The sequence below is a fragment of the Pseudarthrobacter naphthalenicus genome, from assembly GCF_029076445.1.
GTDB classification, from domain to species: domain Bacteria; phylum Actinomycetota; class Actinomycetes; order Actinomycetales; family Micrococcaceae; genus Arthrobacter; species Arthrobacter naphthalenicus.
In genome coordinates this window covers 1-55,358 of the sequence record NZ_JARESG010000007.1, presented here as the reverse complement: position 1 = coordinate 55,358, position 55,358 = coordinate 1, and the positions used below count along the sequence as shown (strand labels likewise).

Below are 55,358 nucleotides of genomic sequence, written 5' to 3'. Positions count from 1 at the left end.
GCGGCCGGCACGGCCCGGACGGCGGACGTGTTCCAGCACAGCCAGGGTTCCACCAGGCTTGAGTACCCTGCGCGCTTCCAGCAGCGCAAGCCGTTGATCCGGCACCGAGCACAGCACCAGGGTGAATACGACCGCGTCCGCTTCGCCGTCGGCCAGCGGCAGGTGCTCCGCATCGGCGTCGGAAACGGTAACCGGGACGGGTGATTCCCCCAGCCGGGTGCTCAACCTGGCCCTCATGTAAGGATCCGGTTCCACGAGAACGACGCGTTTTGCATGGCGGAAGTGGGAAAGATTGGCTCCGGTGCCTGAGCCGACGTCCACCACAGTTCCCTGCAGCCCGGCGAGCAGCCGCGCTCTTCTGGGCGCGAGCTCCCTGCGTTCCACTGGCTTCAACAGGGTGTCGTAGGTGGCTGCAAACAGGCGGTGGTGGATGGACATGCGGTTCCTCACTGGGGGTCGAGGTCCGGCTTTCAGTATGCATGCCGGCCCGGCCGCGGACTAGAGTCTGCTTATGCCCGCCCATCTCCCGCCCGGACTGCCCATCATCCCGGAGGGCCCGCACGAGCCGCTTCCCTTCGAGATGTCCGCTGACGACTTCGAAGCCGCTGTCACTGATGCCCTGGGCCTGATCCCGCCCAAACTTGCAGCCGCCATGGACAACGTGGCCGTCTTTGTCGAGGACGACTATGTGCCCGGTCCCGGTGAAGACCCGGACACCGTCCTGCTGGGCCTCTATGAAGGTGTCCCCCTGACGGAGCGTGATTCCTGGTGGGACGCCGGTTCGCTGCCGGACCGGATCACGATCTTCCGCCAGCCCATCCTGGACATCTGCGTCTCCCGCGAGGAGGTCATCCGGGAGGTTGCCGTGACCGTGGTGCATGAGATCGCCCATCACTTCGGCATCGATGACCACAGGCTGCACGAGCTGGGCTGGGACTAGCCTTGTAGCCATGGGACACGACCACAGCCACACGCACGGGATCACAGCAACGGGCCGGCACCGCAAACGGCTCATCGCCGTCCTGGCCATCACGCTGACCGTTGTCCTGGTCCAGGTGGTGGGGTCCGTCCTGTCCGGATCCCTGGCGCTGCTGGCAGACGCCGGCCACATGCTGTCCGACGCCGCGGGCGTCACCATCGCCCTCCTGGCAGCCTGGATCGCGGGGCGGCCGGCCAGCGACCAGCGGACCTACGGCTACCAGCGCGCGGAGGTCCTCGCCGCCCTGGCCAATGCCCTGATCCTGATTGTCATCTCCGTGGTCATCTTCACCGAGGCCATCCGGCGCATCGGGTCGGCGCCCGAAGTCCATACCGACATCATGCTCTTCGCCGCCATCCTGGGCGCCGTGGCCAACCTGGTGTCGCTGCTGATCCTGCACGGCGCGCACCGGGACAGCCTGAATGTGCGGGGGGCGTATCTTGAAGTGCTTGGTGACCTGCTGGGTTCCTTCGCCGTCATTGTCGCGGCCCTGATCATCATGTTCACCGGCTACCAGGCGGCCGATACCATCGCCTCAGTCCTCATTGCCCTGATGATCCTGCCGCGGGCCTGGAGCCTGCTCCGCGACGTGGTGGACGTTCTCCTTGAAGCCACTCCGAAGGGTGTGGAGGTTCAGATGATCCGCGAACACATCCTCAGTGTCGACGGCGTGGTGGACGTTCACGACATCCACATCTGGACCATCACCTCCGGCGTGCCGGTGTTTTCCGCCCACGTGGTGGTGGAGGACGGCGTCCTGAACGCCCGCGGCGCAGACCAGGTCCTGGACAAGCTGACCGCGTGCCTCGGCTCCCACTTCGACACCGAGCACTGCACGTTCCAGCTCGAGCCTGCCAGCCATTCCGAGCACGAGTCCGCCCAGCACGCGTAGTTCCTCGTGGCGGTGGGCCTACGACACGCTGGCTGCAAATGGGACGCAATCACACTGTTGTTGTTTATGTTATTGATGTGACTGCTGTTGCCAAAGTGGAGCATGTCACGTAGCCTCTGACTGCTGGGCGATCAGCAGAGGGGCCATTTGTGCCGCCACCAGACCTCGCTCCCCCAGCCTGAGTATCCTGCGAGGTTCTGCGAATGGTTTTGTCCGGATCCGGCCTGAGGGCCGTCGTACTGTGTACCACCGTTGTGCTTTCCGGGACACTCGCGCTTCCCGCCCAGGCATCTTCGCTGCCTGCCATCCAGCGGCCGGCCTCACCGGAGGTGCCCTCGGCCGAGGACATCGCGGCGGCGAAGTCCAATGAAAGCGCGACGGCGGACCAGGTCACCGCGATCGAACGGCTTCTGGCGGAGGCCGCCAGCACCCAGCACGTCACCTTCGCACTGACGCTGCAGGCAAATAACTCCTACAGCGAGGCGTTGGTGGAGCTGCAGGCGCGGCGAAGCGCGGCGGAAGTCGCCGCCGCACGGGCCGAGGTGGCCGTGCAGGCACAGGACAAAACCCGCAAACAGGTGGGCCAACTGGCTGGCGACCTCTACCGCAACGGGGGCCTGAACCCGACGCTCACGACATTCGTCAGCGGCAACGGCGAAGGGCTCCAGCAGGCCGCAACGCTGCAGGCCATTACGGCCAGCCGTAGCCGGGCCTTCGAATCCGCGGAAACTGCCGCCGCTGCGGCGCAGTCGCTTACCGCCTCCGCGTCGGACGCCAAGCAGGCCGCCGACGACGCCGCCAAAACAGCCGAAGCCCGCAAGGCCGAGGCCGAAGGTGCTAACGCCGCCCAAGTACGGGCAGTAGCCGAGGCAAGATCCCAGCGGACCGTTCTGGTGGACCAGCTCGCCGAGCTGAGAAACACCACTGTCGCCCTGGAGTCCGCCCGGGTGGACGAACTTGACCGGCAACGCGAGGAGGCCAGGCTGGCGGCCATCACTGCGGCTGCGGCACAGGGGACACCGGGCCAAACGGCGGTCGCGCCGGCTGCGCCTGGTGCACCGGGTGCACCGCGGGCGATAGCCCCCCAGGCGCCGGCGGCACCGGGTATCCAGCCGGCGCCAGAACCTGCTCCCGTCCCGGCTCCCGCTCCGGCGCCAGCCCCAGCACCGGCGCCAGAACCCGTCCCAGCCCCGGCGCCCGCGCCAGCTCCTGCCCCCGCGCCGGCACCCGCCCCTGCTCCTGCTCCTGCGCCAGCCCCTGCACCTGAACCTGCACCGGCCCCCGCGCCGGCACCAGGCGGATCGGTGGAGACCGCTATCTCGGTGGCGATGTCAAAGACGGGATCGCCCTACTTCTACCAGTACGGCGGGACCGGACCGACGGGTTTTGACTGCTCCGGCCTGGTCCAAACCGCGTTCGCCGCGGCCGGCATGTACCTGCCCCGCACCGCTGCCCAACAATTCGCCGCAGCTCCCGTGCATGTGCCGCTTTCCGAGGCCCGTCGCGGCGACCTGTTGGTATGGGGCTCGGCCCCGGGTTTTTATCACGTCGCCATCTACCTCGGCAATGGCCAGGTGGTGCAGGCACTCAACCCGGATGAAGGCATCGGAGTCACCCAGTTGAGCCGGATGGCCGGAATGCAGCTCTACCCCTACGCCGCCCGCTACTGACCGGGGGCCGTGTACTGACGGGCGCCGTGGCCGGCCTCAGGACAGAATGTCCTTGGTGACGAACCGGGCATAGGCGAGGGCTCCGAACACAGCCACGTATCCGGCCTGGAGTACGGCATTGCTGGCGAAAGAGTCCCACACCACCGGCTGGCGCAGGACATCCGCGAACCCAAACCAGTAGTGCGTGAACAGCCACGGATGCAGCCATTCCAGCTGTGGCAGCTGGTCCGCGATCTGGGATGCCACGGATACCACCACGGTGGCCGCCATCGCCCCGACGGGAACCACCGTCATGGTGGACAGGAACAATCCGATGGCTGACAACCCGGCCAAAGACACCGCCAGATACGCGGCGATCAGGACAATCCGTAGCCCTGCCTCCGGCGGCTGGACCACGTCGCCGGACAGAAGGGTCACCGGCCCGACGGGGAACAGGGCCGCTCCGATCGCCGCCCCGGCCACCGCCACCGTGAGCGGGGCAGCCAGGCAGAAAGCCAGCGCACCCGTGTATTTCACCAGGAGTAGCCGGACCCGTCCGGCCGGCGCTACCAACAGGTAACGCAGGGTGCCCAGGCTTGCCTCCCCGGCGATGGTATCGCCCGCCACCACCCCAATGGTGAGGGGAAGGAACAGCGGAACCGCGACAAGCATCGCGGTGACGGCCACGAACAATCCGTTCTGCGTGATCCGGTCCAGGAAGGCGGGCCCCCGCCCCGGCGGAACAGCTGACGAAAGCCGCACCGCGACGGCGATCAGCACCGGTATTGCGGCCAGCGCCGCCAACATGGCCCAGGTCCGGCGACGGCGGAAGAGGGTGGCAAGTTCGGACGTCAACAGGGACAGGCTGGAGCCAGCCGCCGGGACGGTCCCTGCCACCGGCGTGCCCGCGGCAGGTGCAACGCTGCCCACGCCGGCAGCGGTGTCAGCACTGGAAACTTCACTGGGCAACGTCGAATCCCTCCCCCGTCAAGGCAACGAAACGTTCCTCAAGGCTTTCCCGCTCCACGGCAAAGCCGCGGACCCGCACCCCTGCCGCCACAAGCGCCGCCACAATGTCCTCGGGATGGGGCAACACCGGCTCCTGCACCCGTTGTGCGTTACCGGCAATTTCCGCCGCACCCGCCGGCCGGGCCACAGCCGCCGCCCCGGCGGTGACCACCTCGCCGTCCATCCCGGGGCTCCCCGCGGCATGGAGTCCCGCAGCGTTGATTCCCGCTACGCCCGCGCGTTCGGGAGCCATGCCCAGCCGCAGCAGGACCTCACAGGCGGTGCCGGCGTCGGGCGTTAAAAGACGGATCCGCATTTCGCCGCCCCGGCGGAGCTCCTCAAGCGGGCCCTGGGCCACCAACCGGCCGGCGCTCATGATCGCCGCGTGCGTGCAGATCTGTTCCACCTCGGCCAGCAGATGACTGGAGACAAAGACGGTGGCGCCGTCGGCGGCGAGGGAGCGGACCAGGCTGCGCACCTCGCGGGTGCCCTGCGGGTCCAGGCCGTTGGTGGGCTCGTCCAGGACCAGCAACTCGCGCGGGGACAGCAGGGCGTTGGCGATCCCCAGGCGCTGCTTCATGCCCAGCGAATAGGCGTGCACCCGTTTGCCGGCGGCGTGCGAGAGCCCCACCCGGTCAAGTGCCGCAGCCACGCGCGCGTTCCTGGTGCCCGGCGTTCCGTGCCGGCTCGCGGCGTCGAACCGGTGCAGGTTGGCCGTGCCGGACAGAAAGGGATAAAACGCCGGCCCCTCCACCAGAGCCCCGACGCGCGGCAGCACCTCCTGCAGCTGCCGGGGCATCGGCATCCCCAGGACGCTGACGGTACCGGCCGACGCCGCGGCGAGGCCCAGCAGCATGCGGATGGTGGTGGTTTTGCCGGATCCGTTGGGGCCGAGGAAGCCGAAGACGGCACCCTGCGGCACGGCCAGGTCCACATTGTCCACGGCCAACTGGTGGCCGAACCGTTTGGTGAGGCCCTGCGTTTCGATGGTCAGCCCGGCGGCACTGCCGCCGGCCGGGCTCATGCCGCGCCGGCGGCGGCCTGCAGCCGGTCCGCCGGAACCATCCCTACAAAGATCCTGCCGTCGTTGGTCAGCAGCACGTTGACCAGCGACGAGGACAGCAGCCGTCCGCCGGGTACGACGACGGCGGCCTGGGACAGGAGCGGATCCTTCAGGAGCGATTCGGTGGCCTGTGCTTTTTGGCTGTCGGATGGCGCCGGGAACCCCACCACGGTCTCCCAACCTGTGCCGGTCACTGCGGGCCGGGGTCCGTCGTGATGCCGTGCGTCGGGACTAGCCCCGGGCGTGTGCTCGGGGGTGGCCATGCCCGGTTTTGCCGGGAGGGCTGACTTGGACGGCATGGGAGGCGTCTGCAGTTCTTTGACCGTGGCTCCCGGCGGGGCGGCGAAGTTGAACGTGGCGTCTTCAGGGGCGGCGAGGGAAAGGCTGGTGTAGCCGGCTTCGAAGGCGGGTTCCGACTGGCCGCGCGCGGACACTGTGACCTTGAGCGGCATACCGGTCTGGCCGTCGACGGCGATGACTACCTTCGCCAGCAGGGTGCCCTCGGTGCGCGGCGCCAGCTCCAGGCTGTAAGCGGACCGGCCAGCCACCCGGGCCTCCGGGCCAACGGTGACCGCGGTGGAACTGTCAACCTTGGCCAGGAACTTCGTGGCCAGGTCTTCCGGGGTGGGGATGGCCTTCGTTGACGGGTCCGCACTGGAGCCGTCCTTGCCGGGCAGGGGCAAATCGCCGGCGACATCCGGAAGCGTTACGTGGGCGGCGGAGTTGTCCTTGGAGTTATAGAACCAGACGTCGTGGTCGCGCCGGATGACGTCGCGTTCCGCCAACCGGTCCATCACCTGGACGCGCATTTTGGCCGGTCCGTCCATAAAGATGCGGGCAGTGTGTTCGCCGGTCAGGAGCTCGATGATCGATGCCGGACCGCCGGCTGAAACCGGCCCTGAACTGGGCGTGCCCGCCGGCAGTTCGGGCAGGCCAAGGTGGGAAACCTGCTCCAGAGTGCCGGAGAAAGTCCTGCTGCTGTGCTGGCCCAACAGGGTGAGGACCTCGGCGGGAGACTTCTGCGGCAACGGGTCACCGGCCCGTGCGGGAATGGATCCCGCCAGCACACCGGCGGCGATCAATGCGGGTACAGCTGCGGCCGACACCCAGCGCTTCCATGCGCGGTTCATGCCGGGCCCGCTTCTTCGTTGGAGCCCATATGTTCAGGTTACGCCTGGGGACGCCTGCGCACACCCCCCGGAGGGACACACAGCGAACGGCGCCGGAGGTTACAGAGTCACCACGGTTCCGGCGCTGCCGTCCACCGTGATCTGCTGGCCGGTGGTTAGCCGCAGGGTGGCGTCCGGGACGCCCACCACGGCAGGGATGCCGTACTCGCGTGCCACCACGGCGCCGTGTGAGTTGGGCCCGCCCATCTCCATCACCAGGCCGCCGGCCGTGAGGAACAGCGGGGTCCAGCCGGGGTCCGTGGATGGCGCCACCAGGATCTCACCGGGTTCAAGATGGGCACCCACCGGGTCCAGGATGACGCGGGCTGCGGCCGTGACGGTTCCGGCGGACGCCGGGCTGCCGCTCAGGATGCCGGCCTGATCGGGCCGGCCTGTGCTGCCGGCCGGCTGCACCGACTCCGGTTCCGTGCCATCGGAAAGCAGCACACGGGGCACGTGCCGCCGGGCCACCTCCAAGGCATACGCCGCCCGCCGTTCGGCCACCAGGCCGCGCAGGTCAGTCCGGCCTGTTCCCGGCTGCCCGCCGGGCCCGCCTTCCGCCACCCTGCGGAGCCCGGCCCTGGCCTCGGGGAGGTTCAGGAAGAAGACGTCGTCCGGCGCGTCCAGGGCGCCGGCAGCCGTGAGGGCCGTTCCCGCCAGGGTCAGCTGCTTGCGGACTTCGGCGAGTGCCACCACCAGCTGGAACTTGGGCAGTTCCCGAAGGCCGGTAAACAACCGGGCACGCCGCAACGCTGCCTTTACCACGGCACCCCGCAGCTTACCGCGGCCGCGCGCTTCCGCAACAAGCCGGTCAATCTGGGCCTCGGCCGCCTCGGCGGCGTTGCTGAACTGGACGTCAGGCGGGACCGCGCAGTCATCGAGGCGCAGATAGTTGGCCAGCACGCCGATGATGTGGGTGGGATCGTCGGACCAGCGCGGCATTCCGACGTCGATCTCGGCCACCGCCCGGTGCCCGTACTGATCCATGAACCGGGCCAGTCCGGCCTGCAGGACACTGGGCAGTTGGCCTGCCCTGAAGTCCGCGGTGAGCGCGGCGGGCGTGCGGCCGGTCATCGCGGTGCGCGATTCGCGGTCGTTTCTGATGACCTGCGCGAGACGCCACAGTTCCAGGTCCATCTCGGTGGTCACATTATTGGGGAGGCCGCGAAGGACCACCTGCAGGTCATCCCACCTGCCGCCGCCCAGCAGCTTCCCCACCAGTCCCAGCGAGGCGAAGCCAAGGGCCGGGAGGGGAAGGATGGATGGCACCACCGAGAAGAGCCGGACGCCGAGGATGTGTTCAGCGTGATCGAGCCGCTGCAGCGCAGTGGCGCCGGCCGGGGGCTGAAGGGAGTTGCGGAATTCGCTCGCCAGCCGGTTGGTCCGGCGGAGCGCCGTCTCCGGGCGCAGGGCCGCCCGCAGCAGTGCCTCCGGCACCCGGGCGCGCACGGCAATGGGACCCAGGTGGCGCAGCAGGCTGAGGGGAGTCCGGCGGGTCACGGAAAAACGCGGGTCCTCGAAGATGGTTCGCAGCACTGTGGCCGAGCGCGCTTCCATCACGTCAAAAACCCTGGGGACTATCCGCCGGCCAATGGTGCTGCGGGCCACCGCAGTGAGGTCGAAGTACATGCGCTGGCCCGCCTCGGCGTAGGGTGAGGGGCCGTTGTAGGGCTGGGGCACGTCGAAGTGCGCAGCGCGGGCCGCGGAGGAGGCGATCAGCCGGAATGCTGCCAGGCCCATTGGCGTAAGCGGACGGGTCAGGCCCTGCGCCAGGCTCAGGCAAAGGTAGACCCGCGTCCCGGCCGCCGCGGCGGGAGTGCCCGCAGCCTGGACTGCCGGCCGCTGGGGCACCGGGAACAGCGTGGTGATGGGCCGTGCCTGCGTCAGCCACAGCCGCCCGCCGCCGTCGATGGCCCATTCGATGTCCTGGGGCGCGCCGAAGTGCTGCTCAACGCGAAGTCCAAGGGCGGCCAGCTCGGCCGCCTGCCGGTCCGTGAGGCAGGCCGTGGCGCCGCCGTTGCTGACTGCCACCGTGTGGGTGCCGCCGCCGGTCAGGGGCCGGACGGCGATGCGTTTGTCCCCAAGGCGACGTTCGAGGACCCGGCCGCTGACCGGATCCACCACAAAATGGTCCGGGTTCACCGCTCCGGAGACCACCGCTTCCCCGAGGCCGGGGCTGGCGTCAATGACCGCCTGCTGCCGGCGGTTCGTGAGCGGGTTCGCCGTAAACAGCACGCCGGCGGCGGTCGCATCCACCATGCGCTGGACCACGACGGCGAGGGCCACGGCCGCGGGGTCGATATCCCGGGTGGCCCGGTAGCTGACCGCCCGGTCAGTCCACAGCGAAGCCCAGCAGTCGCGTACCGCCTCCACCACGGCCGCTGCGCCCACCACGTTGAGGTAGGTGTCCTGCTGCCCGGCGAAGCTCGCCGACGGCAGGTCCTCGGCTGTGGCCGAGGACCGCACCGCCACCGGCACGTCATCCCCGAGCGCCTGGTAGGCGGACTCGATGGCGGCGGCTATGTCCGGCGGGACCGGAGCGGCCCGGATGGCGTCGCGTGCCCGGCCCGCCAGTGCTGCCAGGGCGGGAAGGTCGGTGTCCGTGGTGGTTTTGAGGGCCTCATGGACCGCGCCCAGCAGGCCGGTACCTCCGTCTGCATGGCCGTCCGTGGCTTGGCGGTAGGCCGCCGTCGTCAGGCAGAATCCATCCGGCACCGGCAGCCCGGCGGCCAGCAGCTCGCCAAGGTTGGCGGCTTTCCCTCCGACGACGGCCAGCATGTCAGCCGTGACAGCCCCCAGCCCGAGGATGGGAGGCCCGCCCGTCACTGTCCTGCGTCCTTTTTCGGGGCCGGGGGTCAGGCTGCGCCGAGGACGGGGCCGAACTTCGCCCTGTCCGCCAGCCGCGGATCGTCCCTGTCAGGTACCACCATGACCGGCCCCTTGGTGTGGGCCAGGACGCCGCCCGAGGTGGAACCCAGCAGCATGCCGGTGAAACCGCCCCGGCCGCGCGTGCCCACCACCACAAGTTCCGCATGCCGGCTGGCGTCCACCAGGACATCAACGGCCGAGCCGTCCTTCACTTCCGATTCCACCTGCAGGTTGGGGTAGTGGCTCTTCAGCCAGGCTTTCCCGGCTTCGAGCTGTTCACGGATGTCGGCAAAGAGTGCCTGCCGGTCCACCGGCGCCGGGACCCACGCCAGCGACCCGCTGAACTGCGGCACGGCACAGATAACGCGCAGGGTGGCACCGAGCCGTTCCGCCTGGTCCGCGGCCTCCAGCACAGCCACGCGGGCTTGCTCTGACCCGTCCACGCCCACAACAACGACGTTCTCAACCCGCTTGTGCCCCTCCTTGGCCTGCTCGGCCCGGATGCGCTTGTCGTCGGTGGTTTCACCCAGCCGGTCCGAACACACGAGCGGCACGGTGACCGTGGGGCACTTGGCGTGGGCAGGAAGTGCGCTGCTCACGGAGCCCAGCAGGCGGCCCACAAATCCGCCGCGACCCCGGGTGCCGAACACCAGGAGTTCCGCCGTTTCCGACATTTCCAGCAGCACCCCGGAGGCGTCGCCGTTCTCCACGGAGGCATCGACGTCGATGTTGTAGCCGGCAACTTTGTCCATGGCCTGCTGGATGATCGCTTCCGCGCCTTCGCGGATCACCGAATCATCCACGGTGGCATAGCCGCCGTCCAGTCCGGACGCGGCGAAGATCGGCACCGAATACGCGGTGACAATGTGCAGGGGCCGACGGCGGCGTTCGGCTTCCCGTGCCGCCCACACCAGTGCGCACTGGCCATGGTCGGACCCGTCTACACCAACAACGATTCCCTCGGGAGCGGCGGAGCTGGCCGCATTGTTCCGCTCCGGGTCCGGTTGCATCTCATGTGCGCCCATCGGGCCGCCTCCTCGCGGTACTGCCTCATATTCCGGCTGGTGTTCCGGCCATTCTGCCAGAAGCCGAGCGCTCCGCCGGCACCGGTGCCAGGACATTGCGGCTGGTCAGGAACGCACTGCTTCCATTTATCACTATTCTCGGTCCGTGACTGCTTAGCAAGGGCGCCGCGGCCGCACGGCCGCTTCTCCCCGGCCCTTGGCAATCAGTTCGGCAACCGTATCCATCGTTAAGACGAATGTTTCCAAATGGGCTATCCCCGGACACCAATATTCTGTATCCTTCGAGGCACTGACGGTCCGTTGATGTCCTCTGCAGGAGTGCATCGCGGGCCGCTGTTGCGGGCCGGACTTTGGGGGTACGGAAACGCATACGGGCAACGATGCCTGTATCAAAGCGAACGCCTTCAAGGAGGAGAACTGTAGTGTCAACCATGCCTGTGACCGGCGGGACCGAGCGCACCACCACGGTGATCATCGGCACTGGGCTTTCGGGGCTCGCCGTCGGGGCTGAACTGCGGCGGCGCGGTGTGGACGCCATCGTGGTGGACGGGCTGGACATCCTCGGCGCCGGGCAACCGGCCAACACCACCTCGCTCCAGCGCTGCGACGCCGCCGACTCCGATTCCCTCCGGGAACGCAACGAAATCCTCCGGCATCTGCGCAACTATGCCGCCAGCCATCAGATGGACGTCCGCAACACCACACGGGCCGTCCAACTCACCATGGTGGGCGGGGTCGCCCGGAGCCCGGGTACAGCAGACGCGTCATCGGTGCAGCCGCGCGCCGGCCAGTGGGAGGTCCACACCCCCAATGGCATCCTGTTGGCCGACCACATTGTGCTGACCCGCTGCGCGCACAGCCAACTGCGGCGCATGCTGAGCGACTTCGGAATCACGGTGGGCCGCAACCTGGTGGCCGCCATGCGGACCATCGGCATCTACCTGGTAGGCGTGGGCGACCTCATTACGCCCTCGCCGAAGGAAGTGCTGCGGCAGGCAAAAACCGTTGGCCAGGCCATCTCATCCAAGGTTCACCCGGAGGGCGGCCCGGACCTTGTCGCGGGAAGTTTAGCCGTCTAGGACTTTGACGCCCCGGTGTCCTCGTCCTCGCCACCGACGGCCAGCCGCCGCTTGGCCAGGACGCCGATCGTCACCAGCAGCCCCAGGGCTACGGCAGCGAAGATGACCAGGCTCCAGGGAAACGGTTCCGATGCGTCAACGGCCGGTTCGGGCGCCACGGTTATTCCCGGCTGGGCGGTGCCCATGCCCGGGACCCCCGCCGCCGCCGTCGCACTCGCACCTGGCGTTGAAACGCCCGACGCCGGCGCCCCCGCAGCGGCGCCCGTCGCCGTAAAGCCAAACGTGCCCTCGATGGGGTGCGAATCCGAGCTGACCACACGCCAGGCCACGGTGTAAGCCCCCGCCGGGGCGCCCGCCTTCAGCGTCTGCGACGCCACGTTGTCCACAATCTCGACCGCCCCGTCAGCCCACTCGGCACCGGAGGAGTCCTTCACCGAAAACTGCGCGCCAATGCCGAGCGGGTTCTTGCTGAACGTGACCGAGACCTTCTCAGGCGGCGCCGCCAGGGTGGCACCCTGCGCGGGACTACTGGACTCGGCGGCGTCGTGCGCCAGCGCCGGGCCGGAGAACCCCAGCAGCGCGGCAACGAAAACGAAAGTCCCGAGCAGGATGCTCAGCAACTGGCGGCGAATGGAACGCATGGGTGGACTGCTCCCTTGGAAGATGGCTTCCTTCCAGCCTAGCCCGCGCGGGCTTCCCGCCGGCCACTGACGTAGAGGGCGAGGTGCTTGCCCGTGAGCGTGGACTTCGCTGCCACCAACTCGGCGGGAGTGCCCTCGAAAACCACCTTGCCGCCGTCGTGCCCCGCACCGGGACCCAGGTCGATGATCCAGTCAGCGTGCGCCATGACGGCCTGGTGGTGCTCAATGACAATCACCGACTTGCCGGAATCCACCAGGCGGTCCAGGAGGCCCAGCAGGTTGGCGACGTCCGCCAGGTGGAGGCCTGTGGTGGGCTCATCGAGGACGTAGACGTCGCCCTTCTCCGCCATCTGCGTGGCCAGCTTGACGCGTTGCCGCTCGCCGCCGGAGAGCGTGGTGAGCGGCTGGCCAAGCGTCAGGTACCCGAGTCCCACATCCACAAGCCGGTCCAGGATCTTGTGGGCCGCCGGGGTCCGGGCCTCCCCTTCACTGAAGAAGACCTCCGCCTCGGCCATGGACATGGACAGGACCTCGGCGATGTTGCGGCCGCCGAGCCTGTACTCCAGGACCGAGGCCTGGAAGCGGCGGCCCTCGCAGTCCTCGCACGTGGATTCGACCGTGGCCATGACGCCCAGCTCGGTGAAGATGACCCCTGCGCCGTTACAGGTGGGGCAGGCGCCTTCGGAGTTGGAGCTGAACAGCGCCGGCTTGACGCCGTTGGCCTTGGCGAACGCCTTCCGGATGGGCTCGAGCAGGCCGGTGTAGGTTGCCGGGTTGCTGCGGCGCGAACCCTTGATGGCGCCCTGGTCGATCACCACCACACCGTCGCGGCCGGCCACGGAGCCGTGAATCAGGGAGCTCTTGCCCGACCCGGCCACACCGGTGACCACGCACAACACGCCGAGCGGAACGTCCACGTCCACATCCTTGAGGTTGTGCATGGAGGCGCCCCGGACCTCCATAGCGCCGGTGGGTTTACGCGTTGCCGGCTTGACCGCGGCCCGGTCATCGAGGTGGCGGCCGGTGATGGTGTCACTGGCCCGCAGGTCCTCCACACTTCCCTCGAAGCAGACACTGCCGCCCTCGGTGCCGGCGCCCGGACCGAGGTCAACGACGTGGTCGGCGATGGCGATGGTTTCGGGCTTGTGCTCAACGACCAGCACGGTGTTGCCCTTGTCACGCAGCTGCAGCAGGAGCTGGTTCATCCGCTCGATGTCATGCGGGTGGAGGCCGATGGTGGGCTCGTCGAAGACATAGGTGACGTCCGTGAGCGAGGACCCAAGGTGCCGGATCATCTTGGTGCGCTGCGCTTCGCCGCCGGACAGCGTGCCGGCCGGCCGGTCCAGGGAAAGGTAGCCCAGGCCGATCTCGGCGAACGAGTCCAGCAGGTGCTGCAGGCCTTTGAGGAGCGGCGCGACGGACGGCTCGTTCAGCTCCCGGACCCAGCCGGCAAGGTCCGTGATCTGCATCCGGCACAGGTCCGCGATGTTTTTGCCCCGGATCTTCGAGGACCTGGCCTCCGCGCTGAGCCGCGTGCCCTCGCACTCGGGGCAGGCCTGGAAAGTGATGGCGCGTTCCACAAAAGCCCGGATGTGCGGCTGCATGGCGTCCACATCCTTGGAGAGGATGGACTTTTGAATCTTCGGGATCAGGCCTTCGTAGGTGAGGTTGATGCCCTCCACCTTGATCTTGGTGGGCTCCTTGTACAGGAGGTCGTGCATTTCCTTTTTGGTGTACTTGGCGATGGGTTTGTCCATGCTGAAGCCGGCGCCGCTGAAGATGCGGCCGTACCAGCCGTCCATGCTGTAGCCGGGCACTGTCAGGGCGCCCTCGGCGAGGGATTTGGTCTCGTCAAACAGTGCGGTGAGGTCGAAGTCGGAGACCGAGCCCATGCCTTCGCAGCGCGGGCACATGCCGCCCAGGTAGACCGCGTTCTGGATCACGCTCTTGTCCACCCGGCCACCGGCTTTTTCGGTGCTCATCACACCGCTGGCCTTGCGCGTGGGAACGTTGAAGGAAAAGGCCGTGGGCGGGCCCACCTGCGGGTCACCGAGCCGGCTGAAGAGGATCCGGAGCATGGCGTTGGCGTCCGTGGCGGTACCCACCGTGGAGCGGGGGTTCGCGCCCATGCGTTCCTGGTCAACGATGATCGCCGTGGTCAGGCCCTCAAGACGGTCCACGTCGGGCCGGGCGAGGTTCGGCATGAACCCCTGCACAAAGGCGCTGTACGTTTCATTGATCATCCGCTGCGACTCCGCGGCAATGGTGGCGAACACCAGCGAACTCTTGCCCGAACCCGAAACCCCGGTGAACACCGTGAGCCGCCGCTTGGGGATATCGACGCTGATGTCCTTGAGGTTGTTCTCGCGGGCCCCCTGCACGCTGATCAGGTCGTGGCTGTCAGCCGCATGCACCGCTGGGAGTTGCTCGTCTGTGGTGGTGGCAGTGCTCATCGTGTCTCCATCGTCCGCACGCGTTGTGAAGTTCCTGACAGTCATTCTAGGCTCGGCCTGCCGGCACATGAGTGCGCGTAGAGTCAGGCTGTGACGGGGCCAACGTTGTCCTGGGTGCAGGCCCGCCGCCCCTTAGGATTCAAGTACCCAAAACACTTTCCCCGGAGGACTAATGCTTAAGCAAGGCTCTGCCCTGGACCGGTACTTTATGATTTCCGCGCGAGGGTCCAACCTCTCGCGCGAGATTCGCGGCGGCTTTGCCACGTTCTTCGCCATGAGCTACATCGTGGTGCTGAACCCGCTGATCCTCTCCGGTCCCGATTCCAGCGGCACCACCCTGGGTTTCACCGCGGTGGCCGCTGTCACGGCGCTCGTAGCCGGCATCCTGACCATCCTGATGGGCGCCTGGGGCAGGCACCCCTTCGCCCTGGCCACCGGCCTGGGCGTCAACGCGTTCGTGGCCGTGACCGTGGCCACCAACCCGGGCCTGACCTGGCCGGACATGATGGGCCTGGTGGTCCTCTCCGGCATCACCATGCTGATCCTGGTCCTCACAGGCTTCCGGACAGCCGTATTCAAGGCCGTTCCCGACGGACTGAAGACCGCCATTGTGGTGGGCATCGGCCTGTTCATTGCCCTGATCGGGCTGGTCAACGCCGGCTTTGTGCGCCGCATCCCGGACGTCGCCGGCACCACGGTCCCGGTGGGCCTGGGCTTCGACGGCAAACTGCTGGGCTGGCCCACGGCCGTCTTCGTCTTTGGCCTGATCCTCACCATCGCCCTGGTGGTCCGCAAGGTCAAGGGCGCCATCCTGATCGGCATCATCACCTCCACGGTGCTTTCGGTCATCCTGGAACTGACGCTCCACATCGGCCCCAGCTTCGACGGCAAGACCCACAACCCGCAGGGCTGGTCCCTGGTGGCGCCATCCTTCTCCGGCTGGGCGGCCCCCGATCTGTCCCTGATCGGCAAAGCAAACCCGTTCGGCGCGTTCGAGCACCTCGGCGTTGTGGCCGCAACACTGCTGGCCTTCGTGATCCTGCTCAGCATCTTCTTCGACGCCATGGGCACCATGGTGGGCCTGGCCACCGAGGCCGGAACCATCGACAAGAACGGCAACATCCCGGACGTTGACCGGGTGCTTCAGGTGGACGCACTGGGCGCCATCATCGGCGGCGGCGCGTCCGTCTCCTCCAACCAGATCTACGTTGAAGCCGGTGCCGGCATCGGCGAGGGCGCCCGCACGGGCGTGGCCTCCATTGTCACCGGCCTGCTGTTCCTGGTCGCCATGTTCGTGACCCCGCTGATCAACCTGGTCCCCTTCGAGGCCGTGGCGCCGGCCCTGGTAGTGGTGGGGTTCATGATGGTCTCCCAGGTGGGCAAGATCGACTGGCAGGACTGGGGCATCGCCATCCCGGCCTTCCTGACCTTCACCCTCATGCCGTTCACCTACTCGATCGCCAACGGCCTGGGTGCCGGCTTCATTGCGTTTGTCATCATCCGTACCGTCCAGGGCCGGGTCAGGGAAATCCACCCCCTCATGTGGGCCGTGGCTGCCGCCTTCCTGCTGTTCTTCGCCGTGGGACCCATCGAGGCCGCGCTGGGCCTGAAGTAGGGCCCACTCTGCCGCCGAGAGGGCACTTCGCGGTAGTGTTTTGCGCAAACACTGCCGCGAAGTGCCCTCTCGCGTTAAAGGGGGGTCCGGGATTCCGGACAGGATCACGACGGCGGTGCTGGCTTTCGAGGCCGGGCTGCGGTGAGCTTGGGGCATGGTTTCTCCCGCGCTCACCGTTGACGTCCCGCCGCAGCCCTGGACGGGACGGTTCGACGGTGAGGGCGCCGAGCACCGCCGCTGGTGGCAGGCGGTGTCCCCCTATGCGGTAGCCCCCTCTGAGTCCTCCTCCGACCTGCCGGGCGGTGCGGCGCCCCTCAATGCCGGTGCCGTCCCCGCCGTGCTCCTCGGGTTCGCAAGCGATGAAGGCGTCCGCCGCAACAAGGGCCGGACCGGCGCCGCCGCAGCCCCCGCAGCCATCCGGGCCGCCCTTGGTCCGCTGGCGTTCCACCTCGACCGCGCAGTGGCCGACGCCGGCGACGTGGTGGTGGCGGACGGCGCGCTGGAAGCCGGCCAGGCCCGCGCCGGGCAGGCTGTTGCGGCCATGCTCGACGCCGGCTGCCTCACCGTGATGCTCGGCGGCGGCCACGAAACGGCCTTTGCCAGCTATTTGGGGGTGGCCGGTTCCGCGGAAGTCCGGGGCGGCCGGCGGCTGGGCATCCTGAACCTCGACGCGCACTTTGATCTTCGCGAGGAACCGCTGCCCAGCTCGGGAACACCGTTCCTGCAGATGGCCCGGGCCGAAGCCGCCGCAGGGCGCGAATTCCGGTACGCCGTCCTCGGGATCTCCGAGGCCAACAACACCAAGGCGCTCTTTGACACGGCCGGGCGGCTGGGCGTGCGGTACCTGGCCGACGAGGACTGCGCACCCGGAGATGTGCAGGACTTCGTTGCGCAGTTCCTGGCCGGCGTTGACGTGCTGTACCTGACAATCGACCTGGACGTCCTTCCGGCATCCGTGGCCCCCGGGGTGAGCGCGCCCGCCGCCTTTGGCGTGCCGCTGCCCGTGATCAGCGCCGTGTGCCGCCAGGTGGCCGCAAGCGGCAAGCTCCTGCATGTGGACGTGGCGGAACTGAACCCCGCGTTCGACATCGACGGCCGGACCGCCAAAGTCGCTGCCAGGCTGGTGAACACGCTGCTTCGTTAGTAGCTGCGCGGCCGGCTCGTTTAGGCCTTCAGCAGGTAGCGCCGCTCGGGCCGGCCCACGCCGTACTTGAGCCGGACCTCCAGGGCCCCTTCATCGTTCAGGTATTCAAGGTAGCGGCGGGCGCTGACCCGGGACGTGCCCAACTGCACTGCCACCTCGTTGGCGGACAGGTCGCCGTCGGCCTCTTTCAGGGCTGCCTCCACCAGCTTCAGCGTTTCGATGCTGCAACCCTTCGGCAGCGGCCGCCCGTCCTTGCCCGCGGCACCGTCCAAGCCGAACACCCGGTTGACGTCCGCCTGCTCCGCCACGTCCTTGGAGGCGTCCAGGCCCTGGTAGGCGCTGCGGTAATGTTCCAGCCGTTCCTGCAGATCCGACTGCGAGAAGGGCTTGATCAGGTAGTGCACTATCCCGCCGCGGAGGGCTTTGCGCACCGTGTCCACCTCACGGGCCGCGCTGATCACCAGGACATCCAGTTCCGGGGCCACTTCGCGGAGCCGGTGCATCAGGTCAAGGCCGTTGGCGTCCGGGAGGTGGATGTCGAGCAGGACCAGGTCCGGCTGCAGCCGCGCGGTTTCGGTCACCGCCCGGGCGCCGGTGTGGGCCGCTCCCACCACGGTGAATCCGGGCGTGCGCTGGATGAAGCCCGCGTGGACTTTCGCCACCATAAAGTCGTCATCAACAATCAGGACTTTGATCACAGCTCGGATTTCCTTCTCTTCAGGACGGCCGTAAAGACCGCTCCTTTGTTGTTGGCAACCGCGAGGTCGCCGCCGCTGCGCCGGCACAGCACACGGGACAGCGCCAGGCCAAAGCCCCGGCTGCCTGCAGGGCCCGGTTCCTTGGTGGTAAACCCCTGCCGGAAGATCTCCGCCGTGTCCCCCGCGACACCCGGGCCGGTATCGCGCACCGTGACCGTCACGCCGTCGGGAGCGTCCTCCACCAGCACCCGGACCGCCGGTTCGGGAAGCCCGGCAACGGCGTCGAACGCGTTGTCCACAAGGTTTCCGACGACGGTGGTCAGGTCGCGGGACAACTCATCGTCAACGCTCCCCAGCCCCGATTCGGGGTCCAGCTGCAGGGCGACGCCGCGTTCGGTGGCGAGGCTGGACTTGGCAATCAGCAGGGCGGCGAGCGCAGGGTCCTGGATGCGGCTGGTGACCTCGTCATTCAGCCGGGTCCTGTCCACGGTGACTCCGTTGACGAACTGGACCACGGACTCGTATTCGCCGATCTGGATGAGGCCGGAGATCACATGCAGCTGGTTGGCGAACTCGTGCGCCTGGGCGCGGAGGGTGTCCGTGGCGGTCCGGGTGGTGCCCAGTTCACGTTCGAGGGCGGAGAGTTCCGTGCGGTCACGCAGCGTGGTGACGGAGCCGATGTCCCGGCCCCGGGACCGGATGGGGACACGGTTCAGCACCACCAGCCGGTCGCCCACCAGCACCAGCCGGTCCGGCCCGGGCTGTTCGCGGGTCAGGACGTCCTTCAGGGCAGGCTCCACGGAAAGGCTGTGCAGCCTTTGACCCACGCAGTCGGCGGGGAGCCCCAGCAGCGCGCGGGCACTGTCGTTGACCACGGTGATCCGCTCATGCGGGTCCAGGGCCACCACGCCTTCCTTCAGGCCATGCAGCATGGCCTCCCGGTTCTCCACCAGGCCGGTGATTTCGCTGGGTTCCATGCCGAGCGTCTGCCGCTTCACCCGGCGGGCCAGCAGCAGGGAGCCGGCAATTCCCAGCACGCTTGCCACGCCCAGATAGGTGAGGAGGTTCGGCACGGTATCCCCCAGCCGTTCCAGCGTTGAAGGGTAGTTCCGGCTGATGGAGGCGATGCCGATCATTTTGCCGTTATCGTCCAGGACCGGCACGTGGGCGGACAGGGACTGCGCGCCCGCCCCGCCCACGGGGCCGGTCCAGGCCCGGCCCTCCATGACCCTGCTGGCACCGAGTTCCAGCGGCTGGGACAACAGGTTCGGATCGGAGGAGGCCACCACGGTGCGGTCGATCTGGGCGATGGCAACCTGCGAGGACCCTGACACGGTGCGGACCGACTCCGCCACCGCCGCCAGGCTGGCACTGCCGCGCGGCTCTGCCGAGGGGAGCAGCGCGCGGACGGCAGGGTTGTTGCCCAGGGCCTCGGCGGCGGACTGCGCCCGCCGTCCCTCGATGCGCTCGAACGTGGCCGCGGACTGGGCCAGCGAGATCGCAACCACGGCCACCAGGACGGCCAGGACGATCAGCAACTGGAGCAGCAGGTACTGCCCTGCGAGGGACATTCCTCTTCGTCGAGTCACGGTAGGTCTTTCGTGTGGCGGGTAGGCGCTCCGGCTGGTCGATGCGCGGGCGCGGCTACCGGAACTATATCCCCACCCCGCCCGGAGGCCCGCTTCGGCCAACTTCCCCGGGGCACCAGTACAGTCCAGGTGGGAACGCTGAAACGTGAACGCAATGAACTTAACGTTCTCTGCGAACACAAGAGTGATGCCGGTCACCACCCCGCCTAGCATCGGAACACCAGTCAGTCCTGCTGAACAGTTTTATCGAGAAGAGGAATACCATGCGCCAGATCCGCGCATTGCGAATCGCCGCCGTCGCCGCCGGCATCGCCCTGATGGCCACCGGCTGCGGTGCCACCGGAAAGACCGCCACCGGCCCCGCGAGTTCCGGCACCGCTGCCGGCCCGGTGACCGGGCTCCAGATCATGGTTCCCAACACCCCGGGCGGCGGCTACGACACCACCGCCCGCGTTGCCGCGAAGGTCCTCGACGACGAGAAGATCGCCACGAACACCGAGGTCTTCAACCTTGCCGGTGCCGGCGGCACCGTGGGCCTGGCCCGCGTGGTCAACGAAAAGGGCAACGGCGATCTCGCCATGCTCATGGGCCTGGGTGTGGTGGGCGCCAGCTACACCAACAAGTCCGAGTCCAAGCTGACGGCCACCACTCCCCTGGCCAAGCTCATCGAAGAGCCGGGCGCCATCATGGTTAACAAGAACTCGCCGTTCAAGACCATCGATGACCTGGTGACCGCCTGGAAGGCCGATCCCGCTTCCATCAGCGTGGGCGGCGGCTCCTCCCCCGGCGGCCCCGACCACCTGCTGCCCATGCAGCTCGCCGGAGCGGTCGGGATCGATCCCACCAAGGTGAACTTCGTGTCCTACGACGGCGGCGGTGACCTGCTGCCGGCCATCCTGGGCAACAAGGTGGGCTTCGCCGCATCCGGTGCGGGCGAGTACCTCAAGCAGATTGAGTCCGGCGAGGTCCGTGTCCTGGCAACCAGCGGTGAGAAGCGCCTCGCCGGTGTTGACGCCCCCACGCTGAAGGAATCCAACATTGACCTGGTGTTCAGCAACTGGCGCGGACTGGTTGCCCCTCCGGGCATCAGCGACGCCGACAAGGCCAAGCTGATCGCCGCCGTCGAGAAAATGCACAGCAGCGCCGCGTGGCAGGAAGCCCTGAAGACGCACAGCTGGACCGATGCCTTCATCACCGGCGACAAGTTCGAAACCTTCCTGAAAGAGCAGGACAAGCGGGTGGCCGACGTTCTCACGAAGCTGGGCTTGGCGTGAGTTCCGCCAGCACCCTGGCTGCAAAGCTCAAAGGCCGCTCCGAGCTGGGGGTTGCCCTCCTGCTCGGAGCGGCCGGGGCCGTGGTCATCGCGGACGCGGCCCGTATTGTCACCCCCTATTCCCGGTCTGATCCCGTAGGACCGAAGACCCTGCCGTTCATCGTGGGCGGCCTGCTGCTGGTCTGCGCCGTCCTGCTGGCCATCAACGTCCTCCGCGGCGGCAAAGGCGAAGTTGAAGGCGGCGAGGACGTGGACCTGTCCCACCCGGCCGACTGGAAGACGGTACTGCCCCTCGCCGGTGCGTTTATCGCCAACATCCTGCTGATCGACTGGGCCGGCTGGGTCATCTCCGGAACCGTCCTGTTCTGGGGCAGCGTCTGGGCCCTGGGCGGCCGGAACTACATCCGTGACGGCCTCATCTCCGTGGCCATGTCCCTCCTGACCTTTTACGGCTTCTACCTCGGCCTTGGCATTGCCCTGCCCGCCGGTCTCCTGGAAGGGATTCTCTGATGGATGTCTTCTCCTCCCTGATGGACGGCTTTGCCACCGCCCTGACCCCCATGAATTTCCTCTACGCCGTCATCGGCGTGGTCCTGGGTACCGCCGTCGGCGTCCTGCCGGGCCTCGGCCCGGCCATGACCGTGGCGCTGCTGCTTCCGGTCACCTACGCCCTGGAACCCACCAGCGCCTTCATCATGTTCGCCGGCATCTATTACGGCGGCATGTACGGCGGCTCCACCACCTCCATCCTGCTTAATACGCCGGGCGAATCATCCTCGGTGGTCACCGCCATCGAAGGCAACAAGATGGCCAAAGCCGGCCGGGCCGCGCAGGCATTGGCGACGGCGGCCATCGGCTCGTTCGTTGCGGGCACCATCGGCACCACGCTCCTGGCGGTCTGCGCTCCCATCGTGGTGAAGTTCGCCATCAGCCTGGGCGCGCCGAGCTACTTCGCCATCATGATCCTCGCCCTGCTGGCGGTCACCGCCGTCCTGGGCTCCTCCCGGCTTCGCGGCTTCGCGTCTCTGGGGCTGGGGCTGGCCATCGGGCTGGTGGGCCTCGACTCGGTCACCGGCCAGGCCCGGCTGACATTCGGGGTGCCACTCCTGGTGGACGGGCTGGACATCGTGGTGGTGGCAGTGGCCATCTTTGCGGTGGGCGAAGCCCTGTGGGTTGCCGCCCACCTGCGCCGGACACCGATGCACATCATTCCGGTGGGTCAGCCCTGGATGGGCAAGGAGGACTGGAAGCGGTCCTGGAAGCCGTGGCTCCGCGGCACTGCTTTCGGCTTCCCGTTCGGTGCCCTCCCGGCCGGCGGTGCCGAGATCCCCACGTTCCTCTCCTACGTCACGGAAAAGCGCCTCAGCAAGCACCCCGAGGAATTCGGGAAGGGCGCCATCGAAGGTGTGGCCGGACCCGAGGCAGCCAACAACGCCGCAGCGGCCGGCACCCTGACGCCCATGCTGGCGCTGGGCCTGCCCACCAACGCCACGGCCGCGGTGATGCTGGCGGCCTTCACGCAGTACGGCATCCAGCCGGGCCCGCAGCTGTTCGAAAGCCAGGGCCCGCTGGTGTGGGCGCTGATCGCGAGCCTCTTCATCGGAAACCTGCTGCTGCTGATCATCAACCTGCCGCTGGCGCCTCTGTGGGCGAAGCTGCTGCAGATCCCCCGGCCCTACCTGTACGCCGGCATTTTGTTCTTCGCCACCCTGGGCGCCTACTCGGTGAACCTGCAGGCGTTTGACCTGGTGCTGCTGCTGGCACTCGGCGCCCTGGGGTTCATGATGCGGCGCTACGGGCTCCCGGTTCTGCCGCTCATCCTGGGCGTCATCCTGGGCCCGCGGCTCGAAAAGCAGCTGCGGCAGACCTTGCAGCTCAGCGCCGGCGACCCCGCCGGGCTCTTCGGTGAGCCGATCGCCGTCGGGATCTACGTCATTGTGGCGATCATCCTGCTGTGGCCGCTGCTGTTCAAGCTGATCCGGCGGAACCGCCCGGCAGTCCTGCCTGCGGTGCCGCCGGCAACCCCGGACACCGCCGGACAACCCGAGGCCGGGCACCTCTCCCACTTCGGCACCAGAGACCACACAGAGAGCAAGGAGCAATCATGACAATCGTGGTGGGATATGTCCCTACCCCTGAAGGCGAAGCGGCGCTGACCCAGGCCATCGAAGAGGCCAGGAAGTTGAACGCCACCCTGCTGGTCATCAACTCCTCCAAAGGCGAGGCCCTGGTGGATAACCGGTATGCGCAGGAAAACCAAATGCAGGGCATCGAGGAACGCCTGGCGGCGCACGGAATCGACCATGTCATCAAGCAGCCCGTCCGCGGTCACGACGCCGCAACGGAGGTGCTTGATGCCGCGGAGGAGCACAACGCGGACCTGATCGTGATCGGCCTGCGCCGGCGCACCCCGGTGGGCAAGCTGATCATGGGAAGCACCTCACAGCGGATCCTGCTTGAGGCCGATTGCCCCGTCCTGGCGGTGAAGGCGAAGGCCGCCGGCTAGGACTCGGGTCAGCGACTCCGGCTGGCCGTCCGGCCGAAGCTTGTTCGCGAATCCCGGCCTTTGGGGCGGGGTGCGGCGAACAAGCTTCGGTCTTTTGCGGCCTCACCGCCACAAAGGGCAGTCATCTGACATCTTAAGCAGCGGAAGGTATAGTTGAAGGTATGACTACAGCTACATTGGAACGCCCCCTGACCGCCGTTGCGGCCAACGAGGCCTCAAGCGCCCGGTCCCTCGACCTGCAGTTTGCCACTGCCGAGGAGATGCACGAAGGACTGGACAACGCTGTTGCCACCCTGATCGAAACTGCCAAGGACGCGGCCTGCGGCATCCTTGTGACCCGGCTGCACCCCGGACGTTTTACTGTTGCCCTGGACGAATCAGTCCCCTTCGGCGAGACCTACGAAGCCATCGCCGCCTAACCCCTCTGACGCTTACAAAAAAGTCCCCGCCTCCCGGTTGATCCGGGCGGCAGGGACTTTTTTGCGTTCAGGTCAGCTTCGCCGCACCTGCACGCCATCGGACTTCAGGAACAGGTGCTCCTCGGACGGCCCGGCGGGTGCGAGCCACAAGACATTCCCGCTCTGTGATACTTCCTCAACCTCGCCCGCTGCAATGACGTGGGCGTGTTTGATGATTTCAACCCGCTCCCCGGCCTTGAGCGTGCCCCACTCGGAGATGATGTTGGAATGTGCGTTGCGTCTCGAAAGGACAGCCCCACGTGCTTTCATTTGAACTTCTACCCCTTTGTATACGTCCCGCCACAGCCTCGTTGATGTGACTTCTACTACACCTTCAGTTCTACTACAGTTCGCGGACCGGAAATGTGCGTGTTGCACCATATTTCAGCATTTGCCGCAATGGTCCGCTGAGACCGAAGAATATTCCCGCCTAGGCAAGAATCCCGACGGCGGATTCGGCCGCAGCGACAACGTCCCCGGATGCCACCAAACGGTCCGCAACTTCGAGTTCCGGGGAGAGGAACCGGTCCGCGCCCGGCCCCTCAACGTGTTCGCGCAGCACACCGATGACGGCCTTACCCGCCGGGCCCGGCAGCAGCTCCCCGCGGGACAACCGGGTGCGGAAATCAATGGCGCGTGCGCTGGTGACCAGTTCGATCGCCAGGACACGGCGCAGGTTCTCCACGGCCTTGCGCAGCTTGCGTGCGGCGTGCCAGCCCATGGAAACATGGTCCTCCTGCATCGCTGAACTCGGAATTGAGTCCACTGAGGCCGGGACGGCCAGCCGTTTGTTGTCCGAGACCAGTCCCGCCTGGGTGTACTGGGCGATCATCAGGCCCGAATCAACGCCCGGATCCTCCGCCAGGAAGGCCGGGAGCCCATGGGACCGGGCCGGGTCCAGCATCCGGTCCGTCCGGCGCTCGGCGATGGAGCTGAGGTCCGCCACGGCAATGGCGAGGAAGTCGAGGACGTAGGCCACCGGGGCGCCGTGGAAGTTGCCGTTGGAACTGACACGCCCGTCCGGCAGGACCACCGGGTTATCAATGGCGGCAGCCAGCTCGCGGGAGGCCACCAGCGCGGCGTAGTCCACCGTGTCCCGCACGGCGCCGGCCACCTGGGGTGCGCAGCGCAGCGAGTAGGCGTCCTGGACTTTCGAATCCCCAATCCGGTGCGAGGCCACGATCGGAGAATCGGACAGCACCCGCAGCATGTTGTCCGCACTGGCGGCCTGCCCCGGGTGCGGGCGCAGGGCCGCGTGCAGCTCCGGCAGGAACACCTGATCCGTGCCCAGCAGCGCCTCGACGCTCATCGCTGCGGTGATATCCGCCGTCGTCAGCAGTTTACGGATGTCCGCGATGGCCATCAGCAACATGCCCAGCATGCCTTCGGTGCCGTTGACCAGCGCCAGGCCTTCCTTTTCGGCGAGCGTGACCGGCTCGATGCCGTGCTCGGCGAGCAGCACGGCGACCGGCTGCTCGCCGCGCCCGCCGTAGGTCACGCCGTCGGGTCCTGTTGCTTCCCCTTCACCCATCAGCACCAGGGCGCAGTGGGACAGCGGGGCGAGGTCGCCGGAGCAGCCCAGCGAACCGAACTCGCGGACCACCGGTGTGATGCCGGCGTTGAGGACGTCCACCATGGTCTGCAGGACCACGGGGCGGACGCCGGTGCGGCCGGAGGCGAGGGTTTTGGCGCGCAGGAACATGATGGCGCGCACCACTTCGCGCTCCACGGCGGGGCCCATGCCGGCGGCGTGGCTGCGGATCAGGGACTTCTGCAGCTGGGTGCGGAGCTCACCGGGGATGTGCCGGCTGGCCAGCGCGCCGAAGCCGGTGGAGATGCCGTAGGCGGGGGTCTCGCTGTTGGCCAGGCCGTCGATGTGGGCGCGGACCTTGGCGACGTTGTCGAGGGCGTCCCGGGCGATGGTCACCGTGGCGTTGTGGCGGGCGACGGCGACGACTTCCTCGGGCGTGACGCCGCTGGAGCCGAGGGTGACGGTGAGCGGTTCGTGGGTAATGGCGGTCATGATTCCTACTTCGTGTTTTCGTTCATGGGAATGCGGACGCCGCGTTCGTTGGCGACCTCGACGGCGCGGTCGTAGCCGGCATCGGCGTGGCGGATGATGCCCATCCCGGGGTCGTTGGTGAGCAGGCGCTCGAGCTTCTGCGCTGCGAGGTCGGAGCCGTCCGCGACCGAGACCTGGCCGGCGTGGATGGAGCGGCCGATGCCCACGCCGCCGCCATGGTGGATGGACACCCAGGTGGCGCCGGAGGCGGTGTTGAGCAGCGCGTTGAGCAGGGGCCAGTCGGCGATCGCATCGGAGCCGTCCGCCATCGATTCCGTTTCCCGGTACGGGGAGGCGACGGAGCCGGAGTCCAGGTGGTCGCGGCCGATCACGATGGGTGCCTTGACCTTGCCTTCCTTGACCAGGCGGTTGAACAGCAGCCCGGCTTTGGCGCGGTCGCCGTAGCCCAGCCAGCAGATTCTTGCCGGGAGGCCTTCGAACTCCACGCGTTCCTGGGCGGCGTCAATCCAGCGGTGCAGGTGCTTGTTCCCGGGGAAGAGCTCCTTGATGGCTTCGTCCGTAACGCGGATGTCTTCCGGGTCCCCGGAGAGTGCGACCCAGCGGAACGGGCCCAGGCCCTCGCAGAACAGCGGCCGGATGTACGCCGGGACGAAGCCGGGGAATTCGAAAGCACGGGCGTAGCCGCCCTTGCGAGCCTCGTCGCGGATGGAGTTGCCGTAATCGAAGACCTCGGCACCGGCGTCCTGGAATTCCACCATGGCCTGGACGTGCCTGGCCATCGAAGCCTGGGCCTTCTTGGTGAAGCCCTCGGGATCGGCTTCGGCTTCGCGGTGCCATTCGGCCACCGGGATGCCCTCGGGAAGGTAGCTCAGCGGATCGTGCGCGGAGGTCTGGTCCGTGACGATGTCCACGGTGAGTTCGCCGGCGTTGTGGCGGCGCAGGATCTCCGGGAAGATTTCGGCGGCGTTGCCGACGTAACCCACGGACCAGCCGCGGCGCTCCTGCTTGGCCGTGAGCACCTTGGCGATGGCGGCGTCGAGATCGGTTTCCACCTCGTCGAGGTAACGCTTTCCGGCACGGCGGCGCAGGCGGGTTTCGTCGACGTCGACAATCAGGCAGGCGCCTTCGTTCAGGGTGACGGCGAGCGGCTGGGCGCCGCCCATGCCGCCGCAGCCGCCGGTCAGGGTGAGGGTGCCGGCGAGTGTGCCGTTTTCGTCCCCGGTGAGCTTGCGGGCGATCGCGGCGAAAGTCTCGAAGGTGCCCTGCAGGATGCCCTGGGTGCCGATGTAGATCCAGGACCCTGCCGTCATTTGGCCGTACATCATCAGGCCCTCGGCTTCGAGGCGGCGGAACTCGGGCCAGTTCGCCCAGTCGCCCACCAGGTTGGAATTGGCCAGCAGCACGCGGGGCGCCCATTCGTTGGTGCGGAAGACGCCCACCGGCTTGCCGGACTGGACCAGGAGGGTCTCGTCCTTTTCCATGGTTTCCAGGGTGCGGGTGATCGCGTCGAATGCGGCCCAGGACCGGACGGCGCGGCCGGTGCCACCATAGACCACCAGGTCGTCCGGGCGTTCGGCGACCTCGGGGTCCAGGTTGTTCATCAGCATCCGCAGGGGGGCTTCGGTCTGCCAGCTTTTGGCGGTGAGCTCGGTGCCGCGGGCTGCTTTGACCGGGCGGGCACCGGTGGTGAAATCGGCGGGTGCCATGAGGGCTCCTTCTCGTGTTGGTGCTTTGGGTAAGAGGTTCTGTATCCACTAAAGCCCGTTGGTGGCGGTGCTAACAGGGCTTTGCAGGGGGTGGTGTCCGGGATTCCAGACGAGCCGGATGCGTCCAGGCTGGGCCCCTCGTGCCCGGTTCGGCCGGGCCGGCTGGTTTACTTGCCGGGCCGTCCGTGAATTCGGGCCGAGAGCTCGTCCGCCACCTTTTGTACGCGGGCGGCGAGCGCGGGCCACTGGTCCGCCGGCAGTTTGTCCTCCAGAAAAGTGACGGCCACCGCTGCCGTAGGCCACCCCACGTGGTCGGTGACGGCGGCCGCTATGGAGCCAAATCCGGGCGTAACTTCACCATGTTCCGTGGCGTAGCCGCGCTGCCGGACCTGATCCAAGTGCGACGACAGGGCTGAGTACTTCATAATGGCGCCCTCCACTTCATGCCGGGCGGTAAAGGCCGCGGCGTTCGGGTACAGCGCCCGGACCTGCGACTTTGGCAGAGCCGCGAGGATGGCACGCCCGCTGGCAGTGAGGTGGCTGGGAAGGCGGACACCGACGTCGGTCACCAGCGACGGGCGGTTCTTGGCCCGCTCCTCCACGATGTACAGCACGTCCCGGCCGTGGAGCACCGCCAGGTGGGCACTCTCCCCGATCACGTCCACCAGCGAAGCCAGCAGCGGCCGGCCCAGGCGGGACAGCGGCTCCTGCCGCGAATACGCCGAGCTCAGTTCGAATGCGCTGATGCCGAGCCCGTATCGCTGCTCCTCATGCAGGTGGAGCACAAATCCGTTCGCCTCCATCACGCCCAGGAGGTGGTACACGCTGGAACGGGGCAGGTCGAGCGCCGTGGCAATGCTCGACGCCGCCATTGGCCCTCGCTTCGAGGCCAACAGTTTGAGGATACGAAGGGTGTTCTCGGCGGCGGGGACTTTGGACGTCGCCTTCGCTGTTGTGCCTGACATTGTGTTCTCCGATGTGTCGCCGTCGTCTTCGCCGGTGTCCGGGATACCGCATTTAAGCTTGCGTGCCGCGCCAACGGTCCCAGAACCATCCTCTTGCTTCTCTGTCTGGGATACCAGACGGATGGGTGTGGGATTGATCTGGGCGGCGCAGCCTTGGGGACGAGGGGCTGGCACACTCGAAACATTTGGGTAGAGTGCCCGCTATGGACGAGAAAGAGACGCTGCATCATTATCTGCGCGTCCGGCGGGACAACCTCCTCGGCAAGTTGGACGGGCTGAGTGAGTACGATGTCCGCCGGCCGCTCACTCCCACCGGCACCAACCTGCTGGGTCTCGTCAAGCATGCGGCGAGCACGGAGCTTGGCTATTTCGGCGAGGTCTTCGGCCGTCCCAGCGGGCGACACCTCCCGTGGCTGGACGAGGATGCCAGCACGGATGCGGATCTGTGGGTACCCGCCGACGAAAGCCGGGACAACATTGTGGAGCTTCACCATTTCGCCGCAGCGCAAAGCGACGCCACGGTCAAGGCACTCCCATTGGATTCGCCCGGCTTGGTGCCATGGTGGCCTGAGGAGCGTCGACAGGTCACGCTGCACCAGATCCTGGTCCACATGGTTGCTGAGCGGGCCCACCATCTGGGTCATGCGGACATCCTTCGTGAACTCATCGACGGCAGCGCTGGACAGCGGCCAGGGGACCCCAACCTGACACCGCGCAGCCCTGAAGAGTGGTCCGCGCATCGTGCCGCCATCGAAGCTGCGGCGAGGCAGGCATGACTGAAGTGGCCTTGCCGGGCCGCAGGGAATTGCTTGCCATGCACGGCGTTCAGCCGTAGTGCACGGTCTCGGCCGGATCGGCTGCCGTCCCACGCAGCACATCGGCCAGCTCCAGGGTGGCGGCTGCCATGCTCTCCAGAATCTCCGCAGCTGCCTTGTTGTCCATATTCGTCAGCTTGCGAGGCGCTGAGAATAACCTGGCAGCGGATGATGATTCTGGATATCCGGCGGCAATTTTGGCCGCCAAGGCGGCGGACTTAGCCCTCACCTGCGCGATGTCGGCGAGAACGTCCAGGAATAAGCCCTTCCGGGCCACTGCATCTATGTATGGCCCATAGGGCGACGGCTGGTCGGGCGCGGCCGCAAGTATTCTCCGTGCGATTGTGTAGGCCCTCTGCCGAACCGTCTCCAAAGCTTTTCTATTTTCGGCGTCCCAGGCTGCTCGGCTTTCCATACCTCCAGCTTCCCGCGGGGGTCCGGCTAAAGCACCGCCCTTTCCCGCCTATGTGGATAACTTCGCCCAGCCCACAGTCGGGCAACCACTCAGACCCGGACCACGACCTTGCCTCGCACGCGCCCTTCGTGCAGATGGGCGATGGCAGCCGGGGCTTCCGCGAGAGGGTAGACCTTCTCCACGGCAGGCTTCACGCGGCCCGCCTCGAACAGTGCCGTCAGCGCTTCGAGATCCTGATGGTTTTCCTTGGCGACGAGGCCCTTGAATTTCTGGCCGGAGAATAGGGAGGCCAGCGGCGCAAGCATTGATCGCTCAAAGCCTCCCGTCACCCGCCCGCCGCCTTCGCCCCCGACAATCACCAGGGCTCCCTGTGGCGCGAGCGCGCGCTTCAGGACGGACAGCGGCCGGTTGCCTGCGGTATCGATGATGACGTCGTAGAGGGCACCGGCGCGGGCAAAGTCGTCACGCGTGTAGTCCACCACGTGATCAGCACCGAGCGTCCGGACCAGATCCACTTTGCCTGTGCTGCAAACACCCGTGACCTCTGCGCCGAGGTCCTTGGCGATCTGCACGGCGAACGATCCCACTCCCCCGCCCGCGCCAATGACCAGGACCTTCTGACCGGCGGTGACCTGCCCGGCGTCGCGCACGGCCTGAAGGGCCGTGACAGCAGAAATGGGGGCAGCCGCCGTTTCCTCGAACGCCAGGTTTGCGGGCTTACGGGCCAGCAGCGTCTCCTTCGCGCAAACGTACTCGGCGAACGACCCTTCGCACGTGCCAAACACTTCATCGCCGGGCTGAAAGCGGGTCACTCCGGCGCCAACGGACTCGACGACGCCGGCCACTTCCCGCCCGCGGACCGGCACCTTGGGCTTCATCAGCCCGAATCCGAAGAGCCGGACCAGGTATGGCCGCCCGGTCATCAGGTGCCACACGCCCTGGTCCACGCCGGCCGCACGGACTTTCAAAAGCACCTCCCCATCGCCCGGCACGGGCTTGGGAATGTCCTGCAGCCCCAGCACGTCGGAATCTCCGTAAACATCCTGCACGATAGCTTTCATGATGCCTCTCCTTCGCGGTGGGGGTATTGGAAAACGTCTTCGAGCTGCACGCCGAGGGCATGCGCGATCTGGAAGGCCATCTCCAGGGAGGGCGAATACCGGCCCTGCTCGATGGCAATAATGGTCTGGCGGGTGACGCCCACGCGCTCGGCGAGCTCCGCCTGCGTCATTTCGCCTCGTTCGAAGCGGAGGCGGCGGATGGAGTTGGTGACGCGGGTTGGCTTCACCATGGCTGGAATCCCCGGCGGTAGGCGACGATCTTGGCCACGGAGCCCAGGATCGCGGACAGCACAAACGTCAGGTAGATGACGTTGGCGATCCAAAAGTGGTCCCATTCGGCCATGGCCATCAGCAGGGCGGCCACTCCGCCGATAACCACGAAGGACTGCCCGACATACTCGCCAAAGCGGTAGATTTCCCTGTCCCGCTGGTCCTTCTTCCCGGCGTCGCGGGGCCGGACGATACCGATCACCGCGTGCGCCGCGATGGACGCCGCAATGGAAGCCCCAATGGTCCACAACAGGGGTGCCGCATAGGACACCTGGGCGAGGGGCATGGTGCCGGCGGCACCAAGTATGAGCGCCACATAGACGCCATAGGAAACCACAGCCACTGCTCCCATGATCCAGGCGCTCTTCTCTTCGAAGGACATTTCCGCTCCTGCCACGATGGACCGGACCCGAGGGGCCGATGTAAAGCAAAGCTGACATGATCAATGTAAAGAAAGCATTACATGATGTCAATGGTTTTGTACCTGACGTCAGGAATGCCCGGGAGAACCCGTCGAGTCTGAGATTGAAGACACCAGCCTGCCGTGAGGCTCATCACGTCCGGCGCGAAAATGGTCTGCTGGTTAGCGATCCCCCTCCCAATGACGAGAAGGTATTCGTATGCAGCAAGCAGCCGCCACGCAAGACACAGCCAGCCACGACGCAAGCCAAGCCGAACACGCCACGGAGAGCACCGCCGTCGGGCGCGTCCTGCAGGGCACCCTGAACCGCGGACTTAATGTCCGGCATATCCGCTTCATGGCGCTCGGCTCGGCCATTGGTACGGGGCTGTTCTACGGCTCCGCCTCAGCGATCCAAAAGGCGGGACCGGCCGTTTTGCTCGCCTACATTATTGGCGGCGCGGCCGTTTTTATGGTGATGCGGGCCCTCGGCGAGATGGCCGTGCGGCATCCTGTTTCCGGCTCGTTCGGCCAGTACGCCAGCCGATATCTCGGGCCACTGGCAGGATTCGTAACCGGCTGGACGTACGTCTTTGAGATGGCCATCGTGGCGATCGCCGACGTGACAGCCTTCAGCATCTACATGGGCTTTTGGTTCCCCGAGGTGGACCGCTGGATCTGGATCCTGGCCATCATCTTCTTCCTGGCGGCCCTGAACCTGCTCAGCGTGAAAGTCTTCGGCGAACTGGAGTTCTGGTTCTCGCTGATCAAGGTGGCAGCCATCGTCGCGATGATCGCGGGCGGCGCGGCCATCATCACCTTCGGCTTCCAGGCCGGCGGTTCCACGGTGGCACCGGGGCTGGGAAACCTCGTGGAACACGGCGGAATCTTCCCCAACGGCTTCGAAGGCCTCCTGGCCTCGTTCGCCGTGGTGATGTTCGCGTTCGGCGGCATCGAAACCCTCGGCATCACCGCCGGCGAGGCCGCGGACCCCAAGAAGGTCATCCCCAAGGCCGTGAACACGGTGCCGGTCCGGGTCCTGCTGTTCTACGTCCTCACCCTTGGCGTCCTGATGAGCCTCTTCCCATGGAACGAGATCGGCACCAACGGCAGCCCCTTTGTGCAGATCTTCAGCGGCCTGGGCATCCCGGCGGCACCGCACATCCTCAACGCGGTGGTGATCACCGCCGCCCTGTCCGCCATCAACAGTGACATCTTCGGCGCCGGCCGCATCCTGTTCGGACTCTCCGGCCAGGGCCACGCGCCGGCGGTGTTCGGCAAGGTGTCCCGCCACGGCGTTCCGTGGATGACGGTGGTGATGATGGCCGGCATCCTGCTGGTGGGCGTTGTGCTGAACGCCGTCATTCCCGAGGGCGTGTTCATCCTGATCGCGTCGATCGCCACGTTCGCCACCGTCTGGGTGTGGGTCATGATCCTCGCGTCCCACGTGGCCATGAAACGGGAGATCGCGCGGAAGGGCCTGCCGGCGTCGGAATTCCCGTCCCCATGGTGGCCGGCAGCTTCCGTCGTCACCATCGCGTTTATGGCGCTGGTCATCGGCGTCCTGGGCGCCTTCGAGGACACCCGCGTGGCGCTGTACGTCGGCGCGGTCTGGCTGGGTCTGCTGTTGCTCGCGTACCGGCTTTGGGTCAAGGGGAACGGACGACGGCGGGCCGAGCTGGTGGACGAAACCTCACCGCTGCCGGTGGTCACCTCACGAGCCCAACGCTCTCTCACTTAATGCGGGTTAAAGCCGAACCCTCTATCACTCTCTTCAAGAAAGTGATAGAGGGTTCCCGGATATGCCCCATTAAGTGAGAGAGCGTCGGCCCAAAAGGCGCATTAAGTGAGAGAGCGTCCGGGGGTAGGGGGCGGAGGCGTTGCGGTTAGGCGGCGGCCAGCGCGGAACGCACGGCGGCGGGCATCGGCGTCGTGGGCCGGCCGATCAGTTCGCGAAGGTCCGAACCGCTCACCAGAAGGTCGCCGCGGGCAATGCCGAGGTCCGAATCGGCGAGGATGTCGGCGAAGGCCTGCGGCACGCCGAAGCCGGCAAGGAGGCCGGCGTAGTCGCTCGCCGGAAGGTCCTGGTAAGCCACCGGCCGGTTGGCGGCGGTGCTGATTTCCTGAGCCAGTTCCGCGAGCGTGAAGGCGAGGTCGCCACCAAGTTCGTAGACCTTGCCGGCCTGGTCCCCGGCGACGAGGACGGCCGCGGCAGCCTCGGCGTAATCCTGGCGGGATGCGGCACTGACCCTGCCTTCGCCTGCACTGCCGGCAAGCGCGCCCTGGGCCAGGGCTCCCTGCAGCTGCTCCGTGTAATTTTCGAGGTACCAGCCGTTGCGGAGGAGGGCGAACGGAACCCCCGAGTCCTTGAGGAGGTCTTCAGTGGCCTGGTGCTCGGCCGCCAGCTTCATGCCGGTGGTATCAGCATTGGCGATGCTCGTATAGGCAATGAGCTCCACCCCCGCAGCCTTGGCGGCCTCGATGACAGTGCGGTGCTGCTCAACCCGCTGGCCCACCTCGCTGCCGGAAATCAGCAGGACCTTGGTGGCGCCTGCGAGCGCGTTCGCCACAGAAGCGGGGTCCGTGTAGTCCATCGCCCTGACCTGCACGCCCCGCGCTTCAAGGTCGGCCAGCTTTCCAACAGAACGGCCCGCGGCCACGATCTGCGCGGCGGGAACGTCATGCCGCAGAAGGGCTTCGACAACGTGGCGGCCAAGCTGGCCGGTTGCTCCGGTAATAACGATGCTCATGGGTGGTTCCTTTCACCATCTGCAAGGGGGTCACCCTGCACAACCAGCACTTTCCCCGAATGCTTCCCGGGGGAGGGTACGCACTTTGAAGTAAGGTACTCACCTCTTGGTAAGTTGGGTGCATGGAAGCACAGACATTTCCGGCCCGCCTGCCCGCGGGCTTTGCCGACGGCGTGTTCCCCGCAGGGTGCCCCAGCCGGACAGTGCTGGACCACATCACCAGCAAGTGGGGAGTGCTGATCCTGGTGGCACTCTCCGAAGGCGAACAGCGCTGGAGCGAACTCCGGCGCCGCGCCGAAGGCATCAGCGAGAAGATGCTGGCGCAGACCCTGAAAACGCTGGAGAACGACGGCCTGGTGCTGCGCCGCGCCCAGCCGGTCATTCCACCCCGCGTCGACTACAGCCTCACGGAGCGCGGCTACGAACTGACGGCCCTGCTGGTTCCCCTCGTGGCCTGGGCCTACAACAACGCCGAGCAAATCCTCCAAACGCCGCGGGTGGAACCCTGACCCGGGCTACAGCACACAGCCCGGTCGAAAAGCCTAGGTACCGGCCCCGCTAAAAATCGAGTACATGTTACTGGTGTGACTGGTGTGAATAGCGCTTAGCGTTTTCCTAAGGTGTGAGCCCGGACTAGGAGGACCATCCTCTGCTGGGAGCTGTCCGGCTACCGCACCGCAGCAGGCGGCTCCGCGCCGCTTCAAGGAGTGGTTCGCATGGTGAAAACACATGTCCAGGACTTGGCGAATATGGGCAGGCCCGTCAGACTTTCCTCACTTGTTGCCCGTCTCTGGCGCCGCACACGTGCGGCGACACGCCCCAAATCCCCCTACCGGGTGGGCGATGCCGTGGTGGGCGATGACCCGTTCAACGGGCGGCAGGAAGGGATCGTGATGTCCCACTGCGGAACGTCGGTGGAACTGAGCGCCGCGGCGGGGGTGTTCTACTACGACCACCGCCACCTGAGGCCGCAGGATTAGCTGCCTCAGGTGGCGGTGGTGTGCTGCAGGGACCGGGAACTAGCGCGCGGACCAGCCGCCGTCCATGGTGTAGCTGGCCCCGGTGACCATGCCGGCGTGATCGGATGCCAGCCAGGCCACCAGGGAAGCCACCTCGGCCGGTTCCACCAGCCGCTTGATGGCGGACTCGGTGAGCATGACCTTGGCCAGTACCTCTGACTCGGGTATTCCGTGCACTTTGGCCTGGTCAGTGATTTGTTTCTCTACCAGCGCTGTCCGGACATAGCCCGGGTTCACGCAGTTGGAGGTGACGCCGTGCTCCCCGCCTTCAAGCGCCGTCACCTTGCTCAGCCCTTCCAGGCCGTGCTTGGCGGATACGTACGCGCTCTTGAACGGGGAGGCACGGATCCCGTGCACCGAGGACAGGTTGATGATGCGACCGAACCCGTTGGTGTACATGTGCGGCAGGGCGGCCCGGATCAGCAGGAACGGCGCCTCCAGCATGAGGGCGATGATCCGGCGGAATTCGGCCGGATCAAACTCCTCGATGGGGCTGATCCGCTGGATCCCGGCGTTGTTCACCAGGATGTCGCAGTCCAGGCTCAGGGTGCCGAGCCTGTCCACGTCCAGCAGGTCAACAGCCCAGGAGGTGCCGCCCACTTCGTCGGCGAGTGCGGCGGCGCCGGCGGCGTCGACGTCGGCTACCACCACCTTCGCCCCGCGGGCAGCGAGCTCCCGGACACACGCGGCGCCGATTCCGCTGGCGCCGCCGGTGACAAGTGCCTTGCGGCCGTTCAGTGTGTTTTCCATTGCAGGTCCGGTTCCCATCGTGTGCAGTTCCTTCAGGCGTCGCGGTTAGGGCTGTTCAGGCGGCTCAGCGTGAGCTTGCCGGAAGCAATCCTTCGCGTGCGGCGTCAGCCTTGTCCACATCCTCCAGGGCGATGCCCTTGGTTTCCTTGAGGCTCAGTACGGCGACAACGGTGATGGCGCAGGCAATCACCAGGTAAATGGCCGTCGGCACCCATGAGCCGGTGTCTTTCAGCCACTGGGTTGCCAGCAGCGGCGCAAGTGAGCCGGCGAAGATGGAGGTGACCTGCGAGCCCAGCGAAACACCCGAGTAGCGCATCCGGGTGGGGAACAGTTCAGCCATGATGGCGGGCTGGCCGGCGTACATAAACGCATGCAGGCACAGGCCGATGGTCACGGCGAGGACGATCACCACGGCGTTGCGGGTATCGAACATGGGGAAGGCGAAGAACGGCCAGGCCGCACCGGTGATGGCACCGATGAGGTAGACGGGCTTGCGTCCTATGCTGTCCGCCAGCCGGCCAATCTGCGGGATGATCAGGAAATGGATCACGTGCGCGATCAGCAGTGCGAGCAGGAGCGAGGAGGTGTCGTACTTGTGCACGCTCTTGAGGTAGACGATGGCGAAGCTGACCACCAGGTAGTACATGATGTTCTCCGCGAACCGGAGCCCCATGGCCTGCAGGATGCCCTTGGGGTACTTGCGCACCACTTCGAAGACGCCATAGCTGACAGCCTGCTCCTTCTCCACGAGGGCCTTGGCTTCGAGGAAAATGGGGGCTTCGGTGACGTGGGTGCGGATGTAGTAGCCAACAAACACGATCACGGCGGAGAGCCAGAAGGCCACACGCCAGCCCCAGCCGAGGAACGCTTCCGGGCTCAGCGTGGTTGACATGATGAAGAGCACGAGCGTGGCGAGCAGGTTACCCACGGGGACGGCGGCCTGGGGCCAGCTGGACCAGAAGGCGCGCTTGCTGTTGGGGCTGTGTTCGGCAACCAGCAGCACGGCGCCGCCCCATTCGCCGCCCAGTGCAAAGCCCTGGATGAAGCGCAGGGCAACCAGCAGGGCGGGGGCCGCGTAGCCGATGTCGGCGAAGCCCGGGAGGCAACCCATCAGGAACGTGGCGACGCCGACGATCACGATGGTCAGCTGCAGGGTGGGTTTGCGGCCGAGCTTGTCGCCGATCTGCCCGAAGACGATGCCACCGAGCGGGCGGGCCACAAAGCCCACCGCGTAGGTGATGAAGGCCTGGATGATGCCGTCGAGTTCGTTGCCCGTGGCGGGGAAGAAGTACTTCCCGAACACGAGGGTTGCAGCGGTGGCGTAGAGGAAGAATTCGTACCATTCCACCACCGTGCCCACCATTGAGGCGGCGACGATTTTTTTGAGGCCGGATCCCTTGGATGCGGATCCGGGGGCATTGTCTGCCGAGCGCTGCTCTACGCTCATGAGTTTCTCCTTAGTGTCCACTTTGACACGCGCTGTGATCCACAGCACTAATGGCTTCATCGAGTATTGCTGCACAAACTTGCGCATTCAATGGCCAATCCGGCACCAACCATGTGCACAATTGCAGATATGAATGCCAACCCCGATGATCTGCTGGTCCTCCTCGAAGTGTCCCGTTCGGGGAAATTTACGACGGCGGCGCAGGCTTTGGGCCTGAACCACACCACCGTTTCACGCCGGATCTCCGCGCTGGAAAAAGCATTGGGTGGCCGGGTGCTGGCCCGCGCCGCGGGCGGCTGGGAACTGACGGAGCTGGGCACCGAGGCGGTGCGAGTGGCCGAACGGGTGGAGGAGGCGGTGAGTGCGCTGGGGCCGGCCGGAACGGCACCCGACCCGGTTGCCGGCGTCGTACGCATGACGGCGACGGACGGCTTCAGCGCGTATATCGCGGCACCGGCCGTGGCCCGGCTGCGCCGCGCCCATCCGGGCCTCGCCGTGGAAGTGGTGACCATGACCCGGCGGGCGCTGCAGCAGCGCTCCGGCCTGGACATTGAAGTGGTGGTGGGCGAACCCCAGGTCCACCGGGCCGAGGCCGTCCGGCTGGGCGAATACATGCTGGGCATGTACGCCTCGCGCGCATACCTGGCCGAAAACGGAACCCCGGCCAGCGTGGCGGAACTGACCGAGCACCCGCTGGTCTACTTTGTGGATTCGATGCTGCAGGTGGACGATCTTGACGCTCCGCGCCGGCTGGTCCCGGCCATGCGGGACGGCCTGACGTCAACGAACGTTTTTGTCCATGTGGAGGCCACCCGCGCCGGGGCCGGCATCGGCTTCCTGCCGTGCTTTATGGGGGACCTGCATGCCGACCTGGTCCGGCTGCTCCCCGGCGACTTTGCCGAGCTCCTCCCCTACTGGATGGTCCTGCGGCCGGATTCGATGCGCCGCCCGGCCGTGGCCGCCGTCGTCCAGGCCCTTCGGGAGCAGACGGCTGCGCACCGGGAGTTTCTGCTGGGGAGGGGAAGGGCCTAATCACTTCCCGGGTCGTGGCGGACAGGTGAGTTGGCGGCGAAGGCGCGCACCTGCTCGTCGCTCCAAATATGGGCAGGGACCGCGCCGCCCAGGAGCCTGCGGGCCAGCTGCGGATCCCCGTCCAGCGGCGTGTCGCTGCCGGCCATCACCATGTTGCCGTAGCGGCGGCCCTTGAGCATGGCGGGATCGGCGATGATGAGGGTGTGTTCGAAGGCGGCCGCGATGGTGGCGGCGTCCTCGCGGGCATTCTTGAGGTCCGGGGCGTCGCCCGAGTTGACCACGTAGATGCCGCCGGGCGCGAGCACCCGTTTGATGTGCTCCGTGAATTCGGCCGTGGTGAGCGGCCGCGGTGTCAGGGAGCCGGCGAAGACGTCCCGGATGATAAAATCGCGGGTGTCCGCCGTCAGCGTTTCGGTGACCTCCCGCGCCTCCCCTACCCGCAGCCGGAGCAGCGGCGCCTTGGGAAGGTCGAACCAGCCGCGGACGTACTCGGCCAGCTTGCCGTCCAGCTCCACCACCACCTGGCGGGCGTCCGGGTAGGCCGTGTGGAAGTAGCGGGCCAGGGAACAGGCGCCGCCGCCCAGGTGCAGGCCGCGCAGCTTTTCGCCGGCCTTCGGTGGCCAGCGGGATTCGATGAGCGCGGCCATCCAGCGCATGTACTCGAAGTCCAGGAACAGGGGATCTGCGAGATCGATGTGGGAGCTCATCACCCCGTTGATCTTCAGCAGCCAGCCGTTCGAGTTGTCCTGGTCCGCGATCAGCTCACAGTCGCCGGTATCAATGTAGTAGACGCCCTCCACGGGACCGTCCGGGCGGGTCCCCTTGGGCACGTCGACGACGCCCGCCGTCGAACGCTGTCCGCTGGTCCTGCCGCCTGACTTGCCGCGCTTCGCCATTATCCGTGTGCCGCCTCAGTCATGCTTCAACCCTAGTTGCTCACCCTGGATCCGCGGCCTCGGAGACCTCTCCCCCCACGCCGGCGCGGATCCGGTGGACGACGGCGGTGGTGGAGCGGTCCGCCACATAGTCCAGGATGGCCACGCGTCCGCCGTATTCCTCCACGGCGCCGGTCTCCGCCAGCATTTCCGGCGTGTAGTCACCGCCTTTGGCGTAGATGTCCGGTTTGATCTGCGTGATCAGCGGGCTGGCCGTGGGGGTGTCGAAAATGGTTACGTAGTCCACGCAGCTGAGGGCGGCGATCACCGCTGCCCTGTCAGCCCCGGGGTTGATGGGCCGTCCCGGGCCCTTGAGCCTGCGGACTGAGGCGTCGCTGTTCAGCGCGACCACCAGCACGTCGCCCAGCTGTTTGGCCTGGTTCAGGTACCGGGTATGGCCGCTGTGCAGCACGTCGAAGCACCCGTTGGTCAGCACGATCCGCTGGCCCCGGGCCCGGTGCGCGGCCAGCTGCAGCGCAAGTTCGTCCGCGCCGAGGACGGTGTCGGCGAAGCTCTCCAGGTGCCGGCCAAGCTGGGCCGTACTGCAGACGGAGGTTCCGGGCTGGTGCACCACCACGTCCGCAGCCGCCTGGGCAAGATCAAGGCTGGTGGTCAGCGGGAGGCCCACCGACCTGGCCAGGGTCAGGGCGGCCACAAACGTGTCACCCGCGCCGGACGCCTGCTTCTCCGCTGCCGGCCGGGCCCACGTGCGGTGAGTCCCGCCGTCGGCCGTGAACAGCGCAGTCCCGTCCTTGTCCAGCGTCACCACCACCGCCTCCGCCCCCGTTGCCGTCAACAGGGCCTCCCGGTGCCCGGCCAGGGCATCCACCCGGCCGGGGCCTTCCGGCAGGCGCAGACCCAGCAACCGGGCAGCCTCCAGGGCGTTGGGTGTGGCCAGGTCCGGCCGCAGCCGGGCCCAGGGATGGGGATCGTGCGCATCCACCACTGTCAGGGGGCGGCCGACGGCGGCACCCCCGGCTGTGTACGCCCCGTCCCCCGCCAGCGTCTCCTGAAGGGCAATCCGGACGGGATCGGCCAGGACGCCGGTACCGTAGTCGCACACCACGACGGCGTCCTGGTCGCCGACGGCGGAGCGCACCGAGGCCGCCAGCCCGGCCAGCGCGTCGGCCGGGACAGCCCTGGCGGAGTCGTCGATCCGCAGCATCACCTGACCCCCGCTGCTGATCCTGATCTTGGTGGTGGTGACCATGTCCGGATGGGAGTGCAGGTGCGTCACGTCGATGCCGGCTGATTCGAGTTGCCGGCGCAGGGTGGCCCCGGCGTCGTCTGCCCCGATGATGCCGGCCACCGATACCCAGGCTCCGAGGGCGGCCAGGTTCATCGCCGTGTTTGCGGCACCGCCCGGGGCGAATGCGCGCGTGGCAATGTCCACCACCGGAGCGGGTGCCTCGCGGCAGAGCCGTTCGATGGTGCCGCTCCACCAGCCGTCCAGCATCACATCCCCCACCACCAGGATGGCGGGCCGTTCGGCGGCAAGCCGGCGCGGCAGGCCGCCCGAGAGGGCGCGCTCGTCGGAGAGGGCGCGCTCGTCGAAGAGGCCGCGCTCGCCGGAGAGGGCGCGCTCGCCGGAGAGGCCGCGCTCGCTGAAAAGATCGCCGGCCCCGGTTGCCTCCGCCCGGGTCATTGCGGGCTCCCGTTCGGGTCCTGCACCTGTTCCGCCATCTGCTCGGCCGGCACCGGTTCCGGCGCCGGCTCGTCCGGCAGGTGCAGGGCAAAAGACGGCGGCGCGGCCACATGCACCACCTTCACCCGGGTGAATTCATCCAGCAGTTCCGGGCCGTAGCCGAACCCCTCGCCGCTGACTCCCCGGGGCTGAGCTGATCCGCCCGGCGCACCGCCAAACACCTCGTTGATTTTCACAGTGCCCACCGGGAGGGCCGCAATGGCTTTCTGGACGTGGGCGATACTGCCTGTCAGGACGGTGGCGGCCAAGCCGTAGCGCCCACTGCCCGCCAGCCGCAGCGCGTCCTCGAACGTGGGAACAACCCGCACCGCAGCCACCGGACCGAAGGTCTCTTCCGTCATGACCTGCATGGCGTCGGTGCACTCGAGCAGGACCGTGGCCGGGTAGAAGGCGCCCGGCCCCTCGGGAACAACACCGCCCTCCACCGCCCGCGCACCCTGTTCGAGGGCCTCCGACACCTGGGCATGGACACTGTTCCGGAGCCTGGTGTCCACCAGCGGGGCCACGCTGCCGTTGTGGTTGCGGAGCGCCGCTTCGGCCTCCAGGGCTGAACAGAAACGGGCCGCGATGGCTTCGTGGACGTAGATCCGCTCCACCGCGGTGCAGATCTGCCCGCTGTTGCTGAAGGCACCGATGGCAGCCTGCTCGGCCGCCCAGACCGGGTCCACATCCCGGTCGACCACCAAGGGATCGTTCCCGCCGTTTTCGCGGATCACGTGGGCCCCCGTTTGAGCCCCGGCGCCGGCGATCAGGGTGCCCGAGGCGCTGGATCCCACGTGCGCAATAACGTCGACGCCGGCCCGGGTCAGGAGGGTGCCCACACCGGCCCCGCCGGACACAGTCTGCAGGACCCCGGGCGGAAATGCCGTCGTCAGCACCGCCCCCAGGACCTCACCGAGCCGGGGGCAGCGTTCACTCGGTTTGTGCAGCACGGTGTTGCCGGTGACCACGGCCGCGCCGATGAGGCCGCAGGCCACGGCAACAGGATCGTTCCAGGGAGTGAGGAGCACCGCCACACCCCGGGGTTCGGCAACGGTGTAGTCAGAGGCGGACCTGCTGCCGAGCAGGCTGTGTCCCCGGTGCAACGGGCCGATCTCGGCATACTGCTCCAGCGTGGACACCCCGGCCGCGATTCCGGCGAGCGCCTCCTGAAACGGGCGTCCGGTTTCGCGGCTGTTGAGGCCCGCCAGTTCCTCCGCCGCTGCGTCAAGGGCCCGTGCCGCCTTCCGGAGCGCGGCACCCCGCTCCGCCGGCCCCACCGCGGCCCAGCCGGCGGCCGCGTTCCGGGCAATCCGGATGGCGTCATTCGCCTCGTCCGGTCCGGCCTCGGGGATGGACCACAGATACTCCCCGGTGCGGGGATCGGTGATGGTCAGTCCGGGGCCGTCAACCTGCCGGGCGGCGGGCGGCGTGGGTGTGGCGGTGGTATGCATGGATCTCCTCCGTACGTACTTCTCCTTGCGGTCCCGTACCCCGGGAGAGGATGTTTACACGCCGGATTCGGGCACAGAATCCATGTGTAGCCAGCGGTGCCCGGCATCCGTAGGGTGGCACCACAGGCTGGAGAACAAGCGTGGGCGCATGGCCAGGCGCAGGCGTGAGCCAGGTGGCCGGCAGCACGGGAGGGGCAGCGCATGGAACGAACCGTTGGCGGCGTGGGACCGGTGCTGGAGAGGTTTGCCGGGGTTTCGCGGATCGCGCTGCTGCGCGGCGGCGGACTCGGCGACCTGATGTTTGCCCTTCCTGCCGTGTCCGCCTTGAAGGCGGCCTATCCCGGCAGTGCAGTGACCCTGCTGGGCACGCCCGCCCATGAAGCCCTCCTGGCCGCCACCCACACGCCCCTGGACGATGTGATGGTGCTGCCCGCTGCCGAAGGTGTCCGGCCCGGCCCCGAGGATCCGGCCGCCCTGGCCACCTTCTTCGGCGCGGCCCGGGCACGGCAGTTCGACCTCGCCGTGCAGCTTCACGGCGGCGGACGGTTCTCCAACCCGTTCCTGCTGCAGGTCCGGGCGCGGCACACGGTGGGCTCCGCGACCCCGGACGCCGAGCCCCTGGAACGCACCCTGCCGTACACGTATTACCAGCACGAACCCACCCGTGCCCTGGAAGTTGCCGGGCTGGCCGGGGCCCCGCCGGTCCTGCTGGAGGCGCGGCTGAACCCGCGGGCGGAGTTCGTGGCCGGGCTCCCGGCCCTGCTGGGCGCCGCGCTGCCGCGGACGGACCGGCCGCTCCTGGTGCTTCATCCCGGCGCCACGGACCTCCGCCGGCACTGGCCGGCGGAGAGTTTCGGGGCAGTCGCCAAGGCAGCAGCCTACGACGGCGCCACGGTTGTGGTGATCGGTGACCACACCGAAACGGAACTGGCGGCCGCCGTGGTGAGTGCCGCCGTCGGGCGTTCCACCGGAGGGCGTTCCACCGGAGGGCGTTCCACGGGAGGTCCTTCCACGGGCGGCCGTTCCGCCGGCGGAAGCCGGGTGTCCTCCGTGGCCGGCAGGCTGGGGCTCGGCGAACTGGCCGCACTGCTGGCGCGCGCGGATGCGGTGCTGGCCAATGACAGCGGTCCCCGTCACCTGGCGCAGGCACTCGGTGCCCCTACCGTAGGCATCTATTGGGCCGGAAACGCCCTGACCTCCGGGCCCCTGGGGCGCGGGCGGCACCGGGTCCACCTTTCCTGGGTGACACATTGCCCCGTGTGCGGCGCGGACGTCACACAGGTTGGCTGGACGGCTCCGCGCTGCCCCCACAACGATTCGCTGGTGGCCGGAATCCGGTGGGAGGACGTGTACGTGGACGTCCGCAGCCTGTTGGGGCTGTGAACCGCACAGCGGGCCGTGAAGACGGGCGCGTTACGGCCAGGATCCTTCCTCCGCGTGGCAGATCAGCATCTCCCGGACCTCGCAGCCCTGCGGCTGGGCCAGCACAAACAAAATGGCCTGGGCCACGTTGCCGGGGCTGTTCAGGCGGGAATCGTCCTGTGGCCGGTACTGCTCGGTCCGGTCATCGAAGAAGTGGGTCTTCATGCCGCCCGGGATCATGGCCGTCACACCGATCTCCCCGGCCGTCTCCGCCGCCAGGGCATGGGTGAAGCCGAGTACGCCGAACTTGGACGCACAGTAGGCCGTGGCATCAGCCACCGCCCGCTTAGCCAGCGTGGATGCCACCGTCACCACCCGGCCGTGCGAGCTCTTGAGATAAGGCAGCGCCGCCCGGACCACCGAGACGGTGCCCAGCAGGTTGACGCCGACCACCTTCTCCCATTCCTCCGCCGCGACATCGGCCAGTTTGCCGCAGCGGTCGATGCCCGCCGCCGTGACCACGGCATCCAGCCCGCCCAGGGACTCCGCCGCTTCCCGGACGGTCTGCTCCACCGCGGCCCGGTCCGCAACGTCCACCTCAAAGGCCTTGACGCCGGACACCGTGCTGATATCGCGGTCAAGGACCACCGGTGTCCCGCCGGCTTTGAGCACGGCATCAACGACGGCGGCGCCAAGCCCGGAGCCGCCTCCCGTGACCAGGACCCGGCCGGGCCAGGATGAGTCAGTGTTCATGGTGTTCCTTCCAATGGGGTTGGCTCCGGGGGTGGAGCTGTTGAGGAATCGGCGTGAGAGGTCAGCTGACTTTCGCGAGGGCCTCTGCAAGGAGGGTTGAGGAGCGGGCCGGATAGTAGGGGACGGTGACGCAGCGCCCGCCCCAGCTCTCCACCAGCTCCGCTTCGGGCAGATGTTCACCGTTGTAGTCGCCGCCCTTGACCCAGATGTCGGGGCGCAGCCTCTGCAGGGCGGCTTCCGGGGTGTCCTCGTCGAAGATCATGACCGCATCCACGCATTCCAGGGCCAGCAGCAGCTCCGCCCGGTCCTGCTCGGCCATGATGGGACGCTGCTCGCCCTTCAGCCTGCGTACGGATGCGTCCGAGTTCAGGCACACCACCAGGCAGTCACCCAGTTCCCGGGCAGCGGCCAGGGACCTGACGTGGCCGGCGTGGAGCAGGTCGAAGCAGCCGCCCGTGGCCACCACTTTGCCGCCGTTGTCCCGGACCCGGCGAACCAGCAGCAGCGGCTCCGCGGGCCGCCGCCGGAACTTTCCGTTGCCGTGCCGGTCCGGCAGCGAGGCCACTCCGCCGGCGGCCAGGAATTCGGCTGCCTCGTGGACGGCCAGCACGGCAGCGTCCTCAAGGTCCCGCCCCTGCAGCAGGTGGGCGGCGATGCTCGCGGCCAGCCTGTCCCCGGCTCCGCAGGGATCGGCGGCCACTACCCGCGGCGCCAGGATGGGGCGGGGTGTGCGGTCCCGTTCGAGCAGCAGCGTGGCGCCCTTCTCTCCGGTGGTGACCAGGACCGCGCGGCTGTGCCAATCGTCCAGCAGGATGGCGGCGACACCGCCGGCGCCGTCCGCACGCGGCGGTCCGAAGGGGCCACCGGTCCGGGTGCCCGCGGCCTGATGAGCTTCCGCGAGGTTGGGCGTCACCACTGCCACGCCGGGGACGGGGCGGGCGCCGGAGGGGTGCGGGTCCCAGACGATGGGCACGTCGTCGGCCATCCGCTCCAGCAGTTCCCGGAGTTGCGGGTTGCCCGCCAGGCCGCGACCGTAATCGGCCACAATGATGGCACCGGCCTTGGCCACAGCCCGGAGCATGGCAGGGGTGGTTTCCGGCGCCTCCGGCGGTCCGCAGCCCTCATCAAAACGGACCACTGCCTGGTGCCCTGCCCGCACGCGGGTCTTGACAGGCGTCGGGGTGGCGCTTGGACCTGCCACCACCTTCACCCCGGCGAGCGCGGATTCCACATGCCGCCCGGCGTCGTCGTCCGCCAGCACGGTGACCAAGGTGACCGGCCAGCCGTCCTCTGCCAGCATCCGGGCGACAAGTCCGGCGCCCCCGGCGCGCCGCCTGACGGTGGAGACATCCACCACGGGGACGGGCGCGTCGGGGCTGAGCCGGGTGGCTTCACCGCAGAGGTCTACGTCCAGGATCGCGTCACCCACCACAACGATCCTCATGGCAGCCCCATCCCCGAGGCCCGGCGACGGACCTCCAAGTCAAAGGCCCGGCAGAGTGCATGCAACGCGATCAGATGGCCTTCCTGGGCGTTGGCGTTGACCGCATCGATCAGGACCGCCTCGTCGCAGGCAGCGGCGAGCGGATTGGGCCCGGAACCGGTGAGCGCCCAGGTGGTGATGCCCACGCGTCCGGCCGCTTCCACCGCGCGGAGCAGGTTGGGGCTGTTGCCGCTGGTGGACAGCAGGACCAGCACGTCGCCGATGCGGCCGTGGGCCTGGACCTGCCGGGCGAACACCTCCTCGTAGCCGTAGTCGTTGGAGATGGCGGTCACGGCGGAACTTTCCGCGTGCAGCGCGATGGCGGAAAACGGGAGGCGTTCACCATCGAACCGGCCCACGAGTTCCGCGGTGAAATGTTGTGCCTCAGCGGCGGATCCGCCGTTCCCTGCGGCCAGGAGCCGCTGACCGCTGAGCAGCCGGTTCGCCAGTTCCACGCCCCAGGCGGCGAGCCGGCCGGCCTGGCTGCGGAGCGAATCCAGCGCGGGAAGGACGTTGTCCAGGTGGACGTGGACGGCGTCCATTGCCGCGGCGTTGTCCGCCGCCAGTCCGGGCAGTGTGGCAGGAAACGCCGGGTCCGCGGTCAGCGTCTGCAGGTCCTGCTCCCGGATGGACCATTCGGCAGTCACAGCGCAACTCCTTCCATCCGGACCTGCCCGGCGGGCATTGCCGCCACCGCCAGTTCGTATGCCTTTTCGGTTTCGGCGGCCACCCGCTGCCATGAATAGCGTGAGCGGGCGCGCCGCTGCCCGGCCGCGCCCAGTTCTGCGCGCAGTGCGGGCTCGCCGAGCAGGCGTGTCAGCGCGGAGGCGATGGCCTGCGGATCCCGCGGCGGGACGTGGATCCCCGTGCCGCCGTCCACGACGGTGTCGCGGAGGCCACCGACGGCGGCAGCCACCACGGGGACCCCGCACGCCATTGCTTCCAACGGGACAATCCCGAAAGGCTCGTACCAGGGGGCACACACCACGGCGTCAGCGCTGCGGAAAATCGCCGGCATCTCAGCCCGGGGCACGTGGCCCAGCAGGGTCACTTTGTCCCTGACACCGAGTTCCGCGGCCAACGCCAGGAGGCGGCGCACCTCCGGATCGGACTCCAGCAGCCCCGCCTCGGCACCGCCGCCCACGATCAGGAGTTCGACGTCGTCATAGCCCGCCGCGGCGAGCTGCGGAAGCGCACGGATCACCAGGTCAACGCCCTTGCGGGGCACCAGGCGCCCCACCGAGAGGATGCGGTGGCTGCGCGGCCGCGGGGCGGCCGGCCCGTCGGCCGTGAAAAGTCCAAGGTCCACGCCGCACGGCGCAACGGATACCTTGGCCGTGTCGATGCCCATGGCCCGGAGTTCGAAAACTTCATCCGGGCAGGTGGCGATGATCCGGTCAGCGGAACGTCCCACGCCCGGTTCCAGCCAGCGGCGCTCCCGCGGGCTGGTGTCATCGGCGCCCTGGTGCCGGCGTTTGACGGTGCCCAGCGCATGGAACGTCTGGACCACCGGGATCCGGAAGCCCGCATACCGCCCGGCAGCGTCCAGCGCCGCGAGACCCGACATCCAGAAATGGCCGTGGACCACGTCCGGCGGCTGCTGGCCCCAGTCCGTGGCGATGCCGTCCGCGAGAGCCCCCATAAACGGGAGCAGCTCATCCTTGGGGATGTGGCGGGCAGGCCCGGCGTCCACGTTGACCACCTCGAGCCGTGGGCCCACCGGCACCCGCCGGGGCAGTTGCGGTGCGTCGCGCCGGGTGTAGACGGTGACGCTGTGGCCCCGGGCGGCGAGGGCCTCCGACAATGCTGCAACGTGGACGTTTTGGCCACCGGCGTCCACTCCGCCCAGCGCGGCCAGCGGGCTGGCATGTTCTGAAACCATGGAGATTCTCATGGGGACTTCCTCTCTCGCGCCGGAACAAGGATCTGCTCTTCCTGACGTTCACTGGCCGGTTCGCCGTCACCCGGGCTTCTGCTGGCCAGACGCCGGGGCCGCAGCTCGGCAAGGACCGCGTCCCAGTCAGCCAGGAACCTGCCCAGGCTGTAGCGTGCGAGGGCCGCTTCACGCGCCGCAGTACCCCGCCGCCGGGCCTCCTCCGGATTGGCGAGGAGGCGCCGGGCGGTGTGGAGGAGCTCCCCGACGTCGGCGGATACCGTGCCCGCCTCCGCCGGGACCGCCCGGGGTGCTTCCGTGGTGGCGAGGGCCAGGACCGGCATGCCCAGGTGCATGGCTTCCAGCAGGGACAGCCCCAGCGACGTCCAGCGCATGGGGTGGACATAGACCCGGCAGCGGGCCAGTTCGCGGTGGAGCTCGCGGGGTTTGAGGTCACCGCGGAGACGGAGCCGGGAGGTTTCGAACCCGGCGGCGGCGGCCAGGCCTTCGGTCTTCATCCCGAACACATGGACCGGGGCCACGGCAGCGAACGCCGGCAGCAGGTCCGTTCCGGTCACCCGTCCCCGGCGCACGGGCTCGTTCACCACGACGCCCAGCTCCGGCAGTTCGCCCGTGTACAGGTGGCCCGGGTCCGGGATGCCGTGTTCCACCACCAGCGACGGGGCCCGCCCGGTGTCCCAGGCGAGCTTGTTGAAGTGCGTCACGTGCACCACCGGAATGCTGTCCTGGTCAGCCAGCGGGTGCCGGCTGAACGGGAAATTCACCTTTGGCGTGTTGTGTTCCACGAACACCGCAGGAAGGTCACCGCCGGGACGGCGGCCGAGCCGTTCTGCCACCTCCCCGATTTCCTCCGGCCGCTGAAGCACGACGGCGTCTATCGCGTCCGCGTCGAGGTGCGCCAGCGCCACCTCCCGGACGGAGTCCGGCCAGTCCCTGCCTGCCCGGCCCAAGCCCCAGGGTCCGCCCCCGGGGAGCACCGGGAAGAGGTACTCATGGCTGCCGCGGACAAACGCGTCGGTCCATGATCCGTGGACGTGCCACAACAGGATCCTCATGGGCTGCGGTCCTTTCTGCGCGTGCCGAGCCGGGTGCTCGCGTGCGTGCTGAGGGAAGCCACGCCGCCGATCAGGCGTTCCACCGCCTGCATCACGTCTTCCGGAGACACCGAATCCAGGCACGGGTGCCCGGGGACCGGGCAGATCCTCGCCCGGGTCAGGCGGCAGGCAGCATTCTGGTCTCCCAGCAGCTCCAGCGGGACGCCGTACGGGGCCCAGCGGACGGCGGGGACCACGGGGGAAAACAGGCACACCACCGGTGTTCCCACAGCTGCGGCCAGGTGGGCCGGCCCGGTGTTTCCCGTCACCACCGCGTCAGCGCCGGCCAGGACGCCGGCAAGGGTGCGCAGGTCCGTGCGGCCGCCAAGGTCTTGTGCCGACGGTCCGGCCACGGTGGCGGTCAGGGACATCTCGGCCGGCCCGCCGGTCACCACCACGCGATGTCCTGCTCCGGCCAGGAGTTCCACGGCGGCGGCGTGATGCAGCGGCGGCCAGGCCCTGGCGGGAACGGCTGCGCCGGGATGAACCACCACGTAAGGTCTCTCCCCCACCAGCTCCGTGACGTCCGGAACGGAATGCACCCGGAGTTTCCCGTCGTCCCCGCGGGGCAGCTGGAAGCCGGCTGCCCGCGCGATCCCCAGGGCCCGCTCAGCTTCGGGCTGGTCCTCCGGAATGTCCTCGCCGGGCCTGAGCCTGACGTCCAGCAGGGAGCCCGCATAGTCGGTGGAGGCGCCGCTGATCCGCTCCACGCCCGCCAGCCGCAGCAGCAGTGCCAGCGGCAGCGGGGACTGATGGAAGGAGGTCAGGATGACGGCCTCGGTGATCCGGGAGTTGCGCACATAATCGATCAGCCGGTCGGCATGGGGGCGGGTCATCTGCGGCGCGGGGTTCATGATCCAGGGGCTGTCCCAGCTGTAGACCTCCCCCACGCCGGGCAGCATCGCCGCTGCAGTTTCGCCCTGCCGGCCGCAAAGCATCACCACGTAATTGGGCTGGCTCCCGTCGGGCTGCCGACCGTTGGCCACGGCGCGCACGGCCGGGCCCGCCAGCAGTACATCGCCCAGGCTGTCCAGCCGGGCCACCAGAACCCGGCCCATCAGGCACCGCCCAGTAGCAGGTCCACTGCCCCGGCCAGATCCCGTGCCACCAGCTTTGCTGCGGTGATTTCCTCGGACCGCGTGACCTGGGTGGGCACCAAAACTCCCCGGGCTCCCGCAGCCTCGGCCGCCCCGAGATCACTGCCGATGTCGCCGACCAGCCCTGCCTCAGAGGGGTGGGTTCCCAGGCGCCGGCAGGCGCTGTGCACCATCCCGGGCTCAGGTTTCCGGCACGCGCAGCCGTCGGAAGGCCCGTGGAAGCACACCTCCCACACGTCAAAGGGGCCCAGGAGTTCCTCCACCCTGGCGTTGACGCCGGCCACGTCGGCCTCGGTAAGGATGCCTCTTGCGACGCCGGACTGATTACTGATGACTCCTACTGCCAGGCCCCGGGCACGGAGGGAATCCAACACGCTTTTGGCCCCGGGCATGGCACGCACCATGCCGGGGTCGCTGTTGTAGGGGACGTCAACCACCAAGGTGCCGTCCCGGTCGAACAGGACAGCCCTGAGCTGCGATGTTACGGAGCTTCCCATATGGACGTAGTTCCCCGGCGGGGCAGTTCCTAAACAAGCCACCGGGCATTTCCCCGGAATAGACTCCTCGGAACGGGCCTCATCGCAGGGGCATCGTGGCGTTCCCAGGGAGGGCAGTGTGATGTTGCCGCGTGCAGTGATGTCGCCGCAGACCACGGAAGGCGGCGGTGCCCGTCCCCGCCTGGTAGTGCTCCGTGCCCTGGGTCTGGGCGATCTCCTCGTCGCTGTTCCCGCCTTGCATGCCCTGCGCAGGGCCTTCCCGCACCATCACCTGCTCTACGCGTCCCCTGAATGGCTGTCCGATGCTGTTGAGCTGGTGGGCGGTTATGGACTGCTGCCTGTCCGCGGCCTGGATGAGCCCCTCCCCCTTCCGCGCGGATCAGTGGATATCGCCGTTAATCTCCATGGCAAGGGCCCGCAAAGCACAGCCTTGCTCCAGGAGGTCAGACCCAGGCTGGTCGTGGCGCACCATGGCAGGGGCGTGGACGGGCCGGGCTGGGTGGAAGACCTCAACGAGCGCGCCAGATGGACCCGCCTCCTGCAATGGCACGGGATCGCCGCCGACCCCCACGACGTGAACCTGGACGTCCCCCCGATAGCGGCACGGGTTGCCGGTGCAACCGTGATCCATGTGGGTGCGGCCTTTGCCAGCCGGCTTTGGCCGGCAGACCGGTTTGCCATGGTGGCCAGGCGCCTGTCTGACAACGGCCACCGCGTCGTTTTTACCGGAAGCAGCCAAGAGCGCCGGCGCGCACTGGAAATCTGTGACCAGGCCGGATTAGCGGGCAGCGCCGTGCTGGCGGGCAGCCTGCAGCTGCGGGAGTTCGCCGCCTGCGTTGCTGCCGCGAGGCTGGTCATCTCTGCCGACACCGGGGCGGCACATCTGGCCTCTGCCTACGGCCGCCCCTCGATTGTTCTTTTCGGCCCGGTTGGCCCCGGACGCTGGGGTCCGCCTCCTGGCCCTCATGTGGTTTTGACGCGGGACGACCTGCGCCGCGGTGACCCTTTCGCAGACAGCCCGGATCCGGCGTTGCTGGGCGTGACGGTGGAGGATGTGTTGCTGGCGGCGGCCGGGCTGCCGCCCGAACCCTGATCGTTCTCCACGGGCCGGCTGCTGTCCAGGAGCCGGCGCTGCAGGTCCACGAGGACACGTGCCAAGCGCCGCGAAACCTGCATCTGGGTCATGCCGAGCCGCTTGCCGAGTTCCACCTGCGTCTCCTCGCAGAAGTACCGGCGGTACAGCAGCTCCCGGTCTGCGGCGTTCAGTTCCCCCATGGCCACGCGCAGGCAGGAGAGTTCCTCCAAGCGTTCAAGGGGCGTGTCGGCGCAGGCAAGGACCTCGGAGGCCGGCAGTGCCCCGCCATGGGGAGGGACGGCGTCGAGCGAGTCAGGGTGGAGGCTGCTGGCAGCGCTGATGGCCTCCAGCACCTCGCCGGATTCCACCTCCAGGTGTTGGGCAAGTTCGGAAACCTTGGGAGTCCGCCCGAGCGCCTGGGTGAGTTCCGGCTCTGCCCGGAAGAGCCGGGAGCGTAAATCCTGGATGTGCCGCGGCGGCCGGACCATCCAGCTGCGGTCCCGCAGATACCGTTTGAGTTCGCCGGTGATGGTGGGAGCGGCGTAGGCGGGGAAACTGTCCCCTTTGCTGCGATCGAAGCCCTTCGCGGCCTTCACCAGGCCGAGGTAGGCCACCTGGTTCAGATCCGCCCGTTCGCGGCCGCGGGCTTCGAAGCGTGCGGCCAGCGCTTCAGCGAGATCCAAGTAATCCAGGACCAGCCCGTTTTCAAAGGCTTCCCGGAGCTTTCCCCCTTTGGAGATTGGCGCTTGGGTGGTGACGGGCGCTCCGGTGGGGGCGGGCGTTTCCGGCGCCGGCTCCGGAGGTATTTGCGGTGTCTGGTCGGGGAGCCCTTGCGTGGCCGGCCGGGGCTGCTCCGGGGGCAGCGCGCGGGAAGGAGCGGTATTTCGGGCAAGGACAGCGAGGAGTTCGGGCATTGTCAGCGTCCTCCGGGTGATGGTCCGAAAGCCTGTGGCAAGACTTAGAAGTAGGAAATCATAAGCCTGCTTATAAAACAATGCTTGCGGGGCAGTTGACCGATTCACCGGCCAACCACCCCGCAGGAACTGCTACAAAGATTTTTGGGTATCCACGCGCCTAGATCGCGGAGCCCGGCGTGTCGCCCTCGGTCCGTTCGCGGCGCCGACGAAGCTCCTCAGCCTGGACACGCTCGGAACCTTCCACCTGCTGGGTCTCCGCCAAATTTTCCGCCCGCGGCTCGGTCTGCCTGGTACCGCCGACGGCGCCCTCGGCCGCTTCCCTGCGGCCATCCGGGTAGGACTCCCGACGGAGATCGCCATGCGTATCCCGGTCCACAGCCTCCCGCCTCGTGGCGTCCTGGCCCATGGCACCCTCCCGGTTAACAGCGTCGCGGCTCATGCCATCGTCCCGGCCGACAGCCTCCCGGCCGAGGTCGGCGCTGTGACCCATGCGGGTGTCGGCATGCCCATCCCGCCCCATGGCGTCCCGGTCCACATTGCCCCGGCCGCGGCCCGCGTCCCCGTCCGCACGAACATCCGGATCAATGGAGTTGGCCTTTTCGGTATGCCTCGCCACATCCTCGCGGAGGGAGCGCGCATCATTGGACTTCTGCTCGGCTTCCTGCTTGAGCCGCGCGGCCTGAACCTGGGCCTGTTCCGCGTCCGCGCGGGCCCGGCTCGCGCGGGCTTCCTTCTCACGCGCATCAAGCTCAACCTCTTCGGCCTTCCGGCGTATTTCAGCGGCTTTTTGGCGGTTGGCCTCGTCCCGCTTCTGCTGCATTGCCCGGCGCCGACGGCCCGTCACCAGGAAAACAACGATAAGGACCACCACAACAATGCCAATAACAACCCAAACCCAGGGTGCAATGTCCAAGCTACCCACCTCTTTCCATTCGCTTCGACCGGGCCATAACGCCGAAAATACCGACAGCTCGGACCCGCTGATTGGTTACTCGTTTGAAATTAACCAGCAAGGGTACTTATGTTCTATTAGTAACCATGCTTACTATTTTACGGCCAGCATGGCTGGTTCTTGATCAACAACCGGCCTTCTTTGGAAAGAGAGAGCGAAGATGACAGAGAACCAACGGCCAGAGGACCCGGCATTTACGGCTTCTCCAGGCCTTTCCGGCTCCACAGAAGAATCCAGCTTCACCACGGAACGCAGCCCCAGCACCTTCCCGCCTGCCGCCACAACGGGCTCCGTGGCACCCCCGCCGGCGGCCCCTGCCCCCACCGGCGCCGGAGCGGGCGGGTCCCGCACCGATGCGGCCAAGGACGAGGCAGCAGACGTCGCCCGGACCGCAGCAGATTCAGCCCAGAACGTGGCCGAGGCCGCCAAGACCGAAGCAGCAAATGTCGCATCGGAGGCGAAAGCAAACGCGAAGGACCTCCTCCACCAGGCACGCAGTGACCTCACTGATCAGGCCGGCGCGCAGCAGCAGAAAGTTGCCAGTGGCCTGCGCTCAATTTCGGAAGAGTTGCATTCCATGGCCCGCGCATCAGACCAGCCAGGTGTTGCCTCAGACCTGGTCCGCCAGGCCGCGGAGCGGTCCAGTTCCGTGGCGGCATGGCTTGACGGCCGCGATCCCGGCTCGCTTCTGAACGAGGTCAAGAGCTTCGCCCGGCAGCGCCCCGGAACCTTCCTGCTCCTTGCCGCCGGAGCCGGCGTGCTGGCCGGCCGGCTCACACGCAGCCTCAGCGCCGGCGCCCCGGAGTCAGCAAAGGGCTCCACGGGTGCGCGTTACGCCGAAACCGGCGGCCAGCACGTGGCAGGCCCCGGCGGCTACGCACCGTCCGGTGATGCGTACACGGGAACCGGCAGCGCCTATCCAGAGTCCGGCGGCGCCTACACACCTGCGGCCGGCGGTACCGTCCAGCCTCCGCCGGTTCAACTCCCCGGTCCGGCCACCACCACAGCAGGGTTCGACGGCGGCGCGCCGGGAAGCAGCTATGGTGAGCCTGCCCGTCCCGCCAGCCCCTTGGACAGCCCCCAGCTTGCGGAAGAGCCGTGGTCCGATAACCGCCTCGCGGACGATCCCCTGCGGGAGCGGGAGCTCGCTGACGATCCCATGGCCAATGACCCGTTGACGCGGGACCGCTCCGCGGACGGCCAGAACGGCAGGTTGTGATGAGTAACCACATTCCGGAGCCGCCTCCCTCGGAGGCGCATGTGAAGGCGGACAACACCTCGCTCGGTGACCTGCTCGGAGAAGTCACCCGCGACCTGTCCACCCTGATGCGCCAGGAAGTCGAACTCGCCAAGGCCGAACTCAAAGAATCCGCCACCAAAACCGGCAAAGGCGGCGGCA

The 55,358-nt window shown here is 67.7% G+C and carries 52 protein-coding genes and 1 pseudogene (1 of these 53 running past the window's edge); 20 read left to right on the top strand and 33 right to left on the bottom strand.

Annotation, left to right across the window (positions count from 1 at the left end):
• A protein-coding gene (locus PY310_RS08825) for a class I SAM-dependent methyltransferase (RefSeq protein WP_275214015.1) crosses the window boundary here: on the bottom strand, positions 1-438 show its 5' portion. 192 nt of this gene lie to the left of the window's left edge; 438 of the gene's 630 nt are visible here — the first part of the coding sequence; its start codon is at positions 436-438; its stop codon lies beyond the left edge, outside the window.
• Between the two features lie 73 nt (positions 439-511).
• On the opposite strand from PY310_RS08825, the gene PY310_RS08820 reads away from it, so the two are divergent.
• The 3 genes from PY310_RS08820 (at position 512) to PY310_RS08810 (ending at position 3,541) form a co-directional block, all read left to right on the top strand.
• Positions 512-940 (top strand): metallopeptidase family protein, encoded by a 429-nt coding sequence (locus PY310_RS08820; RefSeq protein WP_275214014.1) that lies wholly within the window; start codon positions 512-514, stop codon positions 938-940.
• A 10-nt stretch (positions 941-950) separates the two neighbouring features.
• Complete coding sequence (locus PY310_RS08815; RefSeq protein WP_275214013.1) at positions 951-1,871, top strand: cation diffusion facilitator family transporter; 921 nt, start codon at positions 951-953, stop codon at positions 1,869-1,871.
• Positions 1,872-2,074: 203 nt separating this feature from the next.
• Positions 2,075-3,541 (top strand): C40 family peptidase, encoded by a 1,467-nt coding sequence (locus PY310_RS08810; protein WP_275214012.1) that lies wholly within the window; start codon positions 2,075-2,077, stop codon positions 3,539-3,541.
• A gap of 36 nt (positions 3,542-3,577) precedes the next feature.
• Here the strand turns inward: PY310_RS08810 and PY310_RS08805 are convergent, their stop codons facing one another.
• The 5 genes from PY310_RS08805 to PY310_RS08785 all read right to left on the bottom strand — a co-directional run bounded on the left by PY310_RS08805 (position 3,578) and on the right by PY310_RS08785 (position 10,653).
• Entirely contained in the window at positions 3,578-4,489 is a 912-nt protein-coding gene (locus PY310_RS08805; RefSeq protein ID WP_414004254.1) for an ABC transporter permease, read from the bottom strand.
• A complete protein-coding gene (locus PY310_RS08800; protein WP_275214011.1) occupies positions 4,479-5,552 on the bottom strand; it encodes an ABC transporter ATP-binding protein in 1,074 nt (357 codons plus the stop codon). The genes PY310_RS08805 and PY310_RS08800 overlap by 11 nt, the downstream gene beginning before the upstream one ends.
• Positions 5,549-6,721, bottom strand: coding sequence for a LolA-like protein (locus tag PY310_RS08795; protein WP_275214010.1), 1,173 nt, complete (start codon positions 6,719-6,721; stop codon positions 5,549-5,551). Before PY310_RS08795 ends, PY310_RS08800 begins: the two co-directional genes overlap by 4 nt.
• Before the next feature lie 99 nt (positions 6,722-6,820).
• A complete protein-coding gene (locus PY310_RS08790) occupies positions 6,821-9,538 on the bottom strand; it encodes a PEP/pyruvate-binding domain-containing protein (RefSeq protein ID WP_275214139.1) in 2,718 nt (905 codons plus the stop codon).
• Between the two features lie 77 nt (positions 9,539-9,615).
• The gene (locus tag PY310_RS08785) at positions 9,616-10,653 is read right to left on the bottom strand and encodes a universal stress protein (protein ID WP_275214009.1); all 1,038 of its coding nucleotides are present in this window, start codon (positions 10,651-10,653) and stop codon (positions 9,616-9,618) included.
• Between the two features lie 431 nt (positions 10,654-11,084).
• Between PY310_RS08785 and PY310_RS08780 the strand changes: the two genes are divergently transcribed.
• Positions 11,085-11,732 carry an NAD(P)/FAD-dependent oxidoreductase gene (locus PY310_RS08780; RefSeq protein WP_275214138.1) on the top strand — a complete coding sequence of 216 codons (648 nt, stop codon included), beginning with the start codon at positions 11,085-11,087 and terminating at the stop codon, positions 11,730-11,732.
• On the opposite strand, the gene PY310_RS08775 is transcribed toward PY310_RS08780, so the two are convergent.
• Positions 11,729-12,373, bottom strand: coding sequence for a copper resistance CopC family protein (locus PY310_RS08775; protein WP_275214008.1), 645 nt, complete (start codon positions 12,371-12,373; stop codon positions 11,729-11,731). The two genes, PY310_RS08780 and PY310_RS08775, sit on opposite strands and share 4 nt — an antisense overlap.
• Positions 12,374-12,411: 38 nt before the next feature.
• The gene (locus tag PY310_RS08770; protein WP_275214007.1) at positions 12,412-14,826 is read right to left on the bottom strand and encodes an excinuclease ABC subunit UvrA; all 2,415 of its coding nucleotides are present in this window, start codon (positions 14,824-14,826) and stop codon (positions 12,412-12,414) included.
• A gap of 172 nt (positions 14,827-14,998) precedes the next feature.
• Between PY310_RS08770 and PY310_RS08765 the strand changes: the two genes are divergently transcribed.
• Entirely contained in the window at positions 14,999-16,441 is a 1,443-nt protein-coding gene (locus tag PY310_RS08765) for an NCS2 family permease (protein ID WP_275214006.1), read from the top strand.
• 154 nt (positions 16,442-16,595) lie between these two features.
• Positions 16,596-17,585, top strand: a complete 990-nt coding sequence (hutG, locus tag PY310_RS08760; protein ID WP_275214005.1) for a formimidoylglutamase — start codon at positions 16,596-16,598, stop codon at positions 17,583-17,585.
• A gap of 20 nt (positions 17,586-17,605) precedes the next feature.
• On the opposite strand, the gene PY310_RS08755 is transcribed toward hutG, so the two are convergent.
• Both PY310_RS08755 and PY310_RS08750 read right to left on the bottom strand, forming a co-directional pair.
• Positions 17,606-18,283 carry a response regulator gene (locus PY310_RS08755; protein WP_275214004.1) on the bottom strand — a complete coding sequence of 226 codons (678 nt, stop codon included), beginning with the start codon at positions 18,281-18,283 and terminating at the stop codon, positions 17,606-17,608.
• Positions 18,280-19,854, bottom strand: a complete 1,575-nt coding sequence (locus PY310_RS08750; RefSeq protein WP_275214137.1) for a sensor histidine kinase — start codon at positions 19,852-19,854, stop codon at positions 18,280-18,282. Before PY310_RS08750 ends, PY310_RS08755 begins: the two co-directional genes overlap by 4 nt.
• A 281-nt stretch (positions 19,855-20,135) precedes the next feature.
• Here PY310_RS08750 and PY310_RS08745 point away from each other — a divergent pair, with 281 nt between their 5' ends.
• The 5 genes from PY310_RS08745 (at position 20,136) to PY310_RS08725 (ending at position 24,070) form a co-directional block, all read left to right on the top strand.
• Positions 20,136-21,146, top strand: a complete 1,011-nt coding sequence (locus tag PY310_RS08745; RefSeq protein WP_275214003.1) for a Bug family tripartite tricarboxylate transporter substrate binding protein — start codon at positions 20,136-20,138, stop codon at positions 21,144-21,146.
• Positions 21,143-21,655, top strand: a complete 513-nt coding sequence (locus PY310_RS08740; protein ID WP_275214002.1) for a tripartite tricarboxylate transporter TctB family protein — start codon at positions 21,143-21,145, stop codon at positions 21,653-21,655. The genes PY310_RS08745 and PY310_RS08740 overlap by 4 nt, the downstream gene beginning before the upstream one ends.
• Positions 21,655-23,253, top strand: a complete 1,599-nt coding sequence (locus PY310_RS08735; RefSeq protein WP_275214001.1) for a tripartite tricarboxylate transporter permease — start codon at positions 21,655-21,657, stop codon at positions 23,251-23,253. The genes PY310_RS08740 and PY310_RS08735 overlap by 1 nt, the downstream gene beginning before the upstream one ends.
• Positions 23,250-23,651 (top strand): universal stress protein, encoded by a 402-nt coding sequence (locus PY310_RS08730; RefSeq protein ID WP_275214000.1) that lies wholly within the window; start codon positions 23,250-23,252, stop codon positions 23,649-23,651. The genes PY310_RS08735 and PY310_RS08730 overlap by 4 nt, the downstream gene beginning before the upstream one ends.
• 161 nt (positions 23,652-23,812) lie before the next feature.
• Positions 23,813-24,070 carry a hypothetical protein gene (locus PY310_RS08725; RefSeq protein ID WP_275213999.1) on the top strand — a complete coding sequence of 86 codons (258 nt, stop codon included), beginning with the start codon at positions 23,813-23,815 and terminating at the stop codon, positions 24,068-24,070.
• A 72-nt stretch (positions 24,071-24,142) separates the two neighbouring features.
• Here the strand turns inward: PY310_RS08725 and PY310_RS08720 are convergent, their stop codons facing one another.
• The 4 genes from PY310_RS08720 to PY310_RS08705 all read right to left on the bottom strand — a co-directional run bounded on the left by PY310_RS08720 (position 24,143) and on the right by PY310_RS08705 (position 28,803).
• A complete protein-coding gene (locus PY310_RS08720; RefSeq protein WP_275213998.1) occupies positions 24,143-24,379 on the bottom strand; it encodes a hypothetical protein in 237 nt (78 codons plus the stop codon).
• Positions 24,380-24,539: 160 nt separating this feature from the next.
• Positions 24,540-26,132, bottom strand: a complete 1,593-nt coding sequence (gene hutH, locus PY310_RS08715) for a histidine ammonia-lyase (RefSeq protein WP_275213997.1) — start codon at positions 26,130-26,132, stop codon at positions 24,540-24,542.
• A gap of 5 nt (positions 26,133-26,137) precedes the next feature.
• Positions 26,138-27,838, bottom strand: a complete 1,701-nt coding sequence (locus PY310_RS08710) for a urocanate hydratase (protein ID WP_275213996.1) — start codon at positions 27,836-27,838, stop codon at positions 26,138-26,140.
• Between the two features lie 167 nt (positions 27,839-28,005).
• On the bottom strand, positions 28,006-28,803 hold the full coding sequence (locus tag PY310_RS08705) for an IclR family transcriptional regulator (RefSeq protein WP_275213995.1): 798 nt from the start codon (positions 28,801-28,803) through the stop codon (positions 28,006-28,008).
• A 203-nt stretch (positions 28,804-29,006) separates the two neighbouring features.
• On the opposite strand from PY310_RS08705, the gene PY310_RS08700 reads away from it, so the two are divergent.
• Positions 29,007-29,579 (top strand): DinB family protein, encoded by a 573-nt coding sequence (locus PY310_RS08700; protein ID WP_275213994.1) that lies wholly within the window; start codon positions 29,007-29,009, stop codon positions 29,577-29,579.
• 49 nt (positions 29,580-29,628) lie between these two features.
• Here PY310_RS08700 and PY310_RS08695 read toward each other — a convergent pair whose 3' ends face one another.
• The 4 genes from PY310_RS08695 to PY310_RS08680 form a co-directional block, all read right to left on the bottom strand.
• Positions 29,629-30,033, bottom strand: a complete 405-nt coding sequence (locus tag PY310_RS08695) for a hypothetical protein (RefSeq protein ID WP_275213993.1) — start codon at positions 30,031-30,033, stop codon at positions 29,629-29,631.
• A gap of 89 nt (positions 30,034-30,122) precedes the next feature.
• On the bottom strand, positions 30,123-31,094 hold the full coding sequence (locus PY310_RS08690) for an NAD(P)-dependent alcohol dehydrogenase (protein ID WP_275213992.1): 972 nt from the start codon (positions 31,092-31,094) through the stop codon (positions 30,123-30,125).
• A complete protein-coding gene (locus PY310_RS08685; protein WP_275213991.1) occupies positions 31,091-31,324 on the bottom strand; it encodes a helix-turn-helix transcriptional regulator in 234 nt (77 codons plus the stop codon). Before PY310_RS08685 ends, PY310_RS08690 begins: the two co-directional genes overlap by 4 nt.
• Positions 31,318-31,746 carry a hypothetical protein gene (locus PY310_RS08680; protein ID WP_275213990.1) on the bottom strand — a complete coding sequence of 143 codons (429 nt, stop codon included), beginning with the start codon at positions 31,744-31,746 and terminating at the stop codon, positions 31,318-31,320. The genes PY310_RS08685 and PY310_RS08680 overlap by 7 nt, the downstream gene beginning before the upstream one ends.
• Before the next feature lie 238 nt (positions 31,747-31,984).
• Here PY310_RS08680 and PY310_RS08675 point away from each other — a divergent pair, with 238 nt between their 5' ends.
• Positions 31,985-33,505 (top strand): amino acid permease, encoded by a 1,521-nt coding sequence (locus PY310_RS08675; protein WP_275213989.1) that lies wholly within the window; start codon positions 31,985-31,987, stop codon positions 33,503-33,505.
• A gap of 145 nt (positions 33,506-33,650) precedes the next feature.
• On the opposite strand, the gene PY310_RS08670 is transcribed toward PY310_RS08675, so the two are convergent.
• Entirely contained in the window at positions 33,651-34,514 is an 864-nt protein-coding gene (locus tag PY310_RS08670; RefSeq protein ID WP_275213988.1) for an SDR family oxidoreductase, read from the bottom strand.
• A gap of 122 nt (positions 34,515-34,636) precedes the next feature.
• Between PY310_RS08670 and PY310_RS08665 the strand changes: the two genes are divergently transcribed.
• A complete protein-coding gene (locus tag PY310_RS08665; RefSeq protein WP_275213987.1) occupies positions 34,637-35,023 on the top strand; it encodes a winged helix-turn-helix transcriptional regulator in 387 nt (128 codons plus the stop codon).
• A gap of 207 nt (positions 35,024-35,230) precedes the next feature.
• Positions 35,231-35,494, top strand: coding sequence for a hypothetical protein (locus PY310_RS08660; RefSeq protein WP_275213986.1), 264 nt, complete (start codon positions 35,231-35,233; stop codon positions 35,492-35,494).
• Between the two features lie 39 nt (positions 35,495-35,533).
• Here PY310_RS08660 and PY310_RS08655 read toward each other — a convergent pair whose 3' ends face one another.
• Entirely contained in the window at positions 35,534-36,283 is a 750-nt protein-coding gene (locus PY310_RS08655) for a 3-hydroxybutyrate dehydrogenase (protein ID WP_275213985.1), read from the bottom strand.
• A gap of 64 nt (positions 36,284-36,347) precedes the next feature.
• Entirely contained in the window at positions 36,348-37,730 is a 1,383-nt protein-coding gene (locus PY310_RS08650) for an MFS transporter (protein WP_275213984.1), read from the bottom strand.
• Between the two features lie 129 nt (positions 37,731-37,859).
• Here PY310_RS08650 and PY310_RS08645 point away from each other — a divergent pair, with 129 nt between their 5' ends.
• Positions 37,860-38,762: a LysR family transcriptional regulator gene (locus PY310_RS08645; RefSeq protein ID WP_275213983.1), complete on the top strand. Its 903-nt coding sequence runs from the start codon at positions 37,860-37,862 to the stop codon at positions 38,760-38,762.
• Here the strand turns inward: PY310_RS08645 and PY310_RS08640 are convergent.
• Genes PY310_RS08640 through PY310_RS08630 form a run of 3 tightly spaced genes read right to left on the bottom strand, consistent with a single transcriptional unit; the run spans position 38,759 to position 42,835 of the window.
• The gene (locus tag PY310_RS08640; RefSeq protein ID WP_275213982.1) at positions 38,759-39,658 is read right to left on the bottom strand and encodes a spermidine synthase; all 900 of its coding nucleotides are present in this window, start codon (positions 39,656-39,658) and stop codon (positions 38,759-38,761) included. The two genes, PY310_RS08645 and PY310_RS08640, sit on opposite strands and share 4 nt — an antisense overlap.
• Positions 39,659-39,698: 40 nt before the next feature.
• Positions 39,699-41,342, bottom strand: a complete 1,644-nt coding sequence (gene rfaE2, locus PY310_RS08635; RefSeq protein ID WP_275213981.1) for a D-glycero-beta-D-manno-heptose 1-phosphate adenylyltransferase — start codon at positions 41,340-41,342, stop codon at positions 39,699-39,701.
• On the bottom strand, positions 41,339-42,835 hold the full coding sequence (locus tag PY310_RS08630) for an aldehyde dehydrogenase family protein (RefSeq protein WP_275213980.1): 1,497 nt from the start codon (positions 42,833-42,835) through the stop codon (positions 41,339-41,341). The genes rfaE2 (PY310_RS08635) and PY310_RS08630 overlap by 4 nt, the downstream gene beginning before the upstream one ends.
• A 201-nt stretch (positions 42,836-43,036) precedes the next feature.
• On the opposite strand from PY310_RS08630, the gene PY310_RS08625 reads away from it, so the two are divergent.
• Positions 43,037-44,218 (top strand): glycosyltransferase family 9 protein, encoded by a 1,182-nt coding sequence (locus tag PY310_RS08625; protein WP_275213979.1) that lies wholly within the window; start codon positions 43,037-43,039, stop codon positions 44,216-44,218.
• 30 nt (positions 44,219-44,248) lie between these two features.
• Here PY310_RS08625 and PY310_RS08620 read toward each other — a convergent pair whose 3' ends face one another.
• The 7 genes from PY310_RS08620 to PY310_RS08590 form a co-directional block, all read right to left on the bottom strand.
• Positions 44,249-44,950 carry an SDR family oxidoreductase gene (locus PY310_RS08620; RefSeq protein ID WP_275213978.1) on the bottom strand — a complete coding sequence of 234 codons (702 nt, stop codon included), beginning with the start codon at positions 44,948-44,950 and terminating at the stop codon, positions 44,249-44,251.
• Between the two features lie 61 nt (positions 44,951-45,011).
• Complete coding sequence (rfaE2, locus tag PY310_RS08615; RefSeq protein WP_275213977.1) at positions 45,012-46,394, bottom strand: D-glycero-beta-D-manno-heptose 1-phosphate adenylyltransferase; 1,383 nt, start codon at positions 46,392-46,394, stop codon at positions 45,012-45,014.
• Positions 46,391-47,080: a D-sedoheptulose-7-phosphate isomerase gene (locus PY310_RS08610; protein ID WP_275213976.1), complete on the bottom strand. Its 690-nt coding sequence runs from the start codon at positions 47,078-47,080 to the stop codon at positions 46,391-46,393. The genes rfaE2 (PY310_RS08615) and PY310_RS08610 overlap by 4 nt, the downstream gene beginning before the upstream one ends.
• The gene (locus PY310_RS08605; RefSeq protein ID WP_275213975.1) at positions 47,077-48,327 is read right to left on the bottom strand and encodes a glycosyltransferase; all 1,251 of its coding nucleotides are present in this window, start codon (positions 48,325-48,327) and stop codon (positions 47,077-47,079) included. The genes PY310_RS08610 and PY310_RS08605 overlap by 4 nt, the downstream gene beginning before the upstream one ends.
• Positions 48,324-49,382 (bottom strand): glycosyltransferase, encoded by a 1,059-nt coding sequence (locus PY310_RS08600; RefSeq protein ID WP_275213974.1) that lies wholly within the window; start codon positions 49,380-49,382, stop codon positions 48,324-48,326. Before PY310_RS08600 ends, PY310_RS08605 begins: the two co-directional genes overlap by 4 nt.
• On the bottom strand, positions 49,379-50,479 hold the full coding sequence (locus PY310_RS08595; protein ID WP_275213973.1) for a glycosyltransferase family 9 protein: 1,101 nt from the start codon (positions 50,477-50,479) through the stop codon (positions 49,379-49,381). The genes PY310_RS08600 and PY310_RS08595 overlap by 4 nt, the downstream gene beginning before the upstream one ends.
• Positions 50,479-51,015: a D-glycero-alpha-D-manno-heptose-1,7-bisphosphate 7-phosphatase gene (locus tag PY310_RS08590; protein ID WP_275213972.1), complete on the bottom strand. Its 537-nt coding sequence runs from the start codon at positions 51,013-51,015 to the stop codon at positions 50,479-50,481. The genes PY310_RS08595 and PY310_RS08590 overlap by 1 nt, the downstream gene beginning before the upstream one ends.
• A 121-nt stretch (positions 51,016-51,136) precedes the next feature.
• On the opposite strand from PY310_RS08590, the gene PY310_RS08585 reads away from it, so the two are divergent.
• A complete protein-coding gene (locus tag PY310_RS08585; protein WP_275213971.1) occupies positions 51,137-52,108 on the top strand; it encodes a glycosyltransferase family 9 protein in 972 nt (323 codons plus the stop codon).
• Between the two features lie 89 nt (positions 52,109-52,197).
• Here the strand turns inward: PY310_RS08585 and PY310_RS08580 are convergent.
• Together PY310_RS08580 and PY310_RS08575 are read right to left on the bottom strand one after the other, a co-directional pair.
• Positions 52,198-53,004 (bottom strand): annotated as a pseudogene (locus tag PY310_RS08580) (sigma-70 family RNA polymerase sigma factor); the annotation flags it as partial.
• A gap of 160 nt (positions 53,005-53,164) precedes the next feature.
• Positions 53,165-53,920: a hypothetical protein gene (locus tag PY310_RS08575; protein WP_275213970.1), complete on the bottom strand. Its 756-nt coding sequence runs from the start codon at positions 53,918-53,920 to the stop codon at positions 53,165-53,167.
• A 199-nt stretch (positions 53,921-54,119) separates the two neighbouring features.
• On the opposite strand from PY310_RS08575, the gene PY310_RS08570 reads away from it, so the two are divergent.
• Together PY310_RS08570 and PY310_RS08565 are read left to right on the top strand one after the other, a co-directional pair.
• Positions 54,120-55,178, top strand: coding sequence for a hypothetical protein (locus PY310_RS08570; RefSeq protein ID WP_275213969.1), 1,059 nt, complete (start codon positions 54,120-54,122; stop codon positions 55,176-55,178).
• Positions 55,178-55,358, top strand: a 181-nt coding sequence (locus tag PY310_RS08565; RefSeq protein ID WP_275213968.1) for a phage holin family protein, incomplete at its 3' end; no start/stop codon positions are given. The genes PY310_RS08570 and PY310_RS08565, both read left to right, overlap by 1 nt.

Coding starts and splice junctions, on each gene's coding strand:
- PY310_RS08820 (WP_275214014.1), top strand. CDS start 512: ATGCCCGCCCATCTCCCGCCCGGACTGCCCATCATCCCGGAGGGCCCG.
- PY310_RS08815 (WP_275214013.1), top strand. CDS start 951: ATGGGACACGACCACAGCCACACGCACGGGATCACAGCAACGGGCCGG.
- PY310_RS08810 (WP_275214012.1), top strand. CDS start 2,075: ATGGTTTTGTCCGGATCCGGCCTGAGGGCCGTCGTACTGTGTACCACC.
- PY310_RS08800 (WP_275214011.1), bottom strand. CDS start 5,552: ATGAGCCCGGCCGGCGGCAGTGCCGCCGGGCTGACCATCGAAACGCAG.
- PY310_RS08795 (WP_275214010.1), bottom strand. CDS start 6,721: ATGAACCGCGCATGGAAGCGCTGGGTGTCGGCCGCAGCTGTACCCGCA.
- PY310_RS08790 (WP_275214139.1), bottom strand. CDS start 9,538: ATGCTGGCCGTCGTCGGAGGGAAAGCCGCCAACCTTGGCGAGCTGCTG.
- PY310_RS08785 (WP_275214009.1), bottom strand. CDS start 10,653: ATGGGCGCACATGAGATGCAACCGGACCCGGAGCGGAACAATGCGGCC.
- PY310_RS08780 (WP_275214138.1), top strand. CDS start 11,085: ATGCCTGTGACCGGCGGGACCGAGCGCACCACCACGGTGATCATCGGC.
- PY310_RS08775 (WP_275214008.1), bottom strand. CDS start 12,373: ATGCGTTCCATTCGCCGCCAGTTGCTGAGCATCCTGCTCGGGACTTTC.
- PY310_RS08770 (WP_275214007.1), bottom strand. CDS start 14,826: ATGAGCACTGCCACCACCACAGACGAGCAACTCCCAGCGGTGCATGCG.
- PY310_RS08765 (WP_275214006.1), top strand. CDS start 14,999: ATGCTTAAGCAAGGCTCTGCCCTGGACCGGTACTTTATGATTTCCGCG.
- hutG (WP_275214005.1), top strand. CDS start 16,596: ATGGTTTCTCCCGCGCTCACCGTTGACGTCCCGCCGCAGCCCTGGACG.
- PY310_RS08750 (WP_275214137.1), bottom strand. CDS start 19,854: ATGTCCCTCGCAGGGCAGTACCTGCTGCTCCAGTTGCTGATCGTCCTG.
- PY310_RS08745 (WP_275214003.1), top strand. CDS start 20,136: ATGCGCCAGATCCGCGCATTGCGAATCGCCGCCGTCGCCGCCGGCATC.
- PY310_RS08735 (WP_275214001.1), top strand. CDS start 21,655: ATGGATGTCTTCTCCTCCCTGATGGACGGCTTTGCCACCGCCCTGACC.
- PY310_RS08730 (WP_275214000.1), top strand. CDS start 23,250: ATGACAATCGTGGTGGGATATGTCCCTACCCCTGAAGGCGAAGCGGCG.
- PY310_RS08725 (WP_275213999.1), top strand. CDS start 23,813: ATGACTACAGCTACATTGGAACGCCCCCTGACCGCCGTTGCGGCCAAC.
- PY310_RS08720 (WP_275213998.1), bottom strand. CDS start 24,379: ATGAAAGCACGTGGGGCTGTCCTTTCGAGACGCAACGCACATTCCAAC.
- hutH (WP_275213997.1), bottom strand. CDS start 26,132: ATGACCGCCATTACCCACGAACCGCTCACCGTCACCCTCGGCTCCAGC.
- PY310_RS08710 (WP_275213996.1), bottom strand. CDS start 27,838: ATGGCACCCGCCGATTTCACCACCGGTGCCCGCCCGGTCAAAGCAGCC.
- PY310_RS08705 (WP_275213995.1), bottom strand. CDS start 28,803: ATGTCAGGCACAACAGCGAAGGCGACGTCCAAAGTCCCCGCCGCCGAG.
- PY310_RS08700 (WP_275213994.1), top strand. CDS start 29,007: ATGGACGAGAAAGAGACGCTGCATCATTATCTGCGCGTCCGGCGGGAC.
- PY310_RS08695 (WP_275213993.1), bottom strand. CDS start 30,033: ATGGAAAGCCGAGCAGCCTGGGACGCCGAAAATAGAAAAGCTTTGGAG.
- PY310_RS08690 (WP_275213992.1), bottom strand. CDS start 31,094: ATGAAAGCTATCGTGCAGGATGTTTACGGAGATTCCGACGTGCTGGGG.
- PY310_RS08685 (WP_275213991.1), bottom strand. CDS start 31,324: ATGGTGAAGCCAACCCGCGTCACCAACTCCATCCGCCGCCTCCGCTTC.
- PY310_RS08680 (WP_275213990.1), bottom strand. CDS start 31,746: ATGTCCTTCGAAGAGAAGAGCGCCTGGATCATGGGAGCAGTGGCTGTG.
- PY310_RS08675 (WP_275213989.1), top strand. CDS start 31,985: ATGCAGCAAGCAGCCGCCACGCAAGACACAGCCAGCCACGACGCAAGC.
- PY310_RS08670 (WP_275213988.1), bottom strand. CDS start 34,514: ATGAGCATCGTTATTACCGGAGCAACCGGCCAGCTTGGCCGCCACGTT.
- PY310_RS08665 (WP_275213987.1), top strand. CDS start 34,637: ATGGAAGCACAGACATTTCCGGCCCGCCTGCCCGCGGGCTTTGCCGAC.
- PY310_RS08660 (WP_275213986.1), top strand. CDS start 35,231: ATGGTGAAAACACATGTCCAGGACTTGGCGAATATGGGCAGGCCCGTC.
- PY310_RS08655 (WP_275213985.1), bottom strand. CDS start 36,283: ATGGAAAACACACTGAACGGCCGCAAGGCACTTGTCACCGGCGGCGCC.
- PY310_RS08650 (WP_275213984.1), bottom strand. CDS start 37,730: ATGAGCGTAGAGCAGCGCTCGGCAGACAATGCCCCCGGATCCGCATCC.
- PY310_RS08645 (WP_275213983.1), top strand. CDS start 37,860: ATGAATGCCAACCCCGATGATCTGCTGGTCCTCCTCGAAGTGTCCCGT.
- PY310_RS08640 (WP_275213982.1), bottom strand. CDS start 39,658: ATGGCGAAGCGCGGCAAGTCAGGCGGCAGGACCAGCGGACAGCGTTCG.
- rfaE2 (WP_275213981.1), bottom strand. CDS start 41,342: ATGACCCGGGCGGAGGCAACCGGGGCCGGCGATCTTTTCAGCGAGCGC.
- PY310_RS08630 (WP_275213980.1), bottom strand. CDS start 42,835: ATGCATACCACCGCCACACCCACGCCGCCCGCCGCCCGGCAGGTTGAC.
- PY310_RS08625 (WP_275213979.1), top strand. CDS start 43,037: ATGGAACGAACCGTTGGCGGCGTGGGACCGGTGCTGGAGAGGTTTGCC.
- PY310_RS08620 (WP_275213978.1), bottom strand. CDS start 44,950: ATGAACACTGACTCATCCTGGCCCGGCCGGGTCCTGGTCACGGGAGGC.
- rfaE2 (WP_275213977.1), bottom strand. CDS start 46,394: ATGAGGATCGTTGTGGTGGGTGACGCGATCCTGGACGTAGACCTCTGC.
- PY310_RS08605 (WP_275213975.1), bottom strand. CDS start 48,327: ATGAGAATCTCCATGGTTTCAGAACATGCCAGCCCGCTGGCCGCGCTG.
- PY310_RS08600 (WP_275213974.1), bottom strand. CDS start 49,382: ATGAGGATCCTGTTGTGGCACGTCCACGGATCATGGACCGACGCGTTT.
- PY310_RS08595 (WP_275213973.1), bottom strand. CDS start 50,479: ATGGGCCGGGTTCTGGTGGCCCGGCTGGACAGCCTGGGCGATGTACTG.
- PY310_RS08590 (WP_275213972.1), bottom strand. CDS start 51,015: ATGGGAAGCTCCGTAACATCGCAGCTCAGGGCTGTCCTGTTCGACCGG.
- PY310_RS08585 (WP_275213971.1), top strand. CDS start 51,137: ATGTTGCCGCGTGCAGTGATGTCGCCGCAGACCACGGAAGGCGGCGGT.
- PY310_RS08570 (WP_275213969.1), top strand. CDS start 54,120: ATGACAGAGAACCAACGGCCAGAGGACCCGGCATTTACGGCTTCTCCA.